58 protein-coding genes (2 of these 58 running past the window's edge) are annotated in these 56212 nt (G+C 70.1%); 34 read left to right on the top strand and 24 right to left on the bottom strand.

All coding sequences use genetic code 11. The features are described from left to right. Positions 1-1514 carry the 5' portion of an alkaline phosphatase D family protein gene (locus FM051_RS04240; protein WP_158840787.1) on the bottom strand. It extends 52 nt beyond the left edge of the window, so the window shows 1514 of its 1566 coding nt (coding positions 1-1514); the start codon lies at positions 1512-1514; the stop codon falls past the left edge of the window. A gap of 111 nt (positions 1515-1625) precedes the next feature. On the opposite strand from FM051_RS04240, the gene FM051_RS04235 reads away from it, so the two are divergent. Both FM051_RS04235 and FM051_RS04230 read left to right on the top strand, forming a co-directional pair. Then, the gene (locus FM051_RS04235; RefSeq protein ID WP_158840785.1) at positions 1626-2663 is read left to right on the top strand and encodes an NAD(P)H-dependent flavin oxidoreductase; all 1038 of its coding nucleotides are present in this window, start codon (positions 1626-1628) and stop codon (positions 2661-2663) included. Positions 2664-2680: 17 nt separating this feature from the next. Next, on the top strand, positions 2681-4318 hold the full coding sequence (locus tag FM051_RS04230; RefSeq protein ID WP_158840783.1) for a DUF885 domain-containing protein: 1638 nt from the start codon (positions 2681-2683) through the stop codon (positions 4316-4318). Here the strand turns inward: FM051_RS04230 and FM051_RS04225 are convergent. Both FM051_RS04225 and FM051_RS04220 read right to left on the bottom strand, forming a co-directional pair. After that, positions 4295-5752: an amino acid permease gene (locus FM051_RS04225; RefSeq protein WP_158840781.1), complete on the bottom strand. Its 1458-nt coding sequence runs from the start codon at positions 5750-5752 to the stop codon at positions 4295-4297. The two genes, FM051_RS04230 and FM051_RS04225, sit on opposite strands and share 24 nt — an antisense overlap. A 141-nt stretch (positions 5753-5893) precedes the next feature. Continuing rightward, positions 5894-6862, bottom strand: coding sequence for a quinone oxidoreductase family protein (locus tag FM051_RS04220; RefSeq protein WP_158840779.1), 969 nt, complete (start codon positions 6860-6862; stop codon positions 5894-5896). A gap of 68 nt (positions 6863-6930) precedes the next feature. Between FM051_RS04220 and FM051_RS04215 the strand changes: the two genes are divergently transcribed. The 4 genes from FM051_RS04215 to FM051_RS04200 are packed head-to-tail and all read left to right on the top strand — an operon-like array spanning position 6931 to position 8348. After that, positions 6931-7167 (top strand): hypothetical protein, encoded by a 237-nt coding sequence (locus tag FM051_RS04215; protein WP_420803568.1) that lies wholly within the window; start codon positions 6931-6933, stop codon positions 7165-7167. Between the two features lie 11 nt (positions 7168-7178). After that, entirely contained in the window at positions 7179-7622 is a 444-nt protein-coding gene (locus FM051_RS04210) for a guanyl-specific ribonuclease (protein WP_158840777.1), read from the top strand. Continuing rightward, on the top strand, positions 7619-7888 hold the full coding sequence (locus FM051_RS04205) for a barstar family protein (RefSeq protein WP_158840775.1): 270 nt from the start codon (positions 7619-7621) through the stop codon (positions 7886-7888). The genes FM051_RS04210 and FM051_RS04205 overlap by 4 nt, the downstream gene beginning before the upstream one ends. A 55-nt stretch (positions 7889-7943) precedes the next feature. Further along, positions 7944-8348, top strand: coding sequence for a glycosyl hydrolase (locus FM051_RS04200; protein WP_158840773.1), 405 nt, complete (start codon positions 7944-7946; stop codon positions 8346-8348). Here FM051_RS04200 and FM051_RS04195 read toward each other — a convergent pair. Then, a complete protein-coding gene (locus FM051_RS04195) occupies positions 8345-9136 on the bottom strand; it encodes an enoyl-CoA hydratase-related protein (RefSeq protein ID WP_158840771.1) in 792 nt (263 codons plus the stop codon). The two genes, FM051_RS04200 and FM051_RS04195, sit on opposite strands and share 4 nt — an antisense overlap. A gap of 62 nt (positions 9137-9198) precedes the next feature. Here FM051_RS04195 and FM051_RS04190 point away from each other — a divergent pair, with 62 nt between their 5' ends. Then, complete coding sequence (locus FM051_RS04190) at positions 9199-9822, top strand: DJ-1/PfpI family protein (RefSeq protein ID WP_158840769.1); 624 nt, start codon at positions 9199-9201, stop codon at positions 9820-9822. Next, positions 9819-10310 carry a MarR family winged helix-turn-helix transcriptional regulator gene (locus FM051_RS04185; RefSeq protein WP_158840766.1) on the top strand — a complete coding sequence of 164 codons (492 nt, stop codon included), beginning with the start codon at positions 9819-9821 and terminating at the stop codon, positions 10308-10310. Before FM051_RS04190 ends, FM051_RS04185 begins: the two co-directional genes overlap by 4 nt. A 24-nt stretch (positions 10311-10334) precedes the next feature. On the opposite strand, the gene FM051_RS04180 is transcribed toward FM051_RS04185, so the two are convergent. After that, positions 10335-10790 carry a DUF5946 family protein gene (locus tag FM051_RS04180; protein WP_158841066.1) on the bottom strand — a complete coding sequence of 152 codons (456 nt, stop codon included), beginning with the start codon at positions 10788-10790 and terminating at the stop codon, positions 10335-10337. A gap of 140 nt (positions 10791-10930) precedes the next feature. Between FM051_RS04180 and FM051_RS04175 the strand changes: the two genes are divergently transcribed. Then, entirely contained in the window at positions 10931-11752 is an 822-nt protein-coding gene (locus FM051_RS04175) for an alpha/beta fold hydrolase (RefSeq protein ID WP_158840764.1), read from the top strand. Positions 11753-11933: 181 nt separating this feature from the next. Here FM051_RS04175 and FM051_RS04170 read toward each other — a convergent pair whose 3' ends face one another. From FM051_RS04170 to FM051_RS04130, 9 genes are read right to left on the bottom strand one after another with little or no spacing between them, the layout of a single operon-like run. After that, a complete protein-coding gene (locus FM051_RS04170; RefSeq protein ID WP_158840762.1) occupies positions 11934-12665 on the bottom strand; it encodes a sirohydrochlorin chelatase in 732 nt (243 codons plus the stop codon). Further along, on the bottom strand, positions 12662-13534 hold the full coding sequence (locus FM051_RS04165; protein ID WP_158840760.1) for an ABC transporter permease: 873 nt from the start codon (positions 13532-13534) through the stop codon (positions 12662-12664). Before FM051_RS04165 ends, FM051_RS04170 begins: the two co-directional genes overlap by 4 nt. Further along, the gene (locus tag FM051_RS04160) at positions 13521-14309 is read right to left on the bottom strand and encodes an ABC transporter ATP-binding protein (protein WP_158840758.1); all 789 of its coding nucleotides are present in this window, start codon (positions 14307-14309) and stop codon (positions 13521-13523) included. Before FM051_RS04160 ends, FM051_RS04165 begins: the two co-directional genes overlap by 14 nt. Positions 14310-14330: 21 nt before the next feature. Next, on the bottom strand, positions 14331-15410 hold the full coding sequence (locus FM051_RS04155) for an ABC transporter substrate-binding protein (protein WP_162470679.1): 1080 nt from the start codon (positions 15408-15410) through the stop codon (positions 14331-14333). Between the two features lie 14 nt (positions 15411-15424). Then, on the bottom strand, positions 15425-16768 hold the full coding sequence (locus FM051_RS04150) for a sulfate adenylyltransferase subunit 1 (RefSeq protein ID WP_158840756.1): 1344 nt from the start codon (positions 16766-16768) through the stop codon (positions 15425-15427). Beyond that, positions 16769-17671 (bottom strand): sulfate adenylyltransferase subunit CysD, encoded by a 903-nt coding sequence (gene cysD / locus FM051_RS04145; protein WP_238412117.1) that lies wholly within the window; start codon positions 17669-17671, stop codon positions 16769-16771. Continuing rightward, positions 17668-18369, bottom strand: coding sequence for a phosphoadenylyl-sulfate reductase (locus tag FM051_RS04140; protein WP_158840751.1), 702 nt, complete (start codon positions 18367-18369; stop codon positions 17668-17670). The genes cysD and FM051_RS04140 overlap by 4 nt, the downstream gene beginning before the upstream one ends. Then, the gene (locus tag FM051_RS51500) at positions 18366-18524 is read right to left on the bottom strand and encodes a hypothetical protein (protein WP_015098919.1); all 159 of its coding nucleotides are present in this window, start codon (positions 18522-18524) and stop codon (positions 18366-18368) included. The genes FM051_RS04140 and FM051_RS51500 overlap by 4 nt, the downstream gene beginning before the upstream one ends. Continuing rightward, positions 18521-20203, bottom strand: coding sequence for a nitrite/sulfite reductase (locus FM051_RS04130; protein ID WP_158840749.1), 1683 nt, complete (start codon positions 20201-20203; stop codon positions 18521-18523). Before FM051_RS04130 ends, FM051_RS51500 begins: the two co-directional genes overlap by 4 nt. 293 nt (positions 20204-20496) lie before the next feature. Here FM051_RS04130 and hemW point away from each other — a divergent pair, with 293 nt between their 5' ends. Further along, positions 20497-21711: a radical SAM family heme chaperone HemW gene (hemW, locus tag FM051_RS04125; protein WP_158840747.1), complete on the top strand. Its 1215-nt coding sequence runs from the start codon at positions 20497-20499 to the stop codon at positions 21709-21711. Positions 21712-21723: 12 nt separating this feature from the next. On the opposite strand, the gene FM051_RS04120 is transcribed toward hemW, so the two are convergent. Next, a complete protein-coding gene (locus tag FM051_RS04120; protein WP_158840745.1) occupies positions 21724-22458 on the bottom strand; it encodes a GNAT family N-acetyltransferase in 735 nt (244 codons plus the stop codon). Positions 22459-22581: 123 nt separating this feature from the next. On the opposite strand from FM051_RS04120, the gene hrcA reads away from it, so the two are divergent. From hrcA to FM051_RS04075, 9 genes are all read left to right on the top strand, one after another. After that, positions 22582-23604: a heat-inducible transcriptional repressor HrcA gene (gene hrcA / locus FM051_RS04115; RefSeq protein ID WP_158840743.1), complete on the top strand. Its 1023-nt coding sequence runs from the start codon at positions 22582-22584 to the stop codon at positions 23602-23604. Positions 23605-23686: 82 nt separating this feature from the next. Then, positions 23687-24838, top strand: a complete 1152-nt coding sequence (gene dnaJ / locus FM051_RS04110) for a molecular chaperone DnaJ (protein WP_158840741.1) — start codon at positions 23687-23689, stop codon at positions 24836-24838. Next, positions 24835-25569 (top strand): 16S rRNA (uracil(1498)-N(3))-methyltransferase, encoded by a 735-nt coding sequence (locus tag FM051_RS04105; RefSeq protein ID WP_158840739.1) that lies wholly within the window; start codon positions 24835-24837, stop codon positions 25567-25569. The genes dnaJ and FM051_RS04105 overlap by 4 nt, the downstream gene beginning before the upstream one ends. 200 nt (positions 25570-25769) lie before the next feature. Next, positions 25770-26447, top strand: coding sequence for a prolyl oligopeptidase family serine peptidase (locus FM051_RS04100; protein ID WP_158840737.1), 678 nt, complete (start codon positions 25770-25772; stop codon positions 26445-26447). A gap of 109 nt (positions 26448-26556) precedes the next feature. Then, positions 26557-26898, top strand: coding sequence for a histidine triad nucleotide-binding protein (locus tag FM051_RS04095; RefSeq protein WP_158840735.1), 342 nt, complete (start codon positions 26557-26559; stop codon positions 26896-26898). 269 nt (positions 26899-27167) lie between these two features. After that, a complete protein-coding gene (locus FM051_RS04090) occupies positions 27168-28244 on the top strand; it encodes a PhoH family protein (protein WP_158840733.1) in 1077 nt (358 codons plus the stop codon). 5 nt (positions 28245-28249) lie between these two features. Beyond that, on the top strand, positions 28250-28804 hold the full coding sequence (gene ybeY / locus FM051_RS04085; protein WP_158840731.1) for an rRNA maturation RNase YbeY: 555 nt from the start codon (positions 28250-28252) through the stop codon (positions 28802-28804). A gap of 13 nt (positions 28805-28817) precedes the next feature. After that, the gene (locus FM051_RS04080; RefSeq protein WP_158841056.1) at positions 28818-30113 is read left to right on the top strand and encodes a hemolysin family protein; all 1296 of its coding nucleotides are present in this window, start codon (positions 28818-28820) and stop codon (positions 30111-30113) included. After that, positions 30106-30444, top strand: a complete 339-nt coding sequence (locus tag FM051_RS04075) for a cytidine deaminase (protein WP_158840729.1) — start codon at positions 30106-30108, stop codon at positions 30442-30444. Before FM051_RS04080 ends, FM051_RS04075 begins: the two co-directional genes overlap by 8 nt. Before the next feature lie 79 nt (positions 30445-30523). Here the strand turns inward: FM051_RS04075 and FM051_RS04070 are convergent, their stop codons facing one another. Further along, positions 30524-31420: an ester cyclase gene (locus FM051_RS04070; RefSeq protein WP_158840727.1), complete on the bottom strand. Its 897-nt coding sequence runs from the start codon at positions 31418-31420 to the stop codon at positions 30524-30526. 19 nt (positions 31421-31439) lie between these two features. Further along, entirely contained in the window at positions 31440-31880 is a 441-nt protein-coding gene (locus FM051_RS04065; RefSeq protein WP_158840725.1) for an ester cyclase, read from the bottom strand. Positions 31881-32123: 243 nt separating this feature from the next. Between FM051_RS04065 and FM051_RS04060 the strand changes: the two genes are divergently transcribed. The 8 genes from FM051_RS04060 (at position 32124) to FM051_RS04025 (ending at position 38505) form a co-directional block, all read left to right on the top strand. After that, positions 32124-33209 (top strand): hypothetical protein, encoded by a 1086-nt coding sequence (locus tag FM051_RS04060; RefSeq protein WP_158840723.1) that lies wholly within the window; start codon positions 32124-32126, stop codon positions 33207-33209. Between the two features lie 36 nt (positions 33210-33245). Beyond that, positions 33246-34142, top strand: a complete 897-nt coding sequence (gene era / locus FM051_RS04055) for a GTPase Era (RefSeq protein ID WP_158840721.1) — start codon at positions 33246-33248, stop codon at positions 34140-34142. Between the two features lie 18 nt (positions 34143-34160). After that, on the top strand, positions 34161-34913 hold the full coding sequence (gene recO, locus FM051_RS04050; protein ID WP_158840719.1) for a DNA repair protein RecO: 753 nt from the start codon (positions 34161-34163) through the stop codon (positions 34911-34913). Positions 34914-34975: 62 nt separating this feature from the next. Continuing rightward, positions 34976-35797 carry an isoprenyl transferase gene (locus tag FM051_RS04045; RefSeq protein WP_158840717.1) on the top strand — a complete coding sequence of 274 codons (822 nt, stop codon included), beginning with the start codon at positions 34976-34978 and terminating at the stop codon, positions 35795-35797. Continuing rightward, a complete protein-coding gene (locus FM051_RS04040; protein ID WP_338019449.1) occupies positions 35794-36222 on the top strand; it encodes a YbjN domain-containing protein in 429 nt (142 codons plus the stop codon). The genes FM051_RS04045 and FM051_RS04040 overlap by 4 nt, the downstream gene beginning before the upstream one ends. Further along, on the top strand, positions 36222-36494 hold the full coding sequence (locus tag FM051_RS04035; RefSeq protein ID WP_158840715.1) for a hypothetical protein: 273 nt from the start codon (positions 36222-36224) through the stop codon (positions 36492-36494). Before FM051_RS04040 ends, FM051_RS04035 begins: the two co-directional genes overlap by 1 nt. A 269-nt stretch (positions 36495-36763) precedes the next feature. Then, complete coding sequence (locus tag FM051_RS04030) at positions 36764-37774, top strand: permease (protein ID WP_158840713.1); 1011 nt, start codon at positions 36764-36766, stop codon at positions 37772-37774. Then, complete coding sequence (locus tag FM051_RS04025; RefSeq protein ID WP_158840711.1) at positions 37771-38505, top strand: TIGR03943 family putative permease subunit; 735 nt, start codon at positions 37771-37773, stop codon at positions 38503-38505. Before FM051_RS04030 ends, FM051_RS04025 begins: the two co-directional genes overlap by 4 nt. Here the strand turns inward: FM051_RS04025 and FM051_RS04020 are convergent. The 3 genes from FM051_RS04020 to FM051_RS04010 are packed head-to-tail and all read right to left on the bottom strand — an operon-like array spanning position 38493 to position 39634. Beyond that, positions 38493-38924: a Fur family transcriptional regulator gene (locus FM051_RS04020; RefSeq protein ID WP_158840709.1), complete on the bottom strand. Its 432-nt coding sequence runs from the start codon at positions 38922-38924 to the stop codon at positions 38493-38495. The two genes, FM051_RS04025 and FM051_RS04020, sit on opposite strands and share 13 nt — an antisense overlap. Continuing rightward, positions 38921-39322 carry an ArsR/SmtB family transcription factor gene (locus FM051_RS04015; RefSeq protein ID WP_158840707.1) on the bottom strand — a complete coding sequence of 134 codons (402 nt, stop codon included), beginning with the start codon at positions 39320-39322 and terminating at the stop codon, positions 38921-38923. The genes FM051_RS04020 and FM051_RS04015 overlap by 4 nt, the downstream gene beginning before the upstream one ends. Before the next feature lie 45 nt (positions 39323-39367). After that, positions 39368-39634, bottom strand: coding sequence for a hypothetical protein (locus tag FM051_RS04010; RefSeq protein ID WP_238412115.1), 267 nt, complete (start codon positions 39632-39634; stop codon positions 39368-39370). 17 nt (positions 39635-39651) lie between these two features. Between FM051_RS04010 and FM051_RS04005 the strand changes: the two genes are divergently transcribed. Then, a complete protein-coding gene (locus FM051_RS04005) occupies positions 39652-40032 on the top strand; it encodes an antibiotic biosynthesis monooxygenase family protein (RefSeq protein ID WP_158840704.1) in 381 nt (126 codons plus the stop codon). A 215-nt stretch (positions 40033-40247) separates the two neighbouring features. Next, entirely contained in the window at positions 40248-41633 is a 1386-nt protein-coding gene (locus FM051_RS04000) for a glycine--tRNA ligase (protein ID WP_158840702.1), read from the top strand. Between the two features lie 111 nt (positions 41634-41744). Here FM051_RS04000 and FM051_RS03995 read toward each other — a convergent pair whose 3' ends face one another. After that, positions 41745-42695, bottom strand: coding sequence for an SMP-30/gluconolactonase/LRE family protein (locus tag FM051_RS03995; RefSeq protein ID WP_158840700.1), 951 nt, complete (start codon positions 42693-42695; stop codon positions 41745-41747). Between the two features lie 204 nt (positions 42696-42899). After that, positions 42900-43826: an AraC family transcriptional regulator gene (locus FM051_RS03990; RefSeq protein ID WP_158840698.1), complete on the bottom strand. Its 927-nt coding sequence runs from the start codon at positions 43824-43826 to the stop codon at positions 42900-42902. 71 nt (positions 43827-43897) lie between these two features. On the opposite strand from FM051_RS03990, the gene FM051_RS03985 reads away from it, so the two are divergent. Further along, positions 43898-44341, top strand: a complete 444-nt coding sequence (locus tag FM051_RS03985; protein ID WP_158840696.1) for an anthrone oxygenase family protein — start codon at positions 43898-43900, stop codon at positions 44339-44341. Between the two features lie 222 nt (positions 44342-44563). On the opposite strand, the gene FM051_RS03980 is transcribed toward FM051_RS03985, so the two are convergent. Beyond that, on the bottom strand, positions 44564-44767 hold the full coding sequence (locus tag FM051_RS03980; RefSeq protein ID WP_158840694.1) for a hypothetical protein: 204 nt from the start codon (positions 44765-44767) through the stop codon (positions 44564-44566). A gap of 129 nt (positions 44768-44896) precedes the next feature. On the opposite strand from FM051_RS03980, the gene FM051_RS03975 reads away from it, so the two are divergent. The 4 genes from FM051_RS03975 to FM051_RS03960 all read left to right on the top strand — a co-directional run bounded on the left by FM051_RS03975 (position 44897) and on the right by FM051_RS03960 (position 54238). Continuing rightward, positions 44897-45487, top strand: a complete 591-nt coding sequence (locus FM051_RS03975; RefSeq protein ID WP_158840692.1) for a carbonic anhydrase — start codon at positions 44897-44899, stop codon at positions 45485-45487. Between the two features lie 37 nt (positions 45488-45524). Beyond that, positions 45525-46970: a SulP family inorganic anion transporter gene (locus FM051_RS03970; RefSeq protein WP_158840690.1), complete on the top strand. Its 1446-nt coding sequence runs from the start codon at positions 45525-45527 to the stop codon at positions 46968-46970. Positions 46971-47168: 198 nt separating this feature from the next. Further along, positions 47169-50318, top strand: a complete 3150-nt coding sequence (gene drmD, locus FM051_RS03965; RefSeq protein WP_202918664.1) for a DISARM system SNF2-like helicase DrmD — start codon at positions 47169-47171, stop codon at positions 50316-50318. Further along, positions 50315-54238, top strand: coding sequence for an Eco57I restriction-modification methylase domain-containing protein (locus tag FM051_RS03960; protein ID WP_158840688.1), 3924 nt, complete (start codon positions 50315-50317; stop codon positions 54236-54238). Before drmD ends, FM051_RS03960 begins: the two co-directional genes overlap by 4 nt. Positions 54239-54276: 38 nt before the next feature. On the opposite strand, the gene FM051_RS03955 is transcribed toward FM051_RS03960, so the two are convergent. After that, positions 54277-56212: the 3' portion of an Eco57I restriction-modification methylase domain-containing protein gene (locus FM051_RS03955; protein ID WP_158840686.1), read on the bottom strand. 1799 nt of this gene lie beyond the right edge of the window; the window shows 1936 of its 3735 coding nt (coding positions 1800-3735); its start codon lies beyond the right edge, outside the window; it ends in the stop codon at positions 54277-54279.

The following is a 56212-nucleotide window of genomic DNA, read 5'->3' as shown; positions in this document are numbered from 1 at the left end:
GCGGCCGAGTTCGGATCGGTCCGCTCGGCGAGGAAGTACCAGTTCATCCGCACGTGCTCGCGCCGCACGTCCAGCACGGTGTAGCCGTGCGAGTCCAGCTCCACCCACTTCAGGTGCCGGTTGAGCCCGACCAGCGCGGCCTCCAGCGCCAACGACGTGGTCCGCGGCGGCGAGCCGGTGAGCTCGTCGATGTTGTCCGAGGTGACCGACGGGACGACCAGCTCGGTGGCGACGACCTCCGTCAACGGGTACAGCGCCTCGTCCACCGGCACCTCGAACGCCCACGAGCTGTGCACGTCACCGGTGAGGAAGACGGTGTCGCGCACGTCGTGCTCGGCCAGCAGCCTGATCAGCGCGTCGCGGTCGTGCGGGTAGCCGTCCCACTGGTCGTTGTTGATCGTCGTCCCGACGAGTTGGGTCACCGCCGCCGCCTGCGGCACCTGCGGGACGAGCAGCGGCGAGAAGATCACCGGGTTGCCGATCAGCTTCCACTGCGCGTCGGTGTTCAGCAGGCCGTCGCGCAGGAACGCCATCTGCTCCGGCCCGGTGAGGGTGCGGCCGGGGTCGTCAACCTGACCCGGGTCGACCTGTCGGCTGCGGTAGGAGCGCAGGTCGAGCATGGTCAGCTCGGCGAGCGTGCCGAAGCGGAGGCGGCGGTAGACGCGGTCGCCGTCGAGGCGCACGGGCATCCACTCGTGGTAGGCGCGCATCGCGGCGGCACGGCGTTGCGCCCACGTGCCCTCGGTGGTCTCGTCGTGGCTGGGGGAGCCGTCGGACCAGGCGTTGTCCGCCCACTCGTGGTCGTCCCAGGTGATGATCCACGGGTAGGTGGCGTGCAGGCGTTGGAGATCCGGGTCGGTCTTGTACTGGGCGTGGCGGATCCGGTAGTCGGTCAGCGACACCACCTCACCGGGCGGTTGGTGGGTGCGGAACTGCGTGCCGATGTAGTCCTCGTACAGGTAGTCGCCGAGGTGGACGACGGCGTCGAGGTCGCCGCGTTCGGCGAGGTGCCGGTAGGCGGCGAAGTGGCCCGCGACCCAGCTGGAGCACGAGACGACGCCGAACCGCAGCTGGTCGACGTCGGCGTGGTGCGCGGGAGCGGTGCGGGTGCGGCCGATGGGGGAGTGCCGACCGTCGAACGTGAAGCGGTAGAAGTACCAGCAGCCGGGGCGCAGCCCGCCGACGTCCAGCTTGACCGTGTGGTCGCGATCGGGACCGGTGGTCACGCCACCCCGCCGCACGACCTGGCGGAACTGCGCGTCCTTGGCCACCTCGTAGGTGATCGCGACGGTCGGGCCGACGCCGGAACCCGGTGCGCTGTCCTCGGTGGGCGTGACGCGGGTCCACAGCACGACCCGGTCCGGTAACGGGTCGCCGGACGCGACGCCGTGCCGGAAGTGCGAGGTCGAGGCTTCCGCGGTCGAGGCTTCGGCGGACAGGGCGGGCGCCAGCAAGGCGACGCCGGCGAACGCGCCGAGGCGCAGCGCGTCCCGCCGCGGGTGGGTGTGGGGCATATCTGTGCAACGGTGCGGGTGCCGCCGGAGTTGCCGGCTGTCCCGCCGGGCGGGCGCGTGATCGGCGGGTCGGTCTGAGCTGTTCGGCGGTGTCGCGGGTTAGGCTCGGTCATGCTCGACCGACTCGAAGTGCCCGTCATCGCCGCGCCGATGGCCGGTGGGGCGTCCACACCCGAACTCGTGGCCGAGGTCGGCCGGGCCGGCGGCCTCGGATTCCTGGCCGCCGGCTACCTCTCCGTCGAGGCGGTCGCCGACCAGATCACCGCCACGACGGCGCTCACCGACCGGCCGTTCGGCGTCAACCTCTTCGTGCCGGGTCCCCGTTCCACGGCCGACCTCTCCCGCTACCGCGACCGGATCAGGGCGCAGTCGCCGACCGAGCCGGGCGAACCGCGGTGGGACGACGACTCCTACGCGGCCAAGCTGGAACTGGTCATGGCGATGCGCGTCCCGGTCGTCTCCTTCACCTTCGGGCTGCCCGATCCGCAGGACGTGCACCGCCTGCACGCGGCCGGCTCCACGGTCGTCGTCACGGTCACGACACCGCAGGAAGCCGCGCAGGCGGCCCAGGTCGGCGCCGACGCGCTGTGCGTGCAGGGCAGCGACGCGGGCGGGCACCGCGGCACGTTCGCCGACGACGGCGTCTCGCCCGGTGGTGGCGAGCTGTTCGGCGTACTGGCCGCGATCCGCCTGGTCCGCGCCCGGGTGGACCTGCCGCTGATCGCCGCCGGCGGTCTGGTGCACGGCGCGGACGTCGCCGCCGTCATCACCGCGGGGGCGGTCGCGGCGCAGCTCGGCACCGCGTTCCTGCCCACACCGGAGGCGGGCACGTCCGCCGCGCACCGCCAAGCCCTCGCCGAAGGCACCCGCCGCACCGCGTTGACCAGGGCGTTCAGCGGACGTCCGGCGCGCGGCCTGGTGAACCGGTTCCTGGTCGAGAACCAGGAGCAGGCGCCCGCCGCGTACCCGGAGGTGCACCACCTGACCAAACCTGTGCGCGCGACCGGCGACCCGGAGCTGATGTCGTTGTGGGCCGGGCAGACCTACGCGCTGGTCCGACCGGCCCCGGCCGCCGAGATCGTGGCCAGGCTGCTTTCCGAGGCGCGCCAAGCCCTTTCCGTCGCGATCACGCGCATTCCGCCGGAGTAGTGCCACAGAATGGCTCCGTGACCACCGCGCGTGAGCTCGCCGACGAGTTGTTGACCCTGGTGCTGGACGCCGATCCCGTCACGGCGACCCTGCGCGGCATCCCCGGCTGGGACGACCGGCTGCCGGACGTGAGCACCGACGGTGGACGCGCGTTGCGCGCCCGTGCCGAGGACATAGCGCGGCGTGCGGACAGCGGGGACGACGACCCGGTGACGCGGGCGGTGGTCGCGCACGAGGCGTGGAGCCTGGTGCGCCACCTCGACGCGAACCTGGTCGAGCACACCCACTCCGACGGGCTGGCCGGACCGGTGGTCACGCTGCTCGGCGCGCTGCCGCTGGTCCGCCCCGGCGACGACCGGGCGTGCCGGGCCTACCTGACCCGGCTGGCGTCGTTACCCGACTACCTGGATGTCCTCACCGGACGGCAGCGCGACTCCGCCCGCCGACCGCTGAGACACCTGGTGGAAGCCGCGATCGCCCGGATCGACCGCTACCTGGCCGAGAACGACGACCCGCTGTGCACGCCGCTGCGGGACACCCCGTTCGCCAACGTCTGCGCTCAGCTGCTGAACGAGACCGTGCACCCCGCCTTCGCCCGCTACCGCGATTTCCTGCGCACCGAGATGGTCGGCCGGGGTCGCGGTGACGACCAGCCGGGCCTGTGCTGGCTGCCCGACGGCGACCTGATCTACGCGGACCTGGTCCGCGTGTGCACGACGACCGGCCACACACCCGAGGAGCTGCACCGGATCGGCTTGAACCTCATCGAGGAACTGGACCGGGAGTACGAGGAGATCGGCGGGCGAGTGTTCGGCCCGACCACGGCCGCCGGCGTGCGCGCCCGGCTGCTCGCCGACCCGGCACTGCGCTGGGCGAACGCCGACGACATGGTGGTGCTGGCCAAGGATTCCATCGCCCGTGCCGAACAGGTCGCGGGCGACTGGTTCGGCACCGTCCCGGAGGCGAGGTGCGCGGTCGAGGCGGTGCCGGAGTCGGAGGCCCCGAACGCGCCGCTGGCCTACTACATGGACCCGGCGCTGGACGGCTCCCGTCCCGGCACCTACTTCGTCAACACCCACCAGGCCGAGCTGCGCGAGCGGTTCAGCGCCGAGTCCACCGCGTTCCACGAGGGCGTGCCGGGGCACCACTTCCAGACCGCGTTCGCCCAACAGCTCGACGACCTGCCGCTGCTGCGCCGGTTCGCGTCCATCGAGGCCTACCTGGAGGGGTGGGCGCTCTACACCGAGCGGTTGGCCGACGAGATGGGCCTGTACAGCGACGACGTGGCGCGGCTCGGCATGCTCGCGGGCGACTCGCTGCGCGCCGCGCGCCTGGTGGTCGACACCGGTCTGCACGCGTTGCGCTGGACCAGGCAGCAGGCTGTCGACTACTTGCGCGCCAACGCGGTCATGCCGGACGTCGACATCTTCGCCGAGGTCGACCGGTACATCGAGGTCCCCGCGCAGGCGCTGTCCTACATGGTGGGGCGGCTGGAGATCCAGCGCCTGCGCGGTGAGGTCGAGCGGAGGCTGGGCGACCGCTTCGACATCAAGGCCTTCCACGACCTCGTGCTGTGCGGCGGACCGCTGCCGATGGCCGTGCTCGCCGACGTGGTCGACGACTGGTGCGACTCAGTCCTCGACGTCGGCCGATGAGCTGCGCGCCGGGTTGTTGAGCACGGACCTCCGCCTGCTGTAGGCGAAGTAGACGACCAGGCCGATGCCGAACCAGACGGCGAAGCGGAGCCACGTCTCCGGCGCCAGGAACGTGATCAGCCAGAGCGAGAACACCACGCCGACGATCGGCACGACCGGCATACCCGGCGTCTTGAACGTGCGCGGCAGGTCGGGCTGCTTGTACCGCAGCACGATCACCGCGATGCAGACGACCACGAACGCCAGCAGGATGCCGATGTTGGTCAGCTCGGCGGCCTCGGCGATCGGCAGGAAACCGGCGATGACGGCGGACGCGATGCCGAGCACCCACGTGATCCGCGTCGGCACGTGCTTGACCGGGTGCGCCTTGGCGAACCACTTCGGCAGCAGGCCGTCACGCGACATCGAGTAGCCGACCCGGGTCGCGCCCATGAGGAACGTGAACAGCACGGTCGTGATGCCGAGCACCGCGCCGACGGAGATGATGATGCCCAACGCGGGCAGGCCGACGTCCGCGAACGCCGAGGCGAACGCGCTCTCCGCGTCGACGTCGGTGTAGTTGACCATGCCGGTCAGCACGAGGCAGGCCAGCACGTACAGCACCATCGAGATGGCCAGCGAGTAGATGATCGCCTTCGGCATGTGCTTCTGGGAGTCCTTGGACTCCTCGGCGGCCGTGCTCATCGCGTCGTAGCCGAACACCGCGAAGAACACCGTGGCCGCACCGGTCAGCGCACCGGACAGTCCGAACGGGAAGAACGGGTTGTAGTTGCCGGTGTTGATGTGGAACGCGCCGACCACGATCACCAGCAGCACCACGGCGACCTTCAGGTACACCAGGGTCGTCTCGAACCGGGCCGCGTTCTTCATGCCCATGTTGAGCACGAACGCGATGAGCAGGCACAGCAGCACGGCGAACAGGTTGACCTTGTAGCTGCCCGCCGCGACGTCACCGCCCTCCGTGCCGGGCGCGCCGAGCATCCACACCGGCAGGTCGAGGCCGAGCAGGTTCAGCAACTCGTTGAAGTAGCCGCTGATGCCGATCGCCACCACCGCCACGATCGCGGTGTACTCCAGCAGCAGGTCCCAGCCGATGAACCAGCCGACGATCTCGCCGAGCACGGCGTAGCCGTAGGTGTAGGCGGAGCCCGCCTTGGGGATCAGGCCCGCGAACTCCGCGTAGGAGAACGCCGCGGCGGCGCTGGCGATGCCCGCGACGAGGAACGAGATGAGCACGGCGGGGCCGGCGGTCTTGTTGGCCACCGCGCCCGCCAGGGAGAAGATGCCCGCGCCGATGATGCCGCCGATGCCGATGGCGGTGAGCTGCCACAGGCCCAAAGTGCGCGTCAGAGCCGTTTTCTCGTCACTGATCTGCTCGATCGGCTTGCGGCGGAACACCCCGCTGCCTCGGCCGAATCCTTCCTGCACCGTCATTCGCCCAGCTCCCTCGGTGTTGGTTGCGGCGAACCGTACGCCGGTCAACTGTTATCGGGTTTGTCCGATGACACCACTGGGGGAAGCGCTTTTTGTTCGGATGGACGATTGAGTTGCTGCAGGGTGGTTCAGCCGAGCGTCTCAATTCCTCGCGAGAACGATCTTGCCCGCCGTCTCGCCGTCGAGCATGGCGCGCAGGCCCTCCTCGGCCCGCTCGAACGGCAGCTCCGCGCCGATCTGCGGGCGCAGGCCGTTCAGCTCGCAGAACGCCAGCAGGTCGCCCAGCTCCTCCCGCGTGCCCATGGTCGAGCCGACCACCCGCAGCTGGAGGAAGAACAGCCGCTGCAACTCGGCCGCCGTCGCGTCACCGCTCGTCGCGCCGGAGATCACCACGATCCCGCCCGGCTTGAGCGATTTCATCGAGTGCGACCAGGTGGCCTTGCCGACCGTCTCGAACACCGCGTCCACGCGTTCCGGCAGGCGTGCGCCCGATTCGAACACCTGGTGCGCGCCCAGGCTCTCGGCCAACGCGCGCTTCTCCTCCGTGCGGCCGGTCACCCACACCCGGAAACCCGCCGCGCGGCCCAACTGCACCAACGCCGTCGACACGCCACCGGACGCGCCCTGCACGAGCATCGTCTGACCCGGCCGCAGACCCGACTTCACGAACAGCATCCGGTACGCGGTCAGCCACGCCGTCCCCATGCACGCCGCCTCGGCGAAGCTCAACCCCGTCGGCTTGGGCAGCACGTTGCGCGCCGGGACGACGACGTGGTCGGCGAACGTGCCCTGGTGCTTCTCGGTGAGCAGCGTGCGGCCGGGGTCCAGCGTCTCGTCACCGGACCAGTCCGGGTCGCCGATCACGGAGTGCAGCACGACTTCGGTGCCGTCCTCCAGCACGCCCGCGCCGTCGCAGCCCAGGATCATCGGGAACTTGTCCGGCTTGATCCCCACGCCGCGCAGCGTCCACAGGTCGTGCATGTTCAGGCTCGCCGCTTTCACGGCCACCTTCACCCAGCCCTGCGGAACTTCGGGATCCGGTCGTTCGCCCACGCGCAGGGCGGCGATCGGGTCTTGCGGGCTCGGCTCGGCTGCGTAGACGGCGAACATGCGGGCAACTTAACCAGAGGTAGTACTCCGTGTGCGGTGAAGCGCGTCACGAGGCTAGGCTCGGTGGCGTGGTGGACGCTTTCGAGCAGTGGTGGGACGGGGTCGAGCTGTGGCTGGCGCAGCTGGCGTTCCCGTTCCAGTTCGCGCTGCTCATGGGCGTGCTGCTGCCGTTGAGCCTGGGTGTGGCGCGGCTGATCGACCGGGTCGTGGACAACGCCTCGACCAGGTTCAACCCGGTGCCCAAGGTCCCGCCCGCCGGTGACGAGTCGAAGCCCGAGAAGGTGGACGCGGCCCGTCCTTCGTAGGCTCTGGAACCGTGACTCCCGCTCGGCGGCTCTCCGTCGCACTGCTCGGCCTGATCGCGCTGGTCGTGGTCGGCTACTTCGCCAAAGACATCACCGGCTCCTCGCCGACCTCCGCTCCGCCGTCGTCCGGCTCGGCGGCGTCGGTGGCGGTGCCCGGTGCGGACTCCGGGTTGCCGGTCAAGGCGCTGTCGAGCCTGCCCGAGCAGGTCAAGACCACGTGGGAGCTGATCGGGAAGGGCGGACCGTTCCCGTTCCCGCGCAACGACGGCGTGACGTTCCAGAACCGCGAGAAGCGGCTGCCCGCCAAACCCGGCGACTACTACCGCGAGTACACCGTGCCGACGCCCGGCAGCGACGACCGCGGCGCCCGGCGGATCGTGACCGGGTCGTCCGACGAGGTGTACTACACCGGTGACCACTACGAGTCGTTCGTCGTCGTGGATGTGAGCAAATGACCTACCGACACGTGGTGCGCCGGGGCGCGCACTCCAAGAAGGACGCCATCGGGGCCATCGCGGAGGCGTTGAGCTTCCCGGACTGGTTCGGGCACAACCTGGACGCCCTGTACGACTGCCTGACCGACCTGTCCTGGCTGCCCGCCGGCGAGCACGTGCTGGAGTGGGAGGGCGGGAACGCCGACGTCGAGTCCGTGCTGGCCGACGCGGCAGCCCGCACCGCCGAACTGGGCGACCGCGTCCTCACCGTCGTGTACACCGACTGAGTTATCCCGGCCCGCTCGCGCTGCGAGGATTGCTCACAACCGGGACAGTCCAGCCATGAAACACCCGGTACTGCGCCTGGTCGCCGTCACGGCGCTCGCGCTGGTCTGCGCCGTCCCCGCCCGCGCCGAGGAGTCGGGCTGCGACTACACGGAGCCGTTCACGCCGTTCGACGTGGTCGGCGGGGACAACCCGGTCGTCATGGCGAACAGCCGGGTCGTCGAACTCCGCGCGTCCAACCGCACCCGCTGCGCCTGGGGACGCCTGTCCGAGGGCAAGCCCGGCGAGGAGATCTGGACCGACCGCAAGAACCTCGACGGGTCCGACTACCAGGGGTTCCTCGGCCACACCCGGATCGAGTCCGGCAACGGCGCGCACACCGAGGCGTTCGGCAACGACCGCAGGCTGATGCGGGCGTGCGCCTCGGCGGAGCGTCGCATCGAGTGCACGGGCTGGTTCTAGCCGTTCGTCGCCTGGTCGTCCGTCGGTACCCACGACGGCTTGCGCTTGCCGACGAACGCGGCGATGCCCTCCTGGCCCTCGGGACCGCCGAAGTGCCGGGCGGACAGGGCCAGCATGTCCGCGAACACCTGGCCGAGGTCGTTCGACCGGGGTTCCTGGAGCATCCGCTTGGTGGCGGCGAGCGCGTTCGGCGCGCCCAACGCGAGCATGTCGGTGTAGCGGGTGACCTCGGCGTCCAACTGGTCGGCGGGCACGGCCGAGTTGATCAGGCCGATGGCGACGGCCTTCGGCGCGGCGAACGTCTCGCCGGTCAGGAACAGCTCGTGCGCGGCGCGCGGCAGCAGGCGGGGCAGCACGGTCACCGAGATGACGGCGGGCACGACGCCGATGCGGACCTCGCTGAACGCGAACGTGGCCGTGTCCACCGCGACCGCGATGTCGCACGCCGCGACCATCCCGACACCGCCCGCGCGTGCCGGGCCGGCCAGCCGTGCGACGACCGGCTTCGGGCTGGTCCACAGCTGTTCCAGGATCGCGGGGAACTCGTTGACCCCCTGCTCGTCGGCGCTCGCGCCGCCCGCCTCCTTGAGGTCCATGCCCGAGCAGAACACCGGTCCGGTGTGGCTCAGCACGATCACGCGCACGGCGTCGTCGGCCGTGGCGTCCTTCAGGTGTCCGATCAGCTCGGAGCGCAGCCGTGCGGACAGGGCGTTGCGGTTGTGGGGGGAGTCCAGCGTGATCGTCGCGATGCCACGCCGCACCTCGTAGTGGACCAGCTCGTCTGCCATGTGCCGCACTCTACGATCCCGCGATGGTTGACAGCGTGCTGTCAAGATGACAGAATACTGTCATGACGACGAAGACGGTCCACCTCGCTCTCTACGACACGCTGGCCGACTGGGAGTTCGGGTACGCCACGGCGCACATCAACAACCCGCAGTTCCAGAAGGTGCCCGGCCGCTACCGGGTGCGGACGGTCGGTGCGACGCTCGACCCGGTGACGTCCATCGGCGGCCTGCGCATCACGCCCGACCTGGCGTTGGCCGACATCGACCCGGCGGACAGCGCGATGCTGATCCTGCCCGGCGCGGACACCTGGGAGAGCGGTGACAACGCGGCGTTCGGCGCGGCGGCCCGGCGTTGGCTGGACGCGGGCGTGCCGGTGGCGGCGATCTGCGGTGCGACGATCGGGCTGGCGGCCGAGGGGCTGCTGAACACGCGTGCGCACGGCGGCAACGCGGTCGAGCAGTTGTCGTCCGTGCCGCAGTACACCGGTGCGTCGCTGTTCAGTTCCGAGCGGGCGGTGCGGGCGGACGGCCTGATCACGGCCGGTGCGGCGCCGGCGCTGGAGTTCGCGCGGGAGATCTTCGCCGAGCTGGATCTGTACGAGCCGGCCGTGCTGGAGGCGTGGTACGGGCTGTACCGGACGGCCGACCCGGTGTGGTTCGGCAAGCTCGTCGCGGCGGTGTCATGAGCGAGGTGGAGCCCCGCGCCGAGGTAGAGCCCCGGACGGAGGCGGGGGACGTGCTGACCGAGGTCATCATGCGCACGTTCCGCCTCTACGGCGGCTTCCTGGAGGCCGCCGAGCTGATGACGAAACCCGTCGGCCTCACCGCGGCGTGGTGGCAGGTGCTGGGTGCGGTGCTGCGGGAGCCGCTGCCGGTCTCCGGTATCGCCCGCGAGATGAGCCTGACCCGGCAGAGCGTGCAGCGGATCGCGGACCTGCTGGTCGAGAAGGGCTTGGCCGAGTACCTGCCCAACCCGGCCCACAAACGCGCCAAGCTGTTCCGCCCCACGGCGGCCGGTTACGAGGCGGTCTCCCGGCTGGCGCAGGCGCAACACGCGTTCACCAACCGCATCTCGGCCCAGGTGGACATCGAAGACCTGCGCACGACCCTCACAGTGATGGAACGCCTGGTGAAGGCGCTGGATGCGGACGAGTGGCCGACTCCGGGCACCTGACCGGACTGCCGTTCCGCTGGGGCATTACTGAGAGCGCCAGCCGGCAACGGTGGCCGTTGCCCAGGCGTTGACGCGTTCCGGAAAGCCGACGGCGGGGAACGTGCCGTCTTGGGCGACGTCGTTGATGGTGACGCTGAAGGCCGTGGGTGTCGGCCCGAGGGGTGGGGTCGGCACGCCGGTCACGATGTCCGGGAGTGCGGCGGCGCGGTTCTGGTGGGAGTTCGCGCGCCGCATCCCTTCGGTGAGACGTGTGACCGCGGTGAGGCCTTCGTTGACGTAAGCGTGCAGGATCGCCCAAGTGCGGGCCCTGTCCGGCGCCGGCAGGCGGCTGGGGTGCTGGAGCAGGAAGCAGGAAACGGTGACGCCGTGCAACGGCCCCCGAGGCGGGCGCCGGGAGTGGTCGAGCGCCAGCACGACGTGGAAGAGCTCCTCGCACGAGTGGGGTTCTGCGGGTGCTCCGCACTCGGGGCAGCCAGTCACGAGCACCGCCCATTGCTTGGCACGGCCATGTTCCTTTCCTCTCAGGACGCGGTGATGCGCCACCAACATACGAACTCCAGCCGCTGGAAGCTCAAGTCGGTGAACGCCCCGGCCTCGATGTGACCGCTTACGGTGGGCACATGGATCTCAACGAGACCTTCACGTGGGAGGGACGTCGAATCGCTTGGGGCCGCGCCGGTTCCGGACCGGCGGTGGTGTTCTGCCACGGAACGCCGTGGTCGTCGTGGCTGTGGCGCCCGTTCGCCGAAGCGTTGAGCAGCGACTTCACCGTGTACCTGTGGGACATGCCGGGCTACGGCCGGTCGTCCAAGGACGCCGACCACCCGGTCGACTTCGGTGTCCAGGCGGAAGTGTTCACGGCGTTACTGGCGCACTGGGGTCTGGACCGGCCGCACGTCGTGGCGCACGACTACGGCGGTGCCGTCTCGCTGCGCGCCCACCTGGTGCACGAGGTGCCGCTCGCGTCGCTGCTGATGGCGGACGTGGTGGCGATCCCGCCGTCGGGCTCACCGTTCTTCCGGCTCGTCCAACAGCACCCGGACGTCCTCGCCCAAGTACCGCCGTACATCCACGAGGCACTGGTCAAGGCCTATATCGGAGGTGCGAGCCACCGCGGACTACGCGCCGACGACCTGGCCGAACTCACCGCACCTTGGCTGGGTGAGGAAGGCCAACCGGCGTTCTACCGCCAGATCGCCGCGTACGACGAGCGCTACCTCACCGAGAACGAGGCACTGCTGGACCGCATCGACATCCCGGTGACCGTCCTCTGGGGCACCGACGACACCTGGATCCCCCTGGCGACCGGCGAACGCCTCACCGCGGGCATCCCCGGCGCCACCTTCACCCCGGTCGACCAGGCGGGCCACCTGATCCACCTCGACGCTCCAGTCGCCCTGGCGACACAACTGCGCTCCTGGCTGACCAGGGTGTCAACCTGACGCCGAGGCCGTCACGACTGCTGGACTCGGGACCCTGAACGTAGAACTCGGGGTACCTGAGTGTTCGACACACGCGACCTGAACGTAGGACTCTCGCGTGTGTCCTACATTCAGGACGCGTGTGTCCTACGTTCGGAATGCGTGTGTCCTACGTTCGGGACCCCCGAGTTGAACGTTCGGGTCAGGCGGAGTGGGCTAGCTGCGTGGTCAGCGCGGAGCAGTAGCGGTGCAGGATCAGTTCCGCCACTTCCGGGTCCGGGCCTAGTGGCGGGGCGATGATCGCGCCCTCGCCCGCCAGGCGGGTCACGCGGTCCGGTAGGAAGCCGGGGGCCAGGAACCAGGAGGCCACGGCGATGCGGCGGGCTCCTCGGGCACGGAGGCGGGCGACGGCCGTGGGCACGTCCGGATCTGCGGCGGAGGCGAAGGCCGCCTCTACGCCTGCCCAGCCCGAGCCGGCGGCCCACCGGGCGGCGATCGACGACACCAACGCGTTGGCCGGGGCGTGGGACGAGCCCGCACCGGCCAGGATCACGCCCAACGACCGGTCACGGGAACGGACGCCGACCGAAGCCAGGCGACGCAGCGCCGCCGACTCCAACCGCGGGTCCGGCCCGAGCACGTCGGCGATCGTGACGTCCAAAGACGGCAGCCGGGCCTCCGCCACCGCACCGGGCACGTCGACCCGCGCGTGGAAAGCCTTCCCCAGCAACAACGGCACCACCACGGCCGAACGGTGACCGTCCGCCGCCACACCGCGCAGCACGTCACCCAGCAGCGGCACCGAGAGGTCCAAAAAGGACCCGCGAACGTCCAACGACGGCCGCAACGCCCGCACCACGTCCAACAACGCGTGCACGGTAGCCGCTGAACGCGGATCACGACTGCCGTGCGCCACGGCCACCAGCGCGGTCACAGCGCGCCCGTCAACCCGCGCGCCCGCAGCACCGCCCGCTCCAACGGCCGGAACACCAGCAGCTCGATCCCCACACCCACCAGCAGGATCAGGAAGATCGCCGCGATCACCATCGAGATGTCGTTCAACGCCGACCCGTTGTGCAGGTACTGCCCCAGCCCCTCACCGAGCTGCGGTGAGGTCGCGATGATCTCCGCCGCCATCAGCGACCGCCACGAGAACGCCCACCCCTGCTTCAACCCGGCCAGGTACCCCGGCAGGGCCGCCGGCAGCAGGATGTGCCGCGCCGCCGCCATCCGACCGGCGCCCAAGGCCTGGCCGACCCTCGGCAGCAACGGCGGGATCTGGTCGACACCGGACACCAACCCGTTGGCGATCGACGGCACCGAACCCATCAGCACCACGAAGTAGATGGTCGACGGCGTCGCGCCGAACCACAGGATGCCCGCTGGCACCCACGCCACCGACGGCAGCGACTGCAAGCCGGTCAGCAGCGACCCGATGGCCGCCCGCACCACCCGCACCTTGGCGATCAGCAACCCGAGCGGGGTGGCGATCACCACGGCGGTGAGGAACCCGAGGACGGCGCGGCTGACGGAGGTCCACAGCACCTCGAACGCCCGGCCGGTCTCGACCGCCTCGGCCACCGCCGCCCACACCGAACCCGGCGACGGCAGCTGGTACTCCGGCCAGAACGCCAGGGCCCACAACGCCTGCCACGCGCCGAGCAGCAACGCGAACGCGATCAGCGGCGGCACCGTGGTGCGGACGAACCGCTTCCACAGCGACGGGCGCTGCTCCTGCGACGGCGCGTCCAGCGCGTCCAGACCGGCGCCGACGGCGGAGAGGTCCGTGTCAAGCTGCGGCATGTCCGCTGATCACCTCTCGCAGGTGGGTCGTGATCTCGTCGATGACAACAGGCTCGTCGCAGTCCACGGTGGACCACTCGCGCACCACGCGGCCCGGACGGGAGGACAGCAGCACGACCCGCTGACCCAGCCGCACGGCCTCGCGCACGTCGTGCGTGACGAACACGATCGCCGTCGAGGTCTCCCGCCACACCCGCACCAGCTCCGCCTGCAGCACGTCGCGGGTGATGGCGTCCAGCGCGGCGAACGGCTCGTCCATCAGCAGCAGACCGGGCGTGCCCTCCTCGGCGGCCCCCAGCGTGGACGCCAGGGCGCGCGCCAACGCCACGCGCTGCCGCATACCGCCGGACAGCTCGTGCGGCCGTTTGTGGCCCGCGCCGACCAGCCGCACCAGGGACAGCAGCTCGCTGGCCTTCTCCCGGCGCGCACCGCGCTTGACACCGGCCAGCCGCAACGGCAGCTCGACGTTGCGCGCGGCGGTCAGCCACGGCATCAGGGCGGCCTCCTGGAACATCACGGCGGGCCGTGACGTGGTCAGCTCGATGCGACCCGAGGTCGGCGCGTCCAGCCCGGCGACCAGGTTGAGCAAGGTCGACTTGCCGCAGCCGGACGCGCCCAGCAGGCACACGAACTCGCCCGGCGCGACCGTCAGGTCGACGCCGTCGAGCGCGACGACGCCGGCCGGGCCGTGGCCGAAGACCTTCCGCACCCCGGACAAGGTCACCGCGGCGTCCACGTCGGACAAGGCCGTCGGGGTCTCAAGCGTGGCGGTCATGGTGTGCCTGCCTTCCTCGGGTTACTTCTTGTCCAGCCCGGCGGTGTCCACGGTCGGCTTGCCGGCCGCCGAGAGCACCTTGTTCAGCAGCGTGAAATCGGCGAGACCGGCCACATCGGCGGCCTGTTTCGCCACGCCCGCGGTCACCGCGTCCTCGGCCAGCCGCGGGAAGCTCTTGGCCTGCGGGTCCAACGTCAGCTCGATGTTGTCGAACGCCCGGTCCAGCACCGGTTCGCCCAGCGCCTTGCCGATGAGCTGCTTCAACGCGTTGTTGACGATCTGCTTGGCCTCGACCTTGTTGTTCAGCGCGAAGTCGGTGGCCGCGAGGTGGCCGCGGAGCAGCGCCTCGACCGTCTGCGGGTGCTCCCGCAGGAACTGCGACCGCACGATGATCACCGTGGTCGGGAACTTCCCGCCGTCCCACAGCGACTTCTCGTCCAGCAGCACCTTCGCGCCCGCGTCCAGCACGAGCCGCGACGACCACGGTTCCGGCGCCCACGCGCCCTGCACGTCGCCCTTGCGGAACAGGTCGAGCGACTGCGAGTTCTCCGTGTTGGTGACGTTGACCTGGTCCGCGCCCGCGCCGATCGCGAACTTCTCGTCCGAGAGCCACTTCTTCAGCGCCACGTCCTGCGTGTTGCCGAGCTGCGGGGTCGCGATGACCTTGCCCTTGAGGTCGGCGGGCGAGTTGATCTCCGGCTTGACGACCAACTGCGCGCCGCCCGACGTGGCGCCGGAGATGAGCTTGATCGCCTCGCCGTTGGACTTGGCGTAGGCGTTGATGGCGGGGCCGGAGCCGATGAACGACACGTCCATCGACTCGCCGAGCAGCGCGTTCACCGCTTCGGGGCCGGCGTTGAAGGTCTGGGTGGTGAGCTTGGTGTCGCCGAGTTCCTTGGCGAAGAAGCCCTTGTCCACGCCGATCAGGGCGGCGGCGTGGGTGACGTTCGGGATGTAGCCGAGGCGGACCTCCGCCGCCGCGCCCTTGTCCTGGGCCGTGGCCGCGTCGTCGCCGCGGTCGATCCGGGAGCACCCGGACAGTGCCGTGAGTGCGGTCAGTAGTGCCAGTGACGTGGCCAGGATGCGGCGCTGGGTGCTCACGATCGCGAGACCTTTCAGGGACCGGGGGAGACGAGGGCGTGGCTGTCCGGCTCGGCGGCGTCGCCGCCGTCGGTACAGCTCTCCACGTCGTCCAGTTCCGGCAGCGGAGCACCCACGAGCCCGGCGGCCAGCGTGCTGCCGTCGGCGGCGTCGATGACCAGGAACGCGCCCGTGCGGCGGCTCCGCGTGTAGTCGTCGACCGGGATCGGTTCGGCGGTGCGCAGCGAGACCTGACCGATCTCGTTGAGCGTCAGCGATTCCGGCGCGTCGGTGCTGCCGAGCTTCTGCTCGTCGAACCGGGTGCGCAGCTCGGTGACGATCGCCTGCACGGTCCGCGTGCCGTGCTTGACCAGGACGCGGGCGCCGGGCGTCAACGCCTTGTCCGACAGCCAGCACACGGTCGCGTCGAACTCGTCGGTCACCTTCGGCGGCACGGCCGCGGCGGCGATCAGGTCGCCCCGCGAGATGTCCACGTCGTTCGCCAGCAGCAGGGTCACCGACTGACCCGCCGCGGCCTCCTGCAGCGGGCCGTCCGCGGTGTCGATACCGGTCACGGTGGAGCGCAGCCCGCCGGGCAGCACGGCGATCTCGTCGCCGACCCGCACCGTGCCCGCCGCGACCTGGCCCGCGTAACCGCGGTAGTCCGGGTGCTCGGCGGTGCGCGGGCGGATCACGTACTGCACCGGGAACCGGAACGGCGCGTCGTGCGGGTCCGGCTCGACCGGCACCGTCTCCAGGTGCTCCAGCAGCGTCGGGCCCTCGTACCAGGGCGTCCGCTCGGAGCGCTCGACCACGTTGTCACCGGCCAGCGCGGACACCGGGATCTGCACCACGGCGTCCTCCGCGTACCCGAGGGCGGTGGCGTGCGCGGTGAACTCCTTGGCGATGCGGGAGAACGTCACCTCGTCGAAGTCGACCAGGTCGATCTTGTTGACCGCCAGCACCAGGCGCGGCACGCCCAGCAGCGCGAGCACGGCCGCGTGCCGCCGGGTCTGCTCGATGACGCCCTTGCGCGCGTCCACCAGCAGCACGCCGAGCTGCGCGGTGGACGCGCCGGTCACCGTGTTGCGGGTGTACTGCACGTGGCCGGGGGTGTCGGCCAGCACGAACGAGCGCTTCGGCGTGGCGAAGTAGCGGTAGGCCACGTCGATGGTGATGCCCTGCTCGCGTTCCGAGCGCAGGCCGTCCACCAGCAGCGACAGGTCGGGGGTGGTCAGGCCGCGGTCGGCGCTGGCGCGGTGCACCGCGTCGAGCGTGTCGGCCAGCACCGACTTGGTGTCGTACAGCAACCTGCCGACCAGCGTGGACTTGCCGTCGTCCACGCTGCCCGCCGTCGCCAGCCTCAACAGGTCGCTCATTTAGAAGTAGCCCTCCCGCTTGCGGTCTTCCATGGCGGCCTCGGACAGCCGGTCGTCCGCGCGGGTCGCGCCGCGCTCGGTGAGCCTGCTGGCCGCCACCTCGGCGATGACGGTCTCGATGTCGGACGCGTCGGACTCGACCGCGCCGGTGCACGACCCGTCGCCGACGGTCCGGTAGCGGACGGTCTTCTCGACCAGCGCCTCGTTCTCGCGCGGACCGCCCCACGGGCCTTCGGCCAGCCACATCCCGTCGCGCAGGTACACCTCGCGCTGGTGGGCGTAGTAGATCGACGGCAGCTCGATGCCCTCGCGGGCGATGTAGTGCCACACGTCCAGCTCGGTCCAGTTGGACAGCGGGAACACCCGCACGTGCTCACCTGGACGGTGCCTGCCGTTGTAGAGGTTCCACAGCTCCGGGCGCTGCCGGCGCGGCTCCCACTGGCCGAAGGAGTTGCGCAGGCTGAAGATCCGCTCCTTGGCGCGGGCCCGCTCCTCGTCCCGGCGACCGCCGCCGAACACGGCGTCGAACTTGTAGTTCGTGATCGCGTCCAGCAGCGGCACGGTCTGCAACGGGTTGCGGGTGCCGTCGGGGCGCTCGGTCAGCCGGCCGTCGTCGATGTAGTCCTGCACCTTGGCGACCTCCAGGCGCAGCCCGTGCTGGGCCACCACCCGGTCGCGGAACTCGATGACCTCGTCGAAGTTGTGCCCGGTGTCCACGTGCAGCAGCGGGAACGGCACCGGCGCGGGCCAGAACGCCTTCACCGCCAGGTGCAGCAGGAGGGTCGAGTCCTTGCCGCCGGAGAACAGGATCACCGGCCGGTCGAACTCGCCCGCCACCTCGCGGAAGATGTGGATCGCCTCGGATTCCAGGCGGCCCAACGTGTCCAGAGCTGTCGTGGTCATCCGTGCAACCCGCATTCGGTCTTGGCCTGGCCCGCCCACCGGCCGCTGCGCGGGTCGGAGCCCGGCAGCGGCTTCGCGGTGCACGGCGCGCAGCCGATGGAGGGATAACCCGCCTGCACCAGCGGGTTCTCGAGGATCCCGTGCTCGGCGATGTAGGCGTTGAACTCGTCGTCGGACCACGGCGCGATCGGGTTGATCTTCACCAGCCCGTTGCGCTCGTCCCACTGCACGATCGGCGTGTTCGCGCGGGTCGGCGCGTCCACCCGGCGCACGCCGGTGACCCACGCGTCGTAGTTCTTCAGCGTGCGCTGCAACGGGATGACCTTGCGCAGGTTGCAGCACCGGGTCGGGTCGGTCTTGTTCAGCAGGCCGAACTGGGCCTCCTGGTCGGCCACCGACTGCTCGGCCGCGGCGTTGACGATGTGCACGCCGGGGTAGACCAGGTCGACCGCGTCCCGCGTGCCGATGGTCTCGGCGAAGTGGTAGCCGGTCTCCAGGAACAGCACGTCCACGTCCGGCTTGACCTTGGTCGCCAGGTCGATCAGGACGGCGTCCTGCATGTTCGACGCGACGATCCAGCTCTCGCCGAACGTCCGGGCGGTCCACGCGAGCGCCTCTTCGGCACTGGCCTGCGCCAGCTCGACCGAAGCGGCCTCTGCGATCACCTTCAGTTCCTCGACCCTGGTGGGGGCGGTCATCGCTGCACCTCCTGAGGAAGGTTGAGACCAACGAACTTCACGGTGAACACGCGGCGGCAGGAGGCGCACAGCCACGAATAGCTGGGCTCCTCCTGCGGACGGAGGTCCTCGTCGCCGCAATAGGGGCAGTAGAAAGGAGTCGCTCTCTCGCTCACTTCAAGTCACCCTCGTCGGCACGGGCGACCCACTGCGCGAACCGCTCGCCGTCCTCGCGCTTGGCCACGAAGTTCCGCACCACGCGCTCGACGTAGTCCGACAGCTCGGCGGCCGTCACCTTGTGGCCGCGCAGCTTCCGGCCGAACCCGGCGTCCAGCCCGAGACCGCCGCCCAGGTGCACCTGGAAGCCCTCGACCTGCCTGCCGTCCGCGTCCGTCACGATCTGGCCCTTGAGGCCGATGTCCGCGGTCTGGATGCGGGCGCACGAGTTCGGGCAGCCGTTGATGTGCACGGACACCGGCTCGGTGACGCCCGCCACGATGTCGGCCAACCGCGATTCCAGCGTGGAGACCAACTCCACCGCGCGGGCCTTGGTCTCGACGATGGCGAGCTTGCAGAACTCGATGCCGGTGCACGCCATCACACCGCGCCGCCACGGCGACGGCTCGGTCTGCAGTCCCAGCTTCGCCAGATCGGCCTGGAGGTTCTTGACCTCGGCCTCCGGCACGTCCAGCACGACCAGCTTCTGCTGCGGCGTCAACCGCACCTTGGTCGAGCCCGCCCGCTCCACCACCTTGGCCACCTCGACCAGCGTGGAACCGGACACCCGGCCCGCGATGGGCGCCGCGCCGATGTAGTACTTGCCGTCCTTCTGCCGGTGCACGCCCACGTGGTCACGCGGGATCGCCGGGGTCTCCGGAGCGGGGCCGTCGACCAGCTTGCGCTTCAGGTACTCGGTTTCGAGGATCTCGCGGAACTTCTCGGGACCCCAGTCGGCGACCAGGAACTTGATCCGCGCCCGGTGCCGGAGCCTGCGGTAGCCGTAGTCGCGGAAGACGCTGATCACGCCCTCCCACACGTCCGGCACCTCGTCCAGCGGCACCCACGTGCCCAGCCGCTTGCCGATCATCGGGTTGGTGGACAGGCCGCCGCCGACCCACAGGTCGAAGCCGGGGCCGTGCTCGGGGTGGTCCACGCCGACGAACGCCACGTCGTGGATCTCGTGCGCCACGTCCGGCAGGCCCGAGATCGCCGTCTTGAACTTGCGCGGCAGGTTCGAGAAGCGCGGGTCGCCGATGTAGCGGCGCAGGATCTCGTCGATCGCGGGCGTGCCGTCGATCAGCTCGTCCTCGGCGATGCCCGCGACCGGCGAGCCGAGCACCACGCGCGGGCTGTCGCCGCAGGCCTCCATCGTGGTCAGGCCCGCGTCCTCCAGCTTCTGCCAGATGGTCGGGACGTCCTCGATGCGGATCCAGTGGTACTGGATGTTCTGCCGGTCGGTGATGTCGGCCGTGTCACGCGCGTAGGTCTGGGACAGCTCGCCGAGCAGCGCGAGCTGCTGCGTGGTGAGCCTGCCGCCGTCGATGCGGACGCGCAGCATGAAGTACTCGTCGTCCAGCTCCTCCGGCTCCAACGTCGCGGTGCGACCGCCGTCGATACCGGGCTTGCGCTGGGTGTAGAGCCCGTACCAGCGGAAACGTCCACGCAGGTCGGCCGGGTCGATCGAGTCGAAGCCACCGTGGGCGTAGATGTTCTCGATCCGCGCCCGGACGTTGAGCGGGTTGTCGTCTTTCTTGCTCCGCTCGTTCGGGTTCAGCGGCTCGCGGTAGCCCAGCGCCCACTGCCCCTCACCTCGGCGCTGCTTGGTGCGCTGAGGCGTCGTCGTCGGGGGGACCATCCTCGTCCTCCGGGGATTCGGGGCGCTGGTGCGCGTGCGAGTCCCGGTGGTTCCGTGGTGGGGGTCTCGTCAGCGCACCCGGCGCCGACGGGAACAAAAAGGCAGGCGCGGGTTATGCCGAACGACGGCACATCGCGCTGGAGACACGACGGAAGTCGACGTGGCGGCGGACCACCAGGCGGACTCCGGTTGATGTCATGTCGGTCAGCGTGCCACGCGTCCATCCCGTGGTCCACCGCCATCCGCATCGTGGGACGACGGTCCTGGGCCTGGTAAATGGGACAATGGGGACCATGCCCTCCGCTCTGCCGATCGGTGATCCCGCGCCTTCCGACGGCTCACTGCCCGCCCCCGCACTCGCCGGTCTGGGTGACCGCCCGTTCGGGATCTACGTGCACGTCCCGTTCTGCGCGACCCGGTGCGGCTACTGCGACTTCAACACCTACACCGCCGGTGAGCTGGGCACTTCCGCCTCGCCGGCGTCCTGGCTGGAGGGTCTGCGGCGGGAGTTGGACCTGGCGGCGTCCGTGCTGGGCGCCCCTCCGGCGGTCGACACGGTGTTCGTCGGCGGTGGCACACCGTCGCTGCTCGGCGCCACCGGATTGGGCGAAGTCCTGGACGCGGTCCGGTCGTCGTTCGGCCTCGCGCCCGAGGCGGAGGTCACCACGGAGTCGAACCCGGAGTCGACGTCACCCGAGTTCTTTTCCGCTATTCGTGATGCTGGTTACACGCGCGTGTCGCTCGGCATGCAGTCCGCCGCACGGCACGTGCTCGCGGTGCTCGACCGGGTGCACACGCCGGGCCGTCCGGTGGCCGCCGCCCAGGAGGCCCGCGCGGCGGGGTTCGAGCACGTGAACCTCGACCTCATCTACGGCACGCCGGGCGAGACGATCGCCGACCTGCAGTCGTCGCTGGACGCCGTCCACAGCGCGGGCGTGGACCACGTGTCGGCGTACGCGCTGATCGTGGAGGAGGGCACGGCGCTGGCCCGCCGGGTGCGCCGCGGCGAGCTGCCGATGCCGGACGACGACGTGCTGGCGGACAAGTACGAGCTGATCGACGCCGCCATGACCGCGCAGGGCCTGCGCTGGTACGAGGTGTCGAACTGGGCCGCGTCGGCGGAGGCCGCGTGCCGGCACAACCTCCTGTACTGGCAGGGCGCCGACTGGTGGGGCGCGGGTCCCGGCGCGCACAGCCACGTGGGCGGCGTGCGCTGGTGGAACGTCAAGCACCCGGCGAAGTACGCCGAGCTGCTCGCCACCGGCGCGTCCCCGGCCGCCGGGCGCGAGGTCCTGACCGAGGACGACCGCCGGGTGGAACGCGTGCTGCTGGAGCTGCGCCTGGCCACCGGCCTGCCGCTCGACGTCCTCGACGCCGGCGCACAGGCGGAGGCCAAGACGGCCGCGGCGGACGGCCTGCTCGACCAGACCGCCCTCGACCAGGGCCGATGCGTCCTCACCGACCGGGGCAGGCTGCTCGCCGACGCCGTCGTGCGCCGACTCACCTGATCTCGCCTCTGATCACTTCAGGGTGATCGACGCCGACTCGCCGATGGTCCGGTACCCCAGCGGCCCGTAGAGGCGGGTCACCTTCCCGTCCGGCTCGGTCTCCAGGAACGGCGTGCAGCCCGAGTCGAAGACCCGTGCGGTGAGGTCGGCGCACACCGCCGACGCGACGCCACGCCGCCGGAACGACGGCAGCACCGCGATACCCGCCACCTGCGACATACCGCGGCGCGGCGCCGTGTACGCGCCCGCACCCGCCGGTTCGCCGTCCAGGCGGGCCAGCACGATCACCCCGTCGTCGCGCAACAGCGACCGCTGCCGCGCCACGTCCTCCGCACCCGCCGTCCCGCCGACGCCGAACGCTGTGTTCTGCACCACTGACACCGCGAGCAGGTCCGCGTCCGACGTCACCGCCTCCACCGTCAGCCCGACCGGCCGCGGCGGCGTGGTCAGCTCGTCGACCACCATCATCGGCAGCAGCCGGTCGACCGTGAACCCGGCCGCCTCCAGCACCGCGTCGACCAGCGGCGACGGCCGCAGGTACTCCAGCCTCGGCGTGCGCGAACGCTGGCGGAACGCCGTGACCAGGGCGTTCACCTCGGCGGGAGTCGGCGCGACGCCCTCGTCGGGCACGGCGTAGTTCATGAACGGGTTGTCGCTGTGCGCGTCGAAGCGGACCAGGAAGGGGCCGATGCGTTCGCCGTCGGCCCTGATGGCGTCACGCAGGGCGGACTGGATGCGGGTGAGCACATCGGACGTTATCCACCTGCGCCACCCACGTGTGCCGAAGTCCGTCGACCGAGTTTCCCGATACCCGCCCGAAGCTCCGTAAACTCAAGGTGAAGCAGTCCGTCTTCGTGGAGGTGACGCGCGGTGAACGCCGATGAGCGCCGGTTCGAAGTGCTGCGCGCGATCGTCGCCGACTACGTGTCGAACCAGGAGCCCGTCGGGTCGAAAGCCCTGGTCGAGCGGCACAACCTGGGTGTTTCGAGCGCCACCGTGCGCAACGACATGGCCTCGCTGGAGGAGGACGGCTACATCACCCAGCCGCACACCAGCGCGGGCCGCGTGCCGACGGACAAGGGCTACCGCCTGTTCGTGGACCGGCTGAGCGAGGTCAAGCCGCTGTCCTCGCCCGAGCGCAAGGCCATCCAGAGCTTCCTCGAAGGCGCCTACGACCTCGACGACGTGCTGCGCCGCAGCGTCCGGCTGCTGGCCCAGCTGACCCGCCAGGTCGCCGTCATCCAGTACCCGACGCTCAGCCGCTCCACCGTCCGCCACATCGAAGTGCTCGCGATCACACCCGCCCGGCTGATGCTGGTGCTGATCACCGACACCGGCCGGGTCGACCAGCGGTCGGTCGACCTCGGCGACGTGATCACCGAGGACAACGTCGCCCGGGTGCGTTCCATGCTCAACGGGGCCATGGTCGGCAAGCGCCTGTCCGACGCCTCCGCCGAGGTCGCGAAGCTGCCCGACGAGGCGCCGGGCGACCTGCGCGACGTCGTGCTGCGGGTCAGCACCGTGCTCATCGAGTCGCTGGTGGAACACCCGGAAGAGCGCCTGGTCCTGGGTGGCACGGCGAACCTCACCCGCAACGTGGCAGACTTCCCCGGTTCGCTGCGCCAGGTGCTGGAGGCGCTGGAGGAACAGGTCGTGGTGCTCAAGCTGCTCGCCGCCGCCCGTGACCCCGGCAGGATCCTGGTGCACATCGGCGAGGAGAACGAAGCGGCCGAGATGCGCAGCACCTCGATCGTGTCCATCGGCTACGGCAGTCGGGACAACCTGCTCGGCGGGATGGGCGTGGTGGGACCGACCCGCATGGACTACCCCGGCACGATGGCGGCCGTGCGAGCGGTCGCCAACTACGTGGGGGAGATCTTGACCGGACGGTGACGGCGGGGGAACACCGCGGTCCCGGAGGACGTTTCGCAAGCGAGCGAGCGCGTGTCGAAGCGCGTTCGCAGGAGGAAACACGGTGGCGAGGGACTACTACGGCACGCTCGGGGTCTCCAAGAACGCGACTCCCGACGAGATCAAGCGCGCCTACCGCAAGCTCGCGCGGCAGCTGCACCCCGACATCAACCCCAACGAGGAAGCGCGCTTCAAGGAGGTGACCGCCGCCTACGAGGTCCTGTCGGACCCGAAGAAGCGGCAGGTCGTCGACCTGGGCGGCGACCCGTTGGAGCCGGGCGGCGGCGGTGGCGGCGGCATGCGCGACCCGTTCGCGGGATTCGGTCTCGGCGACATCATGGACGCGTTCTTCGGCGCGGGCGGCGGTGGCGGACGTGGTCCGCGCAGCCGGGTGCAGCCCGGTTCGGACGCGCTGATCCGGCTGTCGATGACGCTGGAGGAGTGCGCGGCGGGCGCTTCGCGCGAGCTGACCGTGGACACGGCGATCCTGTGCGACCGGTGCGTGGGCAGCGGCTGCGCGGACGGCTCGTCCCCGGTGCGCTGCGACACGTGCGGCGGGCGGGGCGAGGTGCAGTCGGTGCAGCGCTCGTTCCTGGGCCAGGTCGTGACCGCGCGGCCGTGCCCGGTGTGCCGCGGTCTCGGCGAGGTCATCCCGGACCCGTGCCAGCAGTGCGCGGGCGAGGGACGGGTGCGCTCGCGGCGCACCATCTCGGTGCAGATCCCGGCCGGTGTGGCCGAGGGCATGCGGGTGCGGCTCGCGGGCCAGGGCGAGGTCGGCCCCGGCGGCGGACCGGCCGGCGACCTGTACGTCGAGGTCGAGGAGGTGCCGCACGAGGTCTTCGAGCGTGACGGCGCGAACCTGCACTGCTCCGTGCGCATCCCGATGACGACCGCGGCCCTGGGCGCGGTGCTGCCGTTGCAGACGCTGGACGGCGAGGAGGAGCTGGAGATCGAGCCCGGCACCCAGCCGAACACCGAGCTGGTGCTCACCGGGCGCGGTATGCCCAGGCTGCGGTCCAGCGGGCGCATCGACGGCCGCGGCGACCTGCACGTGCACCTCGAAGTCGTGACGCCGACCAAGCTGGACGCCCGGCAGGCCGAACTGCTGCGCGAACTGGCCGTGTCGCGGGGTGAGGACGAGCCGACGCTCGCGCACAACGGCAAGGGCGGCGGCGGGCTGTTCTCGCGGCTGAGGTCCGGCCGCAGCCACCGGTGACGCTGCCGGTCTTCCTGGTCGCCGCGTTGCCCTCGGGCGACGCGGCGGTCCTGGACGGTCCCGAGGGGCGGCACGCGGCCACCGTGCGCCGGTTGCGCGCGGGGGAGGAGCTGGTGCTCTCCGACGGCACGGGCGCCCAGGTGCGGTGCGTGGTCGAGGAGGCGTTGAAGGACTCCCTTCGGCTGCGGGTCGTCGAACGGTGGGTCGTGCCGGAGCCCGCGGTGCGCGTGGTCGTGGCGCAGGCGCTGGTGAAGGGTGATCGCGGTGAGCTGGCCGTGGAGCTGGCCACCGAGGTGGGCGTGGACCGCGTCGTGCCGTGGCGCGCCTCGCGCTGCGTGACGAAGTGGGAGGACGGTCCGCGCGGGGCGAAGGCCCTCGAACGCTGGCGCAGCACCGCGCGTGAGGCGGCCAAGCAGGCCCGTCGGGCGCGCGTGCCGACGGTCGCGGAACCCGTTTCGACGTCCGGCCTCGTGCGGTTGGCGGAGTCGTCGGCGGTCACCCTGGTATTGCACGAATCGTCGTCAGTGGGCATTGGATCGGTTCAGCTGCCCTCTTCAGGTGATGTGCTGCTGGTGGTCGGACCGGAAGGCGGCATCACCGACGAGGAATTGTCGGCGTTGACCGGGGTCGGTGCGCACGTAGTGCGACTGGGTCCGACCGTTCTGCGAGCGTCGACCGCCGCAGCCGTGGCCTTGGGTGCGCTGGGTGTGCTGACCGATCGCTGGCGGTAATTGGCCTTGCTCCCTTCTGGCGAATGCCAGACATAGGGGTTACGCTCATGGCCGAGGGGTTGCATTGGTCTAAACGCGATCAGCCCTTCACACCAGACTCGCCGGACACCTCCCCCCTCGGTCCGGCGCTGCCGCGTCGCGGTGGGACGACCCCCAGGTCCCACCGCGACGCGGCCCTCTTTTGCGTGCGGGGGTTTTGATTGCGCATCGTCTACGGCGGGCACCCGAGTCAGTTCGGTGAGTTTTACTCGCCTGCTGGTGAATTGTTTCCCGTCATCGTGGTAATCCATGGTGGTTTTTGGCATCAGCGTTATGGGCTGGAACTGGGCAGGCCCCTGGCCGCCGACCTCGTCGCCCACGGCGTGGCCGCGTACAACATCGAGTACCGGCGGGTGGACGGCGGCGGCGGGTGGCCCGAGACCGGGAACGACGTGCTCGCCGCGATCGACGCCCTGGACCCGGCCCTCGGCCCCGTTGTCACGCTGGGTCACTCCGCCGGTGGTCATCTGGCCGTGTGGGCCGCCGCCCGCCACCCCCGCGTGATCGGTGCAGTGGCCCAAGCAGGGGTCTTGGACTTCCTCCAACACCCCCAGATCACCCGCCGCGCGGCCGAACTGCTGGGCGGCACCCCTCAGGAAGTCCCGACCCTCTACGCCGACGCCTCCCCAGCCGCCCTCCTGCCGATCGACAAGCCGATGATCCTGGTCCACGGCGAGGCCGACGAGGACGTCCCGTTCGCCCAGAGCGAGGCCTTCGCCCGCGCCTCCGGCGCCGAACTGATCGCCCTGCCCGCCACCGACCACATGTCCCTGATCACCCCCGGCACCGCCGCCTGGACCGCCTCCCGCACCGCCGCCCTCCGCCTAGCCCACCCGTGAGTCCTACCTCCAGAACGCGTGTGTCCTACGTCCAGAACGCGTGTGTCCTACGTTCGGAGCGCGTGAGTCCTACGGCTGGGATGGCGGGTGGTGAGTAGCCTGCGGAGCCATGTCCGACTGCCTGTTCTGCCGCATCGTCGCCCGCGAGATCCCGGCCACCGTGGTGCACGAGACCGACACCACGCTGGCGTTCCGCGACATCTCACCGCAAGCGCCGACACACGTGGTCCTGGTGCCCAAGGTGCACGCCCCGGACGCCGTGACCCTGGCCGCCGCCGCGCCCACCGTGCTGGACGACCTGTTCCTGGCCGCCGGCGAGGTGGCGAAGTCCGAGGGCGTCGCCGGCAGCGGCTACCGACTGCTGTTCAACACCGGTGCGGACGCGGGCCAGACCGTCTTCCACGCCCACCTGCACGTCCTCGGCGGACGACGGCTCGGCCCGCTGGCCTGAGGCCTGACGCACCCGGAGCAGGAACGCCCACTTGTCCGGTTCCTCGGGCCACTGCCGGTCCCGTGCCAGGCGGAGGCAGGCGGGCAGGTCGTCGGAGGTGGGCAGGCGCAACTCCTCCACGGCCTCGAGTAGATCAGGCCGTGTCCAACCCGTTCCTTACTCCGGTGCGGAGTGTCGGTGGGGACGGCTAGCATCGACCGGGTAGGTCGAATTCACACGCAGATTGTCCGAGCACGGCGCGAACGCGCAGGAAGAGGGCCCGAGGCCACGTGGCCGGTACCGCTGACAACACGCCGCAGGCAGGCCAGGCCGCGGCCGACGCCCAATCCAAGTTCGCCGTGCCCGACGGTGCGGTGCTCGCCCTGCTCGGGTCGCGTGACGAGAACCTCCGGCTCGCCGAGGAACTGCTGGACGCCGACGTGCACGTGCGCGGCAACGAGGTCACCCTCTCCGGCCAACCCGCCGACGTGGCGTTCGCCGAACGGGTGTTCTCCGAGCTGGTCACGCTCGCCAGCCGCGGCCAGCAGGTCGGCCCGGACACGGTCCGCCGCACGGTCGCGATGCTGTCCGCGGGCACCAGCGAGTCGCCCGCCGAGGTGCTGAGCCTCGACATCATCTCCCGGCGCGGCCGCACCATCCGGCCGAAGACGCTGAACCAGAAGCACTACGTGGACGCGATCGACAACAACACCATCGTGTTCGGCATCGGGCCCGCGGGCACCGGCAAGACCTACCTGGCCATGGCGAAGGCCGTGCAGGCGCTGCAGGCCAAGCAGGTCAACCGGATCATCCTGACCAGGCCGGCGGTCGAGGCGGGCGAGCGGCTGGGCTACCTGCCCGGCACGCTCTACGAGAAGATCGACCCGTACCTGCGCCCCCTGTACGACGCGCTGCACGACATGGTCGACCCGGAGTCGATCCCGCGCCTCACCCAGGCGGGCACGATCGAGGTCGCCCCTCTGGCCTACATGCGTGGGCGCACGCTTAATGACGCGTTCATCATCCTCGACGAGGCGCAGAACACGACGCCCGAACAGATGAAGATGTTCCTCACCCGATTGGGCTTCGGCTCGAAGGTCGTGGTGACCGGCGACATCACCCAGGTCGACCTGCCCGGCGGGCAGCGCAGCGGCCTGAGGGTCGTCAAGGACATCCTCGAAGGCGTGGACGACGTCCACTTCTCCATCCTGACCAGCAACGACGTGGTCCGCCACCGGCTGGTCGCGGACATCGTGGACGCCTACGAGAAGTGGCAGGTCGAGCAGGACGAGGGTGACGCGGGCGACCGGCACCAGCACCACGCCGGACCCGGTGCGCGGTCACGTGGGCAACGCCGGGGACGATAGGCGCCGTGAGCATCGAGATCGCGAACGAGTCGGGCGTGAACGTGGACGAGCCGTCCATCGTCTCCGCCGCCCGGTTCGCCCTGGACCGGATGGGCGTCAGCCCGTTGGCCGAGTTGTCCGTCCTGCTGGTGGAGCTGGACGTGATGGCGGACCTGCACCAGCGCTGGATGGACCTGCCGGGCCCGACGGACGTGATGGCGTTCCCGATGGACGAGCTGGACTCGGCGCGCCGTCCCGACGCGGCGGGCCTCGGCCCGGCGCTGCTCGGGGACATCGTGCTGTGCCCGGACTTCGCCAAGGACCAGGCCAAGAAGGCGGGCCACAGCCTGCTGGACGAACTGCACCTGCTGACCGTGCACGGCGTGCTGCACCTGCTCGGCTACGACCACGCCGAGCCCGCCGAGGAGCGGGAGATGTTCACGCTGCAGAACCGCATCCTGGGCGACTTCCGCACCGCGGCGGCCGAGGCGGAGCGCAAGTCGGCGCAGCGCGAGGCCGACTCGAAGCTCCTCGGGGCGGTCGGCCTGGAAGACGCGGACCGGCCCGAGCCGACACCCTGAGGCGGCCGAGGTGATAGGCAGTTCCGCCGGCTTGCTGGTGCTGGCCGTGGTGTTGGTGTTGACGGCCGGTGCGTTCGCGGGTGCGGACGCCGCGCTGGGCACGGTGTCGCGGGCGCGGGTCGAGGCGTTGCAGCGGCAGGGTCGGGCGGGCACCGGGCAGTTGATCCAGCTGCTGGCCGACCGGCCGCGGCACGTGAACCTGCTGCTGTTGCTGCGGCTGGGCTGCGAGCTGGCGGCGACCGTGCTGGTGACGGTGGTGTGCTTCGAGCTCATCGCCACCGACTGGGTCGCCATGCTGGTCGCCGGGCTGAGCATGCTCGTGGTGTCGTACGTGCTGGTCGGCGTGGGTCCGCGGACGCTCGGCAGGCAGCACCCGTATGCGGTGAGCCTGCTCGCGGCGGGCCCGATCCGGGTGCTCGGGCGCGTGCTGGGGCCGTTGAGCAGGCTGCTGATCCTGTTCGGCAACGCGATCACCCCCGGCAAGGGCTTCCGCGAGGGGCCGTTCTCGTCCGAGGTCGAGTTGCGCGAGCTGGTCGACATGGCGCAGGAACGCGGCGTCGTGGACGAGGGCGAGCGGGAGATGATCCACTCGGTCTTCGAGCTGGGCGACACGATCGCGCGCGAGGTGATGGTGCCGCGCACCGAGATCGTGTGGATCGAGCAGACCAAGTCGATCCGCCAGGCGCTGGCCCTGTCCCTGCGTACCGGCTACACGCGGGTGCCGGTGATCGGGGAGAGCGTCGACGACATCGTCGGCGTGGTGAACCTCAAGGACCTGGTGCGGCTGACGTTGGCCGACGAGCCGAACGGCACGTCCGTGGCGGACGTGATGAAACCCGCGTCGTTCATCCCGGACTCGAAGCCGATCGCGGACCTGCTGCGGGAGATGCAGCTGTCGCGCAACCACCTGGCGATCGTGGTCGACGAGTACGGCGGCACGGCGGGGCTGCTCACCATCGAGGACATCCTCGAGGAGATCGTCGGCGAGATCACCGACGAGTCGGACACCGACGACCGGCCGCCGGTGGAGCACCTGACCGACGGCTCGGTGCGGGTCAGCGCGCGGTTGCCGGTGGACGACCTGGACGCGTTGTTCGGCACGGAACTGGACGACCACGAGGTGGAGACCGTCGGCGGTCTGCTGGCCCAGCGCCTGGGCCGCGTGCCGCTGCCGGGTACGGAAGCGGAGATCGCGGGCCTGCGGATGCGGGCCGAGGGCGGTAAGGACGAACGCGGGCGGATGCGCATCACGACGGTGCTCGTCCGGCCGGTGAACAGCGACAACGGCGAGGGGAACCCCGGTGACTGACCTCGACCCCGAGGACCAGAAGATCATCACGCTGGCGCGTTCGGCGAAGGCCCGCACGGGCGCGTCGGAAGGTGCGGCCGTCCGGGATACCGACGGCCGCACCTACACGGCCACCACCGTGGCGCTGCCCTCGCTCGAGCTGACCGCGCTCCAGGCGGCGGTGGCGGCAGCCGTGTCCAGCGGCGCCGAGGGCCTGGAGGCAGCCGCCGTCGTCACCGCCGCCGACGCCGTGGACCAGGAGTCCCTGGCCGCCGTCCGCGACCTCACCGCCGGCGCTCCGGTCCTGCGCGCCGACGCCTCGGGAGCGTTGCTCGAAACGGTGTTGGACTGACGCGTTGGAGGTCGTGCCGGAGGCGCGGCCATCAACACGGCCAACCACCACGCGAGGTCGCGTCGGCAATCCAACACGGTCAGGCGGGTGCTTCGGCCAGGCCGAGCTGCGTGAGCATGCTCATGTTGTCGCTGTAGCTGTGGAACTCGGTGATCTTGCCGTTGCGGGCCCTGATGAAGGACGAGCCCCGGACGGCGACCTTCCGCCTGGTCGCGGGCACGCGGTTGCCGCCGCCGAGGTCCAGCTCACCGCTGTTGGTGCCGGTGAGCTCCAGCTCGTCGGCCACCGAGTCGTCGCCGACGACCCGGTTGGTCACGCGCACCCGCATGTCCGGGAACGCGGTCATCCAGGTCTGGACGTACCGGCGCGCCGAGTCGCGGTCGCGGATCGGCTCCGGCGCGACGTCGTCGATCCACACGAAGTCGTCCGCCAGCGTGTTGATGAAGGCGTCGGCGTCGCCCCGGTTGAACGCCTCGGTCTGCTGGTCGTCCAGGCGGATGAGGTCTTCCCTGGACATGGCGGACTCCGCGCGCGAGGGGCTCAGCGAGGAGTCCACCACGCCGAGCTGGGCCATCAGGCCTATGGCGTCGGGGTGGGTGTGGAACTCTTTGATCTTGCCGTTCTCGATCCGGGCGAACACCGTGCTGCGGCTCGAGACCTTCTTGCCGGTCGGGGGGATCTGCCGGTCGCCGAAGTTCAGCGGGCCCTGGTTCGTGCCGGTGAACTCGACTTCCGAGGCGACCGAGTCGTCCCCGACGACCCGGTTGATCTCACGCAGGTGCATGTCCGGGAACGCGGTGAACCACGACTCGGTGAACCGGCGCGCCTCCTCACGGCTGCGCATCGGCGCCGGCAGGGAGTCGTCGACCCACTCGAAGTTGTCCGCGAACAGGTTGACGAACGCATCCGGGTCGTGTCGGTCCCACGACGCGATACCCACATCGTCCAGGCGCCGGAGTTCTTCTTTCGTCGTCATGTTCCCTCCTTGTCGACGGTCAGGCTCGTGTGGACGCGCTCGCCAGGCCGAGCTGGCTCATCATGGTCAGGTTGTCGGAGTGGCTGTGGATCTCCTTGATCTTGCCGCCCTGGGCCTTCATGAAGATGTTGAGACCCGCGCTGACCTTCTTGCCGGTCGGCGCCACCCGGTTGCCGCCCACGTTGAGCGGCCCGGTGTTGGTCCCGCTCATCTGCAGCTCGACGGCGATCGAGTCGTCGCCGATCACCCGGTTCTTCTCCTTGACCCGCATGTCCGGGAACGCGGAGGACCACGACTCGAAGTACTGGCGTGCCGCGTCACGCGAGCGCATGGGCTTCGGTTCCAGGTCGTCGGTCAGCACGCAGTCCTCCGTGAGCAGGTTCACGAAGGAGTCCGCGTCGTGCTGGTCCCAGGCTTTGACGCACGCCTCTTCCAGGCGTGTGAGGTCGTTCTTCGCCATCTCGCCTCCTTGTCGGGCTAGGTCACTCGATTGCGCCCACAAGGCTCTGCCTCGTAGGCCATTCGCACTAGTGCCGTAGGTCACATGTGTCCGGGCCGGGGGTGTCGCCCAGCCAAACGGAGTAGTGCCTACGCCTGAAAGGGTGCCTCGCCTCGACCATGAACACCGATTGGGCCGCGTGCGACCGACGGCGGCCGGTAGCATCGCGATCATGACCGAGAGAATCGAGTCTCCCGCCCACCGGTGAGCGAGACGACCGGGGCAAGCCCCCGGACCAGCCTCTACGACCACGCCGTGCGCCTGCACCGGCAGCACCCCGACGGGCCGCTGCCGAGGGACGGCAGACCGCTACCCGACGAGCCACGCCCACGACGTCGCCGCCCTGAGGCCGACCAGCGGCTGGTCGGCGCTGACGTCGCCGAGGCCCTGGACCGCCACTTCGGCGGTGACGCGCCTCCGCAAGCCCTGGCCGAGGCCGTCCGAGACCTCTACGTGCCGATGCACCGCAACGACCACATCGCCGCCGCGGCCCTGCGGTGGGACCGGGAGCGCGTCCGCACGACGGGGCGGTGGCTGGTCAGGCACGGCACGGATCGTCAGGCGGTCGCGGTGGGCCTGGCGCTCCTCGCGTCCGGCTGGGACGAGGACGACATCCCGCTGATCCGCACGATCGGCCTGCTGTCCGACTCGTTCGGCCCGCTCGCCGCCGAGGCGCTGAAACGCCGCCGGGGCGGCGCCGACGCCCTGTTGTGGCTGGGCGACCGGGTCGCCGGCTGGGGACGGGTCTACGTGGTGGAAGCCCTGTGCCTGGTCGGTGGTCGAGCCGCACGGGATTGGCTGCTGCGGCGGGCGTGCGACGGCGATTTCCTCAACGGCTACTACGCGGGCAAGGTGGCGACAGCCGCCCACCTGCACGAAGCCATCACCGCCAAGTCCGATGACGACCTCGTGGATCACACCGGGCGTCTCCTGCTGACGATGGCCGACTGTGGCGGCATGGGCATGACCCTTGAGCACTACCCACCCGCGCACGCGGTCGTGGGCGCACACGTCGGCCACCTGGACCGCCAACAGCCGACCCTGCGCCGGTACCTCGTGGCGGCCACCATCGCCCACCGCCTGGGCACCATGGAGGTCGCCACGGCCGAGCGACGAGCGCGGCTGGTCGACCGCTACCGGGCCGTGCTCGACCGGGACGAGTGGTGCGCCGTGGTCCGAGAGGCCTCCGAGGATCCCGACGACCACTACCTGCCGTGGTTTCGCCGGGAGATCGCGCCGAAGCTCGGGTTGCGGGCGTTCGAGGGGTTGACAACGGCTGACGAGGGCTGACGGGGAGCGGCCGGAGGGTGCGGGGACAATGGACGGATGGATGGTTACCGTTCCGGGTTCGCGTGCTTCGTCGGCCGCCCCAACGCAGGCAAGTCGACGTTGACCAACGCGCTGGTCGGGACCAAGGTCGCGATCACGTCGAGCAAGCCGCAGACCACCCGCCACACCATCCGGGGCATCGTGCACCGCGAGGACGGCCAGCTGGTCCTCGTGGACACCCCCGGCCTGCACCGCCCGCGCACCCTCCTCGGCCAGCGCCTCAACGACCTGGTCCGGGAGACGTGGACCGAGGTGGACGTGGTCGGGTTCTGCGTGCCCGCCGACCAGAAGGTCGGCCCCGGCGACAAGTTCATCGCCGCCGAGCTGGAGAAGATCGCCAAGCGCACCCCGGTCATCGGCATCGTCACCAAGACCGACCTGGTGAGCCAGCAGCAGGTCGCCGAGCAGCTGCTGGCGCTGCAGAAGGTGATGGACTTCGCCGAGCTGATCCCGGTCTCCGCCGTGGACGGCTACCAGGTCGACGCCCTCGCCGACCTGGTGCTGGGCAAGCTCCCCGAGGGCCCGCCGCTCTACCCGGACGGCGAGCTGACCGACGAGCCGGAGCTGACCCTGATCGCCGAGCTGATCCGCGAGGCCGCGCTGGAGGGCGTGCGGGACGAGCTGCCGCACTCGATCGCCGTCGTGGTCGAGGAGATGCTGCCCCGCGAGGGCCGCGACGACCTGGTGGACATCCACGCCAACGTGTTCGTCGAACGCCCCAGCCAGAAGGCGATCATCCTGGGGCACCGGGGTGAACGCCTGAAACAGGTCGGCATCACGTCCCGCAGGCACATCGAGAAGCTGCTCGGCACCCGCGTCTACCTCGACCTGCACATCAAGATCGCCAAAGACTGGCAGCGCGACCCGAAGCAGTTGCGCAGGCTGGGCTTCTAGGCAGACTGGGGTTTCCAGGTGGCGAACCTCTACCGGGACACCGGGGTGGTCCTGCGGGTGCAGAAGCTCGGCGAGGCCGACCGCATCATCACGCTGCTCACCCAGAAGCACGGCAAGGTGCGCGCGGTGGCCAAGGGCGTGCGCCGCACGTCGTCCCGGTTCGGCGCCCGGCTGGAGCCGTTCGGGCACGTCGACGTGCAGTTCTACCCCGGACGGTCGCTCGACGTGATCACCCAGGTGGAGACGCTGGACGCGTTCGGCGTGGTCCTGGTGGACGACTACCAGCGCTACACGGCGGCGTGCGCGGTGCTGGAGACCGCCGACCGGCTCACCTCCGAGGAGGGCGAACCCGTCCTCCGGCTGTACCTGCTGGTCACCGGCGCGCTCCGGGCGCTCGCGGCCAAGGAACGGGACGCCTCGCTCATCCTCGACGCCTACCTGATGCGCGCCATGGCGTTCGCGGGCTGGGCGCCGGCGGTGGACGAGTGCGCGCGCTGCGGTGACCCGGGGCCGCACAAGGCGTTCAACGTGCACGCGGGCGGCATGGTGTGCCCGCGGTGCCGTCCGCCGGGCAGCGCCACGCCGTCCGCCGACACGCTGCGCCTGCTCGCCGCCCTGCTGCACGGCCAGTGGGACGTGGTGGACGGCATTCCGACCGGGGCACGTCGCGACGCCAGCGGCCTGGTCGCCGCGCACCTCCAGTGGCACCTGGAACGGCAGCTGCGCTCGCTGCCCTTGGTCGAGCGAAAGGCGCAGCCGACCGACGGTTAGAGTCCGCCTGCCGCACGAACACCCTCCCGAAAACTCCCCCGCAGTCACCCGAGAGGACAGTCATGCTCCGCCGACGGCGGGTTGAGCGCGTCCAGCGCGTTCCCCGACCCCCGGAACCGCACCCGACCGGCGCGACGCCGCCGGTGCTGCCCGCGGACCTCGTGCCCAAGCACATCGCGATCGTGATGGACGGCAACGGCCGCTGGGCCAACCAGCGCGGCCTGTCCCGCATCGAGGGGCACAAGCGCGGCGAGGCCGTCGTGGTCGAGGCGGCCAAGGGCGCCATCGAGCTGGGCGTGAAGTGGCTGTCGCTGTACGCGTTCTCCACCGAGAACTGGCGGCGCAGCCCGGAGGAGGTCCGCTTCCTGATGGGCTTCAGCCGCGACGTGATCCACCACCGCACCGACGAGCTGGACGAACTCGGTGTGCGGGTGCGCTGGGCGGGCCGCCGGCCGAGACTGTGGCGCAGCGTCATCAAGGAGCTCGAGGTCGCCGAGGAGCGCACGAAGGACAACGACGTGCTGAACCTCGCGATGTGCATCAACTACGGCGGGCGAGCCGAGGTCGGCGACGCGGCGCGGGAGATCGCCAGGCTGGCCGCCGCCGGGAAGATCAACCCGGAGAAGGTGGACGAGCGCACCGTCGCCAAGTACATGTACCAGCCCGACATGCCGGACGTGGACCTGTTCATCCGGCCGTCCGGCGAGCAGCGCACGTCGAACTTCCTGCTGTGGCAGTCGGCGTACGCGGAGCTGGTGTTCCAGGACATCCTGTGGCCGGATTTCAACCGGCTGGACCTGTGGCGCGCCTGTGAGGCGTTCGCCATGCGCGACCGGCGCTTCGGTGGCGCCGTGGACAAACCCGACGTGGAGGATTCGGAGTGACCGACGAGGACGCCGCGGTGACCGCGGAACTGCTCACCGCGGCCCGTGAGGCGTTGGAGATGTTCCACGACGTGCACGTCGACGACGACGGCGCGCTGAGCTTCCAGCACGCGGAAGTGCCGTGCGCGGTGCAGGCGATGCGGCTGGCCGAGGGCCTGACCGTGCTCAGCCTGACCTGCGTGGTGGCGTGGGACCTGCCGGACGACCGGAACCTGGCGGTGTCCGCCGCCGAGCGCGCCGGGCAGGGCCTGTTCGGCACGCTCGGCGTGGTCCGCACCGAGCGTGGGATGGATGTGACGTTGCGCTACGCGTTCCCGGCCGAAGGGCTCAAGCCGGAACCGTTGAGCACGCTGCTGATGTTGGTCGTGTCCACTGCCTCGCAGCTGCGCAACGAGCTGCTGGCCGGAACCGGGGACGGTGCCTGATGGCTGGTGTGATCGTGTACGAGCCCGACGACGAGACGGACGTGGAGGGCCTGCCCTGGGCCGTCACGTTCGAGGCGTCGGCGGGGGAGGAGTGGGCTTCGTTCGTGTGCGGCCCTTACGAGCGGGACGACGCGGTGAAGCTGGCCGAGGAGGTGCTCACCGCCAGTCGCGGCGTTACGGCGGTCGTCGAACCGCTGTTGCCGGTGACGGAGGCGGCGGACGTCCTGGCGACCATCGCCGAGCTGCGTGACGAGGAAGAAGAGACCGAGTAGCGGCGTCGGGGGTCGTCTCCGGCCGGCGCTTTCGCAGTTGTCCACAGGCAGGGGCCGACGTCGCGAATTTGTCGGACCCCACCGGCAGAATAAAGACAGGGGTCCCCTGGCGAGGACCCCTGCGAAGCGTGGTCAGATCTCGGTCGGGATTCTCGGTCGGGCTCGCAGGCGTCGGCCGGGTGACGGTGGTGGTCTCGGTCCTGGAGTGTGGCGGAAAACCCGACGTACGTCGGTGAGGTGCGGGCGGGTGGTCTGGCATCATCTCGGAAGTGACAATCACTGGCGAGATCCGCGGATCACGCCCGCGCCCCACGCCGCCGCGCTGGAAGATCACTTCGCTCGAAGTGCTCTGCGTGCTGCTCGTGCTGGCGCTGGTGTTGCAGGACTGGTTGGTCGGCGTGCTCGACGTGCCGGTCCTGCGTACCGCGTCCACGGTGTTCGTCGCGGTCTGCGTGCAGGCACTGCCGTTCCTCGTGCTCGGTGTCCTGATCAGCGGCGCGATCGCGGCGTTCATCCCGGCCAGCGCGCTGCGCCGGGCGTTGCCGAAGAGGACCGCGCTGGCGGTGCCCGTCGCGGGCGTCGCCGGGGTGGCGTTGCCGGGCTGCGAGTGCGCGTCCGTGCCCGTCTCCCGCCGCCTGATGCAGCAGGGCGTCGCACCCGCCGTGGCGCTGACGTTCCTGCTCGCCGCACCCGCGGTGAACCCGATCGTGCTGGTCGCCACGGCGGTGGCGTTCCCCAACGCGCCGATGATGGTGCCCGCCCGGTTCGTCGGGGCGCTGCTCACCGCCATCGTCATGGGCTGGCTGTGGACCCGGTTCGGCAAGGCCGAGTGGATCGCCGAACGCGCGCTGCGCCGGCTGCCCGACCACGACGGCACGTCCCGCTGGGTGGTGTTCGCCGAGACCGCGCGGCACGACCTGGTCGACGCGGGCGGGTTCCTCGTGCTCGGCGGCGTGTTCGCGGCGGCGTTCAACGTCCTCGTGCCGCAGGCGTGGCTGGAGACGCTGGGCGGCCAGATCGTGCTGGCCGTGGTGGTGCTGTCGCTGCTGGCCGTGGTGCTGGCGCTGTGCAGCGAGGCCGACGCGTTCGTCGCGGCCTCGATGTCGGCGCTGCCGCTGCTGCCGCGGCTGGTGTTCCTGGTGGTCGGCCCGGCGGTCGACGTCAAGCTCATCGCGCTGCAGGCGGGCGCGTTCGGCAAAAAGTTCGCGGCGCGCTTCGCCCCGGCCACGTTCGTGGTGGCGATCGCGTCCGCACTGGCGGCGGGAGCGGTGTTCCTGTGAGGCGCGAGACCCAGAACATCCTGTTGGTCCTGCTCGGCGGCGCGCTGCTGAAGCTGGCGCTGACCGGCACGTACCTGCGGTACGTCAAGGAGTCGTTGCAGCCGTGGCTGGTCGTCACCGGCGCCACCATGGTCGTGCTGGCCCTGGTGTCGATCGTGCGCGACATCCGCGGCGGCCAGGGGGACCCCAACGGGGTCGAGCACAGCGCGATCGAGCACGCCGGGCACGAGCACGGCACGTCGCGCAGCCCGTGGATGCTCCTGCTGCCGGTGCTCGCGGTGTTCCTGATCAGCCCGCCGGCGCTCGGCGCGGACACGGTCAACCGGTCCGACCGCAACGCCGCCCAGGAGGCCAACGCGTCGAACGGGTTCGCGGCGCTGCCGTCCGACGAGGTCGTCCCGCTCAGCATCGGCGAGTTCGTCACCCGCACCGCGTGGGACGACTCCGGCTCGCTGAACGACCGCACGGTCAAGCTCACCGGGTTCGTGGTGCGCAAGGACGGTGACGTGTTCGTCGCCCGGCTGACCATCTCGTGCTGCGCCGCCGACGCCTCGCCGGTCAAGGCGAAGATGGTGGGTCAGAACTTCGACGCGCTGCCGACCGACCAGTGGATCGAGGCCACCGGCCGGGTGGTGCCCGGCTCGGCGACCAAGGAGACCGCGTTCGTGCCGACGTTCACCGTCTCGCAGGTCGTGCCGATCGTCACGCCGGAGGACACCTACGAGGGCTGAACCTTGCCGGAGCAGTCCTGGCACGTGCCGAAGATCTCCACGGTGTGGCTGACCTCGACGAACCCGTTCTCCGCCGCGATCCGGTCGGCCCACTTCTCCACGGCCGGGCCCTCGACCTCCACCGTGCGGCCGCAGCTGCGGCACACCAGGTGGTGATGGTGGTGCTGCGAGCAGCGGCGGTAGATCGCCTCACCGGTGTCGGTGCGCAGCACGTCCACCTCGCCGGCGTCGGCCAGCGACTGGAGCGTGCGGTAGACCGTGGTCAGGCCGATGCCCTCGCCGCGCTTGCGCAGCTCCTCGTGCAGCTCCTGGGCCGAGCGGAACTCGTCGAGCGAGTCGAGCAGCTTGGACACGGCGGTGCGCTGCTTGGTCGAACGCAGCCCTGGCACCGCGGTGGTCGGGCGCTCGCTAGTGGTCACATCTCCTCCGTCCGGGGGGTCCGGTCGGTCTGGTTGATACCACGCGGCCCCTCGTCCACGTGAGTGACCGCGTCCACCACGATGTGCGCCAAGTGCTCGTCGACGAGCCGGTAGACGACCTCGCGGCCGTGCCGCTCGCCGTGCACCACGCCCGCGGCCTTGAGCACCCGCAGGTGCTGGCTGATCAGCGGCTGGGCCACGCCCAGCGCCTCGACCAGCTCGTGCACGCACCGGTCCGCCTCGCGCAGTTGCAGCACGATCGCGATCCGCACCGGCGCGGCGAGCGCACGCAGCAGCTCACCGGCCGCGGACAGGGTCCGGGTCGGCTTCGGCGGCGCGGGCGGGGGTACGTGGCGTTCCGGGGAGTGCACGTGCTCGCCCCGCACTCCGACCGTCACGGCGCCTCCCACGTGGTATGGATTTTCACCACCGATACTACGGCGCTAGAGCACGGACACCGTGATGAGCACCAACACGGCGAGTACGAGCACCCTCAGGAGGCGCGCGCTCGGGGTGAGCAGGGGCCAGGTTGTCGCCAGAAGTGCCGCCACACCGAGCACCAACAGGCCCAGCAGCAGGGCGCCCACCGTGCCCTGCAACCACACGCCCAGCCCGAACAGCGCGAGGACCAGCAGGAACGCCGCCGGCGCGGGCACCCGCGAGAGCGGTCCAGCACCGGGGATCAGGGTCCGCTTCGAGTCACCAGCCACCATGGCATCCTTGCACCGTGCTGCTCGTGTGCCGCTTCACCGTGGCGGAAAGTGGTGTCGAGGCGTTCACCGAGCGTGTCGACCGGGCGTTGGTGCTGCTCACGGCCCAGCCCGGTTGTCGGCGGGCCCAGCTGTCCCGGTCGACCGACGAGGCGGACCGGTTCGTGCTGACGGTCGAGTTCGACTCGGTGGTGGCGTACCGGAGGGCGATGTCGCCGTTTGAGGTGCGCGAGCACGTCATCCCGCTCCTGTCGGAGGCGAACACCGACGAACCGGCCGCCTACGAGCCGCTGCTGGTCGCGGTGGACGGAGCCGTTCGCCGCGAGGTGAGCCTGCTGGCCCACGACGCCGGCACCGTCCGCCTGGGTGAGGCCGCCGGCCCGACCACCCCGCGCTAGTTCCGGCGACAACTCACGGCCCGCAGGCGCTCACGGCCCGCAGGCGTCCCTCGGTCGCCGTCAGGTCGGCGAAGTCCCACATCACGCGCGACTTGTCCGCCATCCCGGCAGCGTAAGCACAGGTGTGCCGTGGTCGCCCGATGGCGGCCCGACCGCAAGGACTACCCTGGCAAGCCCGTTTACCATCCCTTTCTGCATCTCCCGATGGAGTGTCCGTGGCAGCCGATCGCATCGAGACCGTCGTCAGCCTGTGCAAGCGTCGCGGGTTCGTGTACCCGTGCGGCGAGATCTACGGCGGCACAAGGTCGGCCTGGGACTACGGTCCGCTCGGTGTCGAGCTGAAGGACAACATCAAGCGCCAGTGGTGGAACTACATGGTGCGGGGCCGTGAGGACGTCGTCGGCCTGGACTCGTCGGTGATCCTGCCGCGCGAGGTGTGGGTGGCGTCCGGTCACGTCGAGGCGTTCGTCGACCCGCTGATCGAGTGCAACTCGTGCCACAAGCGGTTCCGGCAGGACACGTTGGTCGAGGAGTACGCCGAGCGCACCGGCAAGGACGTCGCCGAGGGTGACGTCTCCGACGTGCCGTGCCCGAACTGCGGCACCCGCGGTCAGTACACCGAGCCGAAGATGTTCAACGGCCTGCTCAAGACCCACCTCGGCCCGGTCGAGACCGACGAGGGCCTGCACTACCTGCGCCCGGAGACCGCGCAGGGCATCTTCACGAACTTCCTGAACGTGCAGACCACGTCGCGTCGCAAGCCGCCGTTCGGCATCGGCCAGATCGGCAAGAGCTTCCGCAACGAGATCACGCCGGGCAACTTCATCTTCCGCACGCGCGAGTTCGAGCAGATGGAGATGGAGTTCTTCGTCGAGCCGGGCACCGACGAGGAATGGCACCAGTACTGGATCGACGAGCGCTCGCGCTGGTACACCGAGCTGGGCATCTCCAAGGAGAACCTGCGGCATTACGAGCACCCGAAGGAAAAGCTCTCGCACTACTCGAAGCGCACCGTCGACATCGAGTACCGCTTCCAGTTCGGCGGTCAGGAGTGGGGCGAGCTGGAAGGCATCGCGAACCGCACCGATTTCGACCTGAACACGCACTCGAACCACTCGGGCGTCGACCTGTCGTACTTCGACCAGGCCACCAACTCGCGCTACCGGCCGTTCGTGATCGAGCCCGCCGCGGGTGTCGGCCGGCCGATGATGGCGTTCCTGCTGGAGGCCTACACCGAGGACGAGGCGCCGAACGCCAAGGGCGGCGTGGACAAGCGGGTCGTGCTGCGCCTGGACCGCAGGCTGGCCCCGGTCAAGGCCGCGGTGCTGCCGCTGTCGCGCAACGCCGACCTGTCGCCGAAGGCGAAGGACCTGGCCAACTCCCTGCGCAAGCACTGGAACATCGAGTTCGACGACGCGGGCGCCATCGGCCGCCGCTACCGCAGGCAGGACGAGATCGGCACGCCGTTCTGCGTGACGGTCGACTTCGACACCCTCACCGACCACGCGGTGACGGTGCGGGAGCGGGACACGATGTCGCAGGAGCGCGTGTCGATGGACCAGCTCGAGGGCTACCTGGCGGCCCGCCTGATCGGCGCCTGAGCACACGGTCCGCGACGGATTCACCGGTGGACGTCGAGCTGCCCGGTCGCCCTCGGGGTGACCGGGCAGCTCCCGGTTCAACGGCCGACGGGTCTGCCCGCACGACGCTGGTCAGGCGTCGACGACGACCACTTCGTAAGTGGGTGAGGTGGGCGGGAAACCGGTGTCGAAGTGCGCGTTCACCGCGGCGAGCCGGCTGCCGAACAACGCCGCCGTGGCCGGGACGCCGAAGAACGGACTGGTGATCACCTTCTCCAGCGTGCCGTGACCCAGGTCACCGCTCAGCTGGAAGCGGTCGATCCGGTTGTCGAAGTTCCGCACCGCCCACAGCCGCCGGCCCTGGAGCACGATGCCGTCGACGTTGGGCACCTCGACACCCTCGATGAGCGCGGAGGCACCGGTGGCGGGGTCGACGGTGTAGAGCCGTGCGTTCGCGGTGTGGGCGACGATCAGGGTCCGGCCGCCGGCGGTGGCCTGGATCCCGTTGAGGTTGAAGTCGCCGCTGATGTCGGCGGCCGGGCCGGTGAGGTCGAGCGTGTGGACCGCCCCCAGCGCGCCGTGCACGGCGATCGGCACGAAGAAGAGCTTCGCCTGCGTGGAGTCGGTGAACCAGGCGCCGCGGCGGGTGATGACCACGTCGTTGATGAGGCCGGCGGCGGTGAGCTGGAGGGTGGCGACGGGCGCGCGGGTGTGGATGTTGTAGACGTATGCCTGGCCGGTCGGTCCGCCGGCGACGAAGAGCAGGCCGTGCCGCACGTCGACCTTCATCCCGGCCGCCATCCGACCGTCGGGTGCGTCGATGAACAGCGTCGCGGTGCCGCGTCGGATGTCACCGCGGAAGATGTCGCCGGTGAAGAGGTCACCGGCGTAGAAGGTCGACCCGATGCCGGCGGCGATGCCCTCGGCGGACGTGGCGCCCGGCAGCACGATGACCTGGTCCGGTCTGGTGGCGGTGCCGGTTGCGGTGGCCGGCGTGACGGAGCCGACCAGCAGTCCCAGCGTCAGCAGCGGCACGGCCGCGCGCCGCAGGACCCGGGAGAACGGGTGGTTTCGGGGGATCATGTGATTGGACTCCTGTCGTGTCCCCAGTGGGTGGTCGGGGCCACGGGGAATTCCGGATCATCCGGAAAACGCCACGTCGCGCCCGTCAACCCAGCTTGAGCTGCCGACTCGCCGGACGCTCTGCGACGTCACCCACGGGGATGAAGCCGTGCATCTTGTGCGGCTGGACGGGATAACCACGGGGATGTGTCGACCGGGCGGCGTTCAGGCGTTGGCGCGGTGTTCGGATGGGCTGATACCGCGTTCCCGTTTGAACGCCGTGCTGAGCGCGAACGCGGTGCTGTAGCCGACCCGGCGGGCCACCGCGGCGAGGGTGGCGGACGGCTCGCGCAGCAGGTCGGCGGCCAGGGTGAGCCGCCAGTCGGTCAGGTAGGCCATCGGCGGTTCGCCGACCAGTTCGGTGAACCGCCTGGCCAACGCCGCCCGCGACACGCCGACCGCCTCGGCCAGCGCGGCGACCGTCCACGGACGGGCCGGGTCGCCGTGCAGGAGCCGCAGCGCACGCCCCACCACCGGGTCGGCGTGCGCCGAGTACCACGTCGGCGCGTTGGCCTCCGGACGGCAGAACCACGACCGCAGCACGGAGATCAGCAGCAGGTCCAGCAACCGGTCCAGCACCGCCTCCTGGCCCGGCTCGTCGCGTGCGATCTCCGCGGCCAGCAGCGGCACCAGGGGCAGTTCCGAGCTCGGCGCCACGAGGGACGGCGGCAGCACCGACAGCAGCCGCCGGCTCACCTCGCCGTCCAGCTGGTACGTGCCGCTGAGCATCACCACGGACCCGTCGGGGCTCGCGCCCCAAGTCCGCACGCCCAGCCCCCACTGCTCGCACAGCTCCGCGCCGTCCGGGGTGGTGCTGATCTCGCCGGGGTGGATCACCGCCTGCACCGGCGTGGCCGGGTCGTCGGCCAACGTGTACGGGTCGGGCCCGCGCAGCACCGCCACGTCACCGGCGTGCAGCGGCACGGGAACGCCGTCACCGGCCACCAGCCACCCGGAGCCGCGCACCAGCGCCACCACGGACAACGGCGCGCGGTCCTCGATGCGCAGCGACCACGGCGGGTCGAGGACGGTGCGCATGAGGAACGCGCCACGAGCGCGCGGCCCGTCCAGCAGCCCGGCGAGAGCGTCCACGTGCGCAAGCCTAGAGACGCCCGCGTATGCGTTCGAGCTCTCAGGCGATGGAAAGTCCAGGACCCGTCGACTTGACTGACCGCATGTTCCCCACGGTGACGATCATCGCGGCCCTCGGCTGCGGGATGATGGCAGGAGTCTTCTTCGCGTTCTCCGCGATGGTCATGCCCGGTCTGCGGCGGGCCGAGCCGGCGGAGGGCATCGCCGCCATGCGGTCGATCAACACCGCCCTGGTGAACCCGGCGTTCCTCGGGCTCTTCCTCGGCACGGCGGTCGTCGGCGTGGTCGCGGCGTTCGAGGGCGACCCGTGGGCGTGGGCGGGCGCGGCCCTCTACGTCCTGGGCGGGATCGTGTTCACGGCCGCCTTCCACGTCCCGCGCAACAACGAGCTGGAACGGCTCGGCACGCCCGAGTACTGGGAGCGCTACCTCCGCGAGTGGGTGCCCGCGAACCACGTCCGGGCGCTCCTGTCGCTCGCCGCCGGTGCGTCGTTCGTGCTGGCCGCCCTCCACTAGTCGTCACGGTGGGTGATCGTTCACCCGTTTGATGATCTGCGTCACGAACCATCGAGTGAATATCCAGGTGAGTGCACGAAGAAGCTTCCGCATTAACCCTCACGTCACCCTGCTTTGTGACACTGGAGTCAGTCGCAGCTCATCGGGGGGTGTCATGGCGCGTGTTGTCGTAACAATGGTCGCATTGGCGCTCCTCGCCGTGCTGGCCCCATCACCGTTCGGTCACGCCCAGGTCGTGCGGGTCGCTCCCGCCGTGCACGCGACGGCGGCCGGGTCCGAAGAGGAACCCGTCCGGGAGTGCCGCAACGGTCCCGAGCCGCGATCTTGGTCCACCCGATCGTCGCCGGCCAGACCCGCCGAGAACGCCTCGCGCCAGGTCGTCGGCACGAAGCGCCGCGACGCCGCGGCGTGCGTCGCCCCGACCACCGGACGAGGACGGCAGGAACACCTCCGCACCTGGTCGACCCCATCGGCCTTACAGGTGTTCCGGCACTGATCGGCGCCCCACCGCCAGTCGATCGCATCGTCCGACCACCGACGAGTGGGGAAAATCCGATGGAATTCCGTCAACTGGTCCAGCACGCCCGCACGCATTCGCTGCGCAGATCCCCCGAAACGGGGCGCAGGCTCGCCGCCGGCCAATCACCGACCGCACTGTTCATCACCTGCGCAGACTCACGCATCGTGACCGCCGACATCACCGGCGCCGAGCCGGGCAGCCTGTTCGAACTGCGCACGGCGGGCAACGTCATCCCCGCCTACCACCCCGAGTCCGCGTCCAGCGAGATCGCGACCATCGAGTTCGCGGTCGTGCAGCTGGGCGTCACCGAGATCGTGGTGTGCGGGCACTCGCACTGCGGCGCGGTCAAGGCCCTCCACGCGGGCCGGCCCGCGCTCGACCACCTGCCCAACATGCGGCGCTGGCTCGCCTCGCACGCCCGGTTCCGATCGGGCACCGCGCGGCCGGACGAGGCGCTGCGCGCGGAGGGCCAACAGCACGTCCTCGCCCAGCTCGACGAGCTGGGCGACTACCCGTTCGTGCGGGAGCGCGTCGAATCCGGCGACCTGCGCGTGCACGGGTGGTTCTACGACATCGAGTCCGGTGAGGTCTTCGCCCACCGCTCGGACCTGTTCCAGCCGCTGTGAGCGGCTGCCCCGACTTCCGCGGAGTCATCGAGTGAGCATGAAAACCGAACGTTCCGCCCCGCCGGGGCGGCCGTCCTTCTGGCCCGACGTCGGCGCGTCGCTGGTGGTGTTCCTGGTGGCGCTCCCGCTGTGCGTGGGCATCGCCGTGGCCTCCGGCGTCCCGGCGGAACTGGGCATCATCACCGGTGTGGTGGGCGGCCTCGTGGTCGGCCTGCTGCCCGGCAGCACCATGCAGGTCAGCGGACCGGCGGCGGGCCTGACCGTGCTGGTCGCGGACACCGTCGCGGCGCACGGCCTGGGCGCGCTCGGCCTCATCGTCCTCGGGGCGGGCCTGCTCCAGGTGTCGATGGGCCTGCTGCGGCTGGGCCGCTGGTTCCGCGCCATCTCGCCCGCCGTGGTCCAGGGCATGCTCGCGGGCATCGGCCTGGTGCTCGTGCTGGGCCAGCTCTACCCGTTCGCCGGGCAGGACCAGCCCGCGACGACCGGTGACAAGATCTCCGGGCTGCTCGACCTCGCCCGTGCGGCGGTGACGACGTCGGTCGGCTTGAGCGGCCTGGCCGTCGGCGTGCTGACGCTGGTGGTGGCGTGGCTGTGGAAGCGCACGCCGTGGCGCGCGGTGCCGGGCATGCTGGTGGCCGTCGTGGTCGCCTCCGCGGTCGGGGTGCTGCTGCCGTTGCCGCGCATCTCGGTCGGCCCGCTGACCGAGGTGGTGTCGCTGGTCGACTTCTCCCTGCTGGACGCCGGTGTGCTGGGCGCGATGCTGACGTTCGCCCTGGTGGCGTCGGCGGAGAGCCTGTTCAGCGCGGCGGCCGTGGACCGGATGCACAGCGGTCCCCGGACGAGGTACGACAAGGAACTCGTCGCGCAGGGCGTCGGCAACACGGTGTGCGGTGTGCTCGGCGCGTTGCCGATGACCGCCGTGATCGTGCGCAGCGCGTCCAATGTGGACGCCGGCGCCCGCACCCGCCTGTCCCGCGTGCTGCACGGCGCGTGGCTGCTGGTGTTCGTGGTGCTGCTGCCGGACGTGCTGTCGTACGTCCCGCTGGCGGTCCTGGCCGCGCTGCTCGTGCAGGCGGGCTGGAAACTCCTGGCGCCCAGGCAAGTCCTGGACCTGGCCCGCGCCGACCGCGCGGAAGCCGCCGTGCTGGTGCTCACCGCCGGTCTGATCGTGCTGACGGACCTGCTCACCGGCACCCTCGTCGGCCTGCTGGCGGCGGTGGTCAAGACGGCCTGGGACATGTCCCGCCTGACCGTCACGGTGACCGCGCACGGCGAGGACCACCACCACGTGGCGGTGCGCGGCAACGCGACGTTCCTCAAGCTGCCCGGACTCCTGGAAACCCTGGAAGCCCTGCCCGACAGCAGGGTCCGGGTGGACCTGACCGGCGTCCACCACCTCGACCAGGCGTGCGGCCAGGCGATCGACCACTGGGCCGCGCGGCGCGCCGGCGTGGAACTGATCCACCCGGTGTCCGCCGACTGATCAATCCGGGAACGGACCGACCGGAAGCGTTCTCGAAGGGTGTCGTGCCCCTGTGCGTCGCGCAGGGGCACGACGCCCTGCTCCACGTCGACCAAGGCCACGCAGTGGCGACACCTTGTCGTCACCCTCCGATCTCGGTGACCACGGACCGTAGCGCCGAGTAAGTTGTCCGGTGCTCGTCCGGATCGAGGGAGTGACGTGACGACAGTCGAAGCTTCGGTGGTGCCCGTTCAGGGACAGCTCGTCACGGTGCGTAATCGCCAGTGGGTCACGTCGGACGTCGTGCGCAGTGAGATCGCGAGCAGCGACCCGCACTTCTTCTCCACCCCGCCGACGCACCTCGTGACGCTGGTCAGCATCGAGGACGACGCCCGGGAGGAGACGCTCCAGGTCGTCTGGGAGCTGGAGATCGGCGCGGTGGTCCACGAGACGGCCGTGCTGCCCGGCCCCGAGCACGGCTTCGACGACCCGGCCGAGCTGGACGCCTTCCTCGACGCGGTGCGCTGGGGCGCCATCGCCTCGGCGGACACCACCGCGCTCCAGGCCCCGTTCCGCTCGGGCATCCAGATCGAGGACTACCAGCTCGACCCGGTGGTGCGGGCCCTGTCGATGCCGCGCACGAACTTGCTGATCGCGGACGACGTCGGCATGGGCAAGACCATCGAAGCGGGTCTGGTCATGCAGGAACTGGCGCTGCGCCACCGCGCCCGCACGATGCTGATCGTGTGCCCGGCCGGGTTGACCCTGCAGTGGCGTGACGAGATGCGGGACAAGTTCGGCCTGGACTTCCGCATCGTCGACTCCGACCTGCTCAAGCAGTTGCGCCGGGCACGCGGCCCGCACACCAACCCGTGGACGCACTACCCGAGGCTCATCGTCAGCATCGACTGGCTCAAGCGGACCCGCCCCATGCGCCTGCTCGACCAGGTCCTGCCGAGCACCCCGGAGTACCCGAGGAAGTTCGACCTGCTCGTCGTGGACGAGGTGCACACGTGCGCGCCGTCCGGTCGCGGCAGGTACGCGGTCGACTCGCTTCGGACCAAGGCCGTCCGCACCCTGGCCCCGCACTGCGAGCACCGCCTGTTCCTGTCGGCGACTCCGCACAACGGATACCTGGAGTCCTTCACCGCGCTGCTGGAGCTGCTGGACGACCAGCGTTTCGCGCGCAACGTCAGGCCGAGCGAGGCGCAGCTCAAGCGGGCGATGGTGCGCAGGCTCAAGAGCGAGTTGCCGAAGAAGTGGGACGGCTCGTCGTACTTCGGCACCCGTGAGCTGGACTACCTGGAGGTGGATCACTCCGCCGAGGAGCGCCACGCCCACGACCTGCTGCGCCAGTACAGCGAGAGCCGACGCGGCACCGGCTCCAAGACGGCCGCGGACTTCGTCACCACCCTGCTCAAGCGCCGGCTGTTCTCCTCGCCCAAGGCGTTCGCCGAGACGGTCGACGTGCACCTGACGACGATGGCGGAGCGCGAACGCGACACCGACGGCCGACCTCTCGCACACGCGTTGCCCGTGTTGATCGACCGGGTCACCGAGGCCGCGGACGAGGACGACGCCGACAGCAGCCGCTACCGGGAAGCCGAGGCGGACGCCCTGCGCGTGGCCCGCCGCGGCGCACCCCCGTTGTCGGCTCGGGAGAAGGCGCTGCTGGAGCAGCTGCGCGACTGGGCACGGGACGCGCAGAACCGCGCGGACCGCAAGGTCGCCGCGCTGCTGGCGCACCTCCGGCCGATCGTGGACCGGGACGACGAGCGGATCATCATTTTCACCGAGTACCGGGACACCCAGCGCTGGCTGCACGAGCGGCTGCTGAACGCGGGCTACCGGCCGGAGAAGATCGCCCTGCTCTACGGCGGCCAGGACGTCGACGAGCGGGAACGCATCAAGAACGTCTTCACCGAGGATCCGCGGCTGGACGAGATGCGCATCCTGCTGGCGACGGACGCGGCCAGCGAGGGCATCAACCTGCAACGCCACTGCCACCGCGTGCTGCACTGGGAGATCCCGTGGAACCCGAACCGGCTGGAGCAGCGCAACGGTCGCGTCGACCGGCACGGGCAGCCCGCGGAGGTGGTGAAGGTGCACCACTTCGTGCCGAAGGGCTGGGAGAAGGAGGACTTCGCCGAGGGATCGCTGGAGGACGAGTTGGCCTTCCTGGAGGTCGCCGTCCGCAAGGTGCACCAGATCCGCGAGGACCTCGGCAGCGCGGGTGAGGTGATCGCCGCGCAGATCGAGCAGAAGATGGTCGGTGAGCGCGGTGACTGGCAGACCGCGGACCGGGAGATCGTCCAACGCTCCGGCCGCGCACGCCTGAAGGTGGAGCGCGACCTCGCCCGTGACCTGGAACGGCTGACCGAGGAGCTGCGCTCCAGCCGTGCCAAGCTCAACCTGAACCCGGAGACGGTGCGCCGGGTGGTGAGCACCGCCCTGCGGCTGGCACACCGCCAGGACCTGCGGCCCGCGACACCGCCGCCGGGGTTCGGCGGCGAGGTGTTCCGGCTGCCCGAGTTGCCGGGCGCCTGGGCTTCGGCCCGCAACGAGGGCCTGCGCCACCCGGTCACCGGTGAGGAGCGGCCGGTCAGCTTCGACCAGGAGGCTGTCGGCGGACGCACCGACGTGGTGCTGCTGCACTTGGGGCACCGGCTGGTGCAGATGTGCATGAGGCTGCTGCGCGCCGAGCTGTGGGCGCAGACGAAGGCCGGTGCGGGCGGGAAGCTGCGCCGCATCACCACGCGGGTCGTCCGCGGTGACACGTTGCGCGTGCCCGCGGTGATCGCGCACGGCCGCGTCGTCGTCACGGGTGCGGACGGCAGTCGACTCCACGAGGAGATCGTGTCCGCGGGTGGTCTGATCGAGCAGGGCAAGTTCTCGCTCATCCGCAAGGTCGACGAGGTGGACGCCCTGCTGGCCGCCGCGTCGGAGGAGCCGGCCGACGCCATGCGCGACAAGTTCACCGAGCTGTGGCCGACGCTGTCCGACCCGCTGGCCAAGGCCCTGAACACCCGCGCCGACCAGCGGCTGCGCAGTATGCGGGCGATGCTGCGCGACCGGTGCGACGAGGAGGTCGAGGGCATCGGCAAGGTGCTGGAGGAACTGGCGAAGTCCATCGAGATCGCGCTGGACGACCAGGACGTGTGGCAGCCGAGCCTGTTCGAGATCGACGAGCGCGACCAGCTCAACGCCGACCGCGATGCGCTGCGGGCCCGGCTGGAGGCGATCCCCGAACAGCGGGAGCGGGAGGAGAAGGCGTTGCGCCGCCGCTACGCCGACCCCACGACCCGGTGGTTCCCGGTGGCCGTGACGCTGCTGGTGCCGTCCGCGATCGCACGAGGAGCAACCCGATGACCGCCGCGTCGGCCAAGTCGCCCGGGACGCGACGTCCCAAGGCGCCCAGCGCGGTGGAGCAGCACGCCGAGTGGATCGCGCTGCTGCGCCCGGACGGCCCGTTCATCGGCCTGCCCGTGCTCACCTCCGCGTTCCCGAACGGCGTCGAGGCGTTGCCCCAGCCGCTGCGGGAACGGGTGCGGCAGGCGTGGGCCGAGTTCGACGCCGACCCCGACCGACTGCGCGTGCTGTGGCAGGACTTCGTGTTCGGTGACCTGCTGCGCTACCCGCCGTCCGTGCTGCGCGACACCGCGTTGGCCGAGTTCGAGATCGAAGGCCCGGTCAAGCCCGACCAGGTGGCGATCGGCCCCGATCCGCAGGCACCCGGCGGCCGGGCGGCGAAGCTGCACGTCTACCGGCACGAGGTCGAGCCCGAGCTGGCCGCGCGGGTGTGTCGTGACACCGGCACGCCGCTGGCGCTGCTCACCGACGGCCGTTTCTGGACTCTGGTGCACGCCCGCCCCGGCGGCCCGACGAGCACGGCCGTGTTCGACGCCGACCTGTGGTCGGAGGAGCCGCTGCTGCTGCGCGCCTTCGCGTCCCTGTTGTCGGCCCAACGCGTGCTCGCGCCCTCGGACCGGCCGGACACGCTGGCCGCGTTGTTCGCCCGCACCGAGGACGAGCAGTCCCAGGTCACCGACACGTTGGGCAACCAGGTTCGGCAGGCGGTGGAACTGCTGGTCGGCGAGTTCGCCCGGCTCGACCGCGAGGCGGGCGGCGCGCTGCTGGCCGACGTGGAGGAGCGGGAGATCTACCGGGCCGCCCTGACCACGTTGATGCGCCTGGTGTTCCTGCTCTACGCCGAGCAGCGCGAGCTGCTGCCCGTCAAGGACCCGGTGTACGCGGGCGGGTATGCCGTCACCGAGCTGTACCAGCAGCTGACCGAGGATCGTGACCGGCTCGGCGAGGAGGTCATCGACCGGCGCGAAGCCGCCTGGTTCCGGCTGCTGGCGACGTTCAGCGCCATCCACGGCGGCTGCGAACACCCGGAGCTCCGGATTCCGGCGCACGGCGGCTCGCTGTTCGACCTGGCCGCGCACGCCTGGCTGACGACCATGCTGGTCACCGACCGGGTCGTGCACGAGATCCTGGACGCGTTGCTGGTGCTGAAGCACCGCGGCAAGGCCGCCGAGCGGTTGAGCTACACGGGGTTGGACGTCGAGCAGATCGGCCACGTGTACGAGGGTCTGTTGGAGTTCTCCTGCAAGAAGGTCGACGAGCCGTACCTCGGGTTGATCGGCAGGCTGGAGCCCGAGCTGTCGCTGGCGGACGTCGAGGCCGGTGCGGACCTGGCGAGAGCCTGCGACCTGAAGCCACACCAGGTGGAGAAGGCCCTCGCCGCCCAACCCACGGCGAGTGATGTGGCCGCCCTGCACGCCGCGTGCGACAACGACTCCGAGTTGACCGAGCGCGTCCGGCCGTTCTGGGGGTTGCTGCGCAAGGACCTGCGCGGCGAGCCCACCGTGTTCCCGGCCGGGTCGGTGCTGTTCACCAAGGTCGACGACCGGCGGGCGACCGGCACCCACTACACGCCGAAGGCGTTGGCCAGGGAAGTCGTGGAGCACACCCTCGCGCCGCTCTGCTACGTCCGCGAGGAGACCGGTGAGTCCCGGTTGCGTGCGCCTGACGAGTTGCTGCGGCTCAAGGTGTGCGACCCGACGATGGGATCGGGCGCGTTCCTCGTGGCGGCCTGCGACTACCTCGCCACGCGGCTGGTCGAGGCGTGGGAGCGCGACGGGTACCCCGAGGGTGTCGGTGGGACCGCGGAGGACGTGAAGCTCGCCGCCATGCGGCGGGTTGCCGCCAAGTGCGTCTACGGCGTGGACCGGGACGACATGGCGGTAGAACTCGCCAAGCTGTCGCTGTGGCTGGTGACGCTGGAGCGCAACAAGCCGTTCGGCTTCCTGGACCACGCCCTGCGGTGCGGCGACTCGCTGATCGGTGTGGTGAACGAACGCCAGCTCGAACGCTTCCACCTCGACCCGGACAGCGCTCCCGAACAGGGCTGGACTTTCGGGTTCCCCAGTGACTTGATCGGCCCCGCGCTCAACGAAGCCGCCGAGCTGCGCCAGGAGATCGAGGACAGCCCCGCGGATGATCTGAGGCAGATCGAGGAGAAGGCCGCCAAGCTGGTTCGCGCCGACTGGCTGACCCGCCGGTTGCGACAGGTCGCCGATGTGGTGGTCGGCGCGGCGTTGAGCACCGCGGGACAGAGTGACGAGCGCTACCGGGATCGCCTGGCCGGCCCGGCGAAGGAAGCCATCGACCTGTTGCGGGAGCCGGCCCACGACTCTCCCGCCGAGAGGGCACTGGTCGGTACGGTGAACGACTGGCTGAAGGGCAGCCGATCGCAGCCGATCCGGCCGTTCCACTGGGCGCTGGAGTTTCCCGAGGTGCTGCGGCGCGGCGGCTTCGACGCCATCGTGGGAAATCCGCCGTTCATGAAGGGATCGAGCATTTCGGCGAACGTGGGCCGTGATGTCCGGGACTTCATGGTCGAGCGCATTGCGAAGAACCGAAAAGGCAGTGCGGATCTTTCGGTCTACTTCCTGCTCCGCGATGTCGAACTGTCGCCTGCCGGTCGAACGGGTCTCATAACCACCAAGACCATCGCCGAGGGTGCTTCGAGGAGAGTGGGCCTCGGGGCGCTGCCCAAGGGGGTGGAGATCGTCCGGGCCGTCAAGAGTATGCCGTGGCCCAACGATGCGGCGGTGTCGGTGGCCCTTATTTGGCTCGCCGGCAAGCGCCTTGATCGGGAAGTGAGCTACCTTGACGGGCGGGAGGTCTCCGAGATCTCCAGTTACCTGGACGAGAAATCCGACGACCTGCCTGACGTCCAACGACTGTCGGCGAACGCGGGCTATGCTTTCCTCGGTGTCAAGCCGTACAGTCCGGGTTTCATTCTTTCGGCCGCTGAGGCGCGAGATCTGATCGAAAAAGACGAGCGCAATGCCGATGTGGTCGTGCCCTACATCAACGGCGACGATCTGAACTCGCGCTACGACCTGTCGGCGGGGCGGTGGATCATCGACTTCAAGGACATGTCGAGAGAGGCGGCGGAGACCTATCCCGCCGTCTTCGACATCGTCGCGGACCGGGTTGTCGCCGATCGGTCCCGCAAGAAAGACGGGGAGTACGTGGTTCCGAAGAAGCTTCGGGACAACTTCTGGCTGTACGAGACCCGTCGACCGGGATTGTTCGCGGCCATGCGAGGGCTCTCGCGGGTCATCGCGATGTCCCAGACCAGCAAGACTCAAATTCCTGTCATGATTCCAGTCGGCCAGATGCTGGATCAGAAGCTCGTCGTCTTCCCCTCGGACAGCTTCGCCGAGTTGGCACTGCGGTCGAGTGCTCTTCAGTACTGGTGGACCATGCGATTCGGAACCCCGATGCGTGTCGATGCGGTGTACACCCCTTCCGAGTGTTGTGAGAAGTTCCCGGTCCCGGTGGCGACGTCGGACATGCATCGGGCGGGGGAGAACCTGCACGACATCAGGCAGGCGGTCATGCTTGCCGAGAAAATCGGTCTCACCGATCTCTACAAGACCGTTCACGCGCGCGGTGTCGGTGGCGAAGTGGTCGACCGACTCCGTGATGCGCACCAAGAAGTCGACCGATCGGTGGTCGCCGCCTACGGTTGGTCCGATGTGGATCTCCGTCACGACTTCTACGAAACCAGGCAGGGCGAGCGCTACACCATTCACCCGGATACTCGGAGCGTTCTGCTGACGCGCTTGTTCCAGCTGAATCACGAATACCACGCCGAGGAAGTCGCGCAGGGGTTGCACTCCAAGGGGAAGGGCAAGCGGAAGGCGGCGGCTTCCGCCGACCCGCCCTCGATCGCGGGCGAGTTGTTCCCGCCCGAGGGGGCGTTGTTCTAGCCGAGTGACCCGGACTTGATCGCGTCTCCCGACCTTCGTCAGAACAACCCGCCGTCGGTCGGCGGTGCTGGCGCTGTCCCGCGCTTCGAGCCGCTACCCCGATGCGGCCCGAGCGCGACCTCCTCGGCGTAGCGCTGGTGGTTCAGCTCCAGCAACCGGTCCAGGACCTCGACCTGGGCAACCGGGTCGATCGTGAACCGACGTCCTTGTCGTGTGTCGTGGAACCCGTGTCCGAGGCCGAGATCGGACCACCCGTACGCCTCGGCGGTCGCATCGTCCACTTCGGTGTGGATCTCACGCAGCCGCCGCACCTCAGGGTCGTTGACCGATTCGTCGTGCACGAGGTTGTAGAGCTTCGTCAGGCCGAGTTGTCGGTCCAGCATGACGCCACGACGAAACCGGTGCAGTTCCTCGCCTGCCCGATCCATCCGCGCGGTCAGCTCTGGCTGCGGAAACGTCTCGAATCCGTCGGATGGTGTGTAGCGGGCGTCCGTCCGCATAGTCGATGCGCCTTTGATGGTCCACCACGCAAAGTGCAGGTTACTGGACAGGAGGCTTAGGTGCGCGTCTCGATCGGTCGCGAAGACACCCAACATGTGTGAGAACACCTGACCGGTTGGAACCCAGAGAGGCAATCCGGTTCTGCTGACCAACGCGATTGTGAGAACCCGCTTCAACTCGCCCACAGCCTTGTATAATTCCGGCCTGATGCGCTCGTACTGCCACCACCTTTCGCGAGCGGTCTTGCTGTACTTGTTTCGGATTCTTTCCGGCTTTACCTTGTGTTCGACAATGGCAAAGCATTCCGTGTACTCGGCCGCGCGCGCCTCATTCCAGTCATGGAAATTTATTGTCCACCGTGCCGCGGAGCAGTCAGGCCGGGAGTTCAGGTCTTCGCCGTTGAGGTAGGGGAACAGCACGTCGCGGTTGCGGTTACTCCGCGCGATCAACTCGGCCGCATGTGCCGGTTCGATCAAAAAGCCGGTGCCCAGGATGTTGGTGCCCTGGAACGACTGCCCTGCATTCGAGGCCAAGCGGTGAGGGTTGCCGGATGCGCGGGATGGTGGGTCGAGCGACGGCGTGATGTCCGAGACCTGCCGGCCATCGAGGTGGAAGACTTCTCCTTCCTCGGTGTGGCCGACCCACAGCAGCGACACCTCCAGCGATGCCGTGCCGGGCCACGGTTGGGACTTGATCGCGCGGTAGATGCGCCAGCCATGCCTGGTGGCTTGGTCGAGTCCGACTTCACGGGTGTCGCCTTGGGCGATGGTGTTGGTGGCGATGATCCCGACGCGACCACCGGCCGAGATCTCCAGGTTGCGCAGCAGGAAGTACGAGCACAGGTCCGCGCTTCCCCGCTTGCCCTTGGCTAATCGGGTGACCAGGTACTCGCGCACGTCATGGCCGATCGAGCCGGTCAGGCGTTGACCGCCCACGAACGGCGGGTTGCCGACGATGGCGTCGAAGCCACCGCGTCGCAGGACTTCCGGGAACTCCAGCGCCCAGTGGAATGGCCGCAGGGGACGGGACCGGCCACCGGTCAGCCATTCGGCGACGACCCGCCGCACCTTGCGTTCGACTGGGCCGTTCTCCTCTTCTTCCGCCAGCAGGCCGATGGCCTCCTCGGACACGGCGGCGAGCCGATCCCGGTAGCGCTGCTCACCCTGGCCGAACGTGCTCAGTGCCGCGCCCACCACCACATCGGCGATGAATCGTAATCGGCGGGTCAGCCGGTCGGCGCGGTTGAGCTTGTCCTGCTTCTCGTTGATCTGCCGGATGTCGTCGGCGGCGCGGTCCTCGATGCACCTGCGCAGGTCCGCCACTTCGGCGAGCACCGGGCTGATGAGCTCTTCGGCGATGCCGAAGGTCCACCGGCCGGAGTCGAGGCCCGCGCGGTCCGGGTCCAGGTGGAAGCTTTCGACCTGGCGTTCGCTAATCAGGCCGATCAGGGAGTCGCCACAGCGAAGCGCGTGG

The organism is Saccharothrix deserti, from assembly GCF_009769385.1.
Lineage (GTDB): Bacteria > Actinomycetota > Actinomycetes > Mycobacteriales > Pseudonocardiaceae > Actinosynnema > Actinosynnema deserti.
The sequence above is the reverse complement of the archived record's forward strand: the minus strand, read 5'-3'. Positions and strand labels throughout refer to the sequence as shown.

Excerpts from the sequence above, each read along its gene's own strand:
- FM051_RS04235 (WP_158840785.1), top strand. The coding sequence starts at position 1,626 with ATGCTCGACCGACTCGAAGTGCCCGTCATCGCCGCGCCGATGGCCGGT.
- FM051_RS04225 (WP_158840781.1), bottom strand. The coding sequence starts at position 5,752 with ATGACGGTGCAGGAAGGATTCGGCCGAGGCAGCGGGGTGTTCCGCCGC.
- FM051_RS04220 (WP_158840779.1), bottom strand. The coding sequence starts at position 6,862 with ATGTTCGCCGTCTACGCAGCCGAGCCGAGCCCGCAAGACCCGATCGCC.
- FM051_RS04205 (WP_158840775.1), top strand. The coding sequence starts at position 7,619 with ATGACCTACCGACACGTGGTGCGCCGGGGCGCGCACTCCAAGAAGGAC.
- FM051_RS04200 (WP_158840773.1), top strand. The coding sequence starts at position 7,944 with ATGAAACACCCGGTACTGCGCCTGGTCGCCGTCACGGCGCTCGCGCTG.
- FM051_RS04195 (WP_158840771.1), bottom strand. The coding sequence starts at position 9,136 with ATGGCAGACGAGCTGGTCCACTACGAGGTGCGGCGTGGCATCGCGACG.
- FM051_RS04190 (WP_158840769.1), top strand. The coding sequence starts at position 9,199 with ATGACGACGAAGACGGTCCACCTCGCTCTCTACGACACGCTGGCCGAC.
- FM051_RS04185 (WP_158840766.1), top strand. The coding sequence starts at position 9,819 with ATGAGCGAGGTGGAGCCCCGCGCCGAGGTAGAGCCCCGGACGGAGGCG.
- FM051_RS04175 (WP_158840764.1), top strand. The coding sequence starts at position 10,931 with ATGGATCTCAACGAGACCTTCACGTGGGAGGGACGTCGAATCGCTTGG.
- FM051_RS04165 (WP_158840760.1), bottom strand. The coding sequence starts at position 13,534 with ATGCCGCAGCTTGACACGGACCTCTCCGCCGTCGGCGCCGGTCTGGAC.
- FM051_RS04160 (WP_158840758.1), bottom strand. The coding sequence starts at position 14,309 with ATGACCGCCACGCTTGAGACCCCGACGGCCTTGTCCGACGTGGACGCC.
- FM051_RS04150 (WP_158840756.1), bottom strand. The coding sequence starts at position 16,768 with ATGAGCGACCTGTTGAGGCTGGCGACGGCGGGCAGCGTGGACGACGGC.
- cysD (WP_238412117.1), bottom strand. The coding sequence starts at position 17,671 with ATGACCACGACAGCTCTGGACACGTTGGGCCGCCTGGAATCCGAGGCG.
- FM051_RS04140 (WP_158840751.1), bottom strand. The coding sequence starts at position 18,369 with ATGACCGCCCCCACCAGGGTCGAGGAACTGAAGGTGATCGCAGAGGCC.
- FM051_RS04130 (WP_158840749.1), bottom strand. The coding sequence starts at position 20,203 with ATGGTCCCCCCGACGACGACGCCTCAGCGCACCAAGCAGCGCCGAGGT.
- hemW (WP_158840747.1), top strand. The coding sequence starts at position 20,497 with ATGCCCTCCGCTCTGCCGATCGGTGATCCCGCGCCTTCCGACGGCTCA.
- FM051_RS04095 (WP_158840735.1), top strand. The coding sequence starts at position 26,557 with ATGTCCGACTGCCTGTTCTGCCGCATCGTCGCCCGCGAGATCCCGGCC.
- FM051_RS04070 (WP_158840727.1), bottom strand. The coding sequence starts at position 31,420 with ATGACGACGAAAGAAGAACTCCGGCGCCTGGACGATGTGGGTATCGCG.
- FM051_RS04065 (WP_158840725.1), bottom strand. The coding sequence starts at position 31,880 with ATGGCGAAGAACGACCTCACACGCCTGGAAGAGGCGTGCGTCAAAGCC.
- era (WP_158840721.1), top strand. The coding sequence starts at position 33,246 with ATGGATGGTTACCGTTCCGGGTTCGCGTGCTTCGTCGGCCGCCCCAAC.
- FM051_RS04045 (WP_158840717.1), top strand. The coding sequence starts at position 34,976 with ATGCTCCGCCGACGGCGGGTTGAGCGCGTCCAGCGCGTTCCCCGACCC.
- FM051_RS04035 (WP_158840715.1), top strand. The coding sequence starts at position 36,222 with ATGGCTGGTGTGATCGTGTACGAGCCCGACGACGAGACGGACGTGGAG.
- FM051_RS03995 (WP_158840700.1), bottom strand. The coding sequence starts at position 42,695 with ATGATCCCCCGAAACCACCCGTTCTCCCGGGTCCTGCGGCGCGCGGCC.
- FM051_RS03975 (WP_158840692.1), top strand. The coding sequence starts at position 44,897 with ATGGAATTCCGTCAACTGGTCCAGCACGCCCGCACGCATTCGCTGCGC.
- FM051_RS03970 (WP_158840690.1), top strand. The coding sequence starts at position 45,525 with ATGAAAACCGAACGTTCCGCCCCGCCGGGGCGGCCGTCCTTCTGGCCC.
- FM051_RS03960 (WP_158840688.1), top strand. The coding sequence starts at position 50,315 with ATGACCGCCGCGTCGGCCAAGTCGCCCGGGACGCGACGTCCCAAGGCG.